Annotated in this window: 51 protein-coding genes (1 of these 51 cut by a window edge); 11 read left to right on the forward strand and 40 right to left on the reverse strand. The window is 70.9% G+C overall.

Features of this window, described 5'->3' with window-relative positions:
• Positions 1–50: 50 nt before the first annotated feature.
• From IEZ17_RS04580 to IEZ17_RS04600, 5 genes are all read right to left on the reverse strand, one after another.
• Entirely contained in the window at positions 51–974 is a 924-nt protein-coding gene (locus IEZ17_RS04580; protein WP_189296620.1) for an LLM class F420-dependent oxidoreductase, read from the reverse strand.
• Positions 975–1,550: 576 nt separating this feature from the next.
• Positions 1,551–2,006 carry a DUF6099 family protein gene (locus IEZ17_RS04585; RefSeq protein ID WP_189296996.1) on the reverse strand — a complete coding sequence of 152 codons (456 nt, stop codon included), beginning with the start codon at positions 2,004–2,006 and terminating at the stop codon, positions 1,551–1,553.
• A gap of 528 nt (positions 2,007–2,534) precedes the next feature.
• Positions 2,535–2,891, reverse strand: a complete 357-nt coding sequence (locus IEZ17_RS04590; protein WP_189296622.1) for a nucleotide pyrophosphohydrolase — start codon at positions 2,889–2,891, stop codon at positions 2,535–2,537.
• A complete protein-coding gene (locus tag IEZ17_RS04595; protein ID WP_189296624.1) occupies positions 2,888–4,303 on the reverse strand; it encodes an AAA family ATPase in 1,416 nt (471 codons plus the stop codon). Before IEZ17_RS04595 ends, IEZ17_RS04590 begins: the two co-directional genes overlap by 4 nt.
• Positions 4,304–4,358: 55 nt before the next feature.
• A complete protein-coding gene (locus tag IEZ17_RS04600) occupies positions 4,359–4,748 on the reverse strand; it encodes a cell division protein SepF (RefSeq protein WP_189296626.1) in 390 nt (129 codons plus the stop codon).
• 370 nt (positions 4,749–5,118) lie between these two features.
• On the opposite strand from IEZ17_RS04600, the gene IEZ17_RS04605 reads away from it, so the two are divergent.
• A complete protein-coding gene (locus tag IEZ17_RS04605; protein WP_373299722.1) occupies positions 5,119–5,457 on the forward strand; it encodes a CorA family divalent cation transporter in 339 nt (112 codons plus the stop codon).
• A gap of 344 nt (positions 5,458–5,801) precedes the next feature.
• On the opposite strand, the gene IEZ17_RS04610 is transcribed toward IEZ17_RS04605, so the two are convergent.
• The 3 genes from IEZ17_RS04610 to IEZ17_RS04620 all read right to left on the reverse strand — a co-directional run bounded on the left by IEZ17_RS04610 (position 5,802) and on the right by IEZ17_RS04620 (position 8,201).
• Positions 5,802–6,665, reverse strand: a complete 864-nt coding sequence (locus IEZ17_RS04610; RefSeq protein WP_189296628.1) for an ABC transporter permease — start codon at positions 6,663–6,665, stop codon at positions 5,802–5,804.
• Entirely contained in the window at positions 6,625–7,593 is a 969-nt protein-coding gene (locus IEZ17_RS04615; protein WP_373299734.1) for an ATP-binding cassette domain-containing protein, read from the reverse strand. The genes IEZ17_RS04610 and IEZ17_RS04615 overlap by 41 nt, the downstream gene beginning before the upstream one ends.
• A 152-nt stretch (positions 7,594–7,745) precedes the next feature.
• Positions 7,746–8,201, reverse strand: a complete 456-nt coding sequence (locus tag IEZ17_RS04620) for a MarR family winged helix-turn-helix transcriptional regulator (RefSeq protein WP_189296632.1) — start codon at positions 8,199–8,201, stop codon at positions 7,746–7,748.
• Positions 8,202–8,537: 336 nt separating this feature from the next.
• Between IEZ17_RS04620 and IEZ17_RS04625 the strand changes: the two genes are divergently transcribed.
• Complete coding sequence (locus IEZ17_RS04625; RefSeq protein ID WP_189296634.1) at positions 8,538–9,071, forward strand: hypothetical protein; 534 nt, start codon at positions 8,538–8,540, stop codon at positions 9,069–9,071.
• Positions 9,072–9,366: 295 nt separating this feature from the next.
• Here the strand turns inward: IEZ17_RS04625 and IEZ17_RS04630 are convergent, their stop codons facing one another.
• Positions 9,367–9,966: a CGNR zinc finger domain-containing protein gene (locus IEZ17_RS04630; protein WP_189296636.1), complete on the reverse strand. Its 600-nt coding sequence runs from the start codon at positions 9,964–9,966 to the stop codon at positions 9,367–9,369.
• A gap of 83 nt (positions 9,967–10,049) precedes the next feature.
• Positions 10,050–10,295, reverse strand: a complete 246-nt coding sequence (locus IEZ17_RS44125; RefSeq protein WP_308427587.1) for a hypothetical protein — start codon at positions 10,293–10,295, stop codon at positions 10,050–10,052.
• 1,119 nt (positions 10,296–11,414) lie between these two features.
• On the opposite strand from IEZ17_RS44125, the gene IEZ17_RS04640 reads away from it, so the two are divergent.
• Together IEZ17_RS04640 and IEZ17_RS04645 are read left to right on the forward strand one after the other, a co-directional pair.
• On the forward strand, positions 11,415–12,626 hold the full coding sequence (locus IEZ17_RS04640; RefSeq protein WP_189296640.1) for a cytochrome P450: 1,212 nt from the start codon (positions 11,415–11,417) through the stop codon (positions 12,624–12,626).
• 298 nt (positions 12,627–12,924) lie between these two features.
• The gene (locus IEZ17_RS04645) at positions 12,925–13,977 is read left to right on the forward strand and encodes a type III polyketide synthase (protein WP_189296642.1); all 1,053 of its coding nucleotides are present in this window, start codon (positions 12,925–12,927) and stop codon (positions 13,975–13,977) included.
• A 258-nt stretch (positions 13,978–14,235) separates the two neighbouring features.
• On the opposite strand, the gene IEZ17_RS04650 is transcribed toward IEZ17_RS04645, so the two are convergent.
• Positions 14,236–14,559 carry a winged helix-turn-helix transcriptional regulator gene (locus IEZ17_RS04650; RefSeq protein ID WP_189296644.1) on the reverse strand — a complete coding sequence of 108 codons (324 nt, stop codon included), beginning with the start codon at positions 14,557–14,559 and terminating at the stop codon, positions 14,236–14,238.
• 110 nt (positions 14,560–14,669) lie between these two features.
• Entirely contained in the window at positions 14,670–15,575 is a 906-nt protein-coding gene (locus tag IEZ17_RS04655) for an NADP-dependent oxidoreductase (RefSeq protein WP_189296646.1), read from the reverse strand.
• A 155-nt stretch (positions 15,576–15,730) separates the two neighbouring features.
• Here IEZ17_RS04655 and IEZ17_RS04660 point away from each other — a divergent pair, with 155 nt between their 5' ends.
• The gene (locus IEZ17_RS04660) at positions 15,731–16,321 is read left to right on the forward strand and encodes a TetR/AcrR family transcriptional regulator (protein WP_189296649.1); all 591 of its coding nucleotides are present in this window, start codon (positions 15,731–15,733) and stop codon (positions 16,319–16,321) included.
• Between the two features lie 173 nt (positions 16,322–16,494).
• On the opposite strand, the gene IEZ17_RS04665 is transcribed toward IEZ17_RS04660, so the two are convergent.
• Positions 16,495–17,562 carry an alkene reductase gene (locus IEZ17_RS04665; protein WP_189296651.1) on the reverse strand — a complete coding sequence of 356 codons (1,068 nt, stop codon included), beginning with the start codon at positions 17,560–17,562 and terminating at the stop codon, positions 16,495–16,497.
• 255 nt (positions 17,563–17,817) lie between these two features.
• On the opposite strand from IEZ17_RS04665, the gene IEZ17_RS04670 reads away from it, so the two are divergent.
• Together IEZ17_RS04670 and IEZ17_RS04675 are read left to right on the forward strand one after the other, a co-directional pair.
• Positions 17,818–18,351, forward strand: coding sequence for a MarR family winged helix-turn-helix transcriptional regulator (locus IEZ17_RS04670; RefSeq protein WP_189296652.1), 534 nt, complete (start codon positions 17,818–17,820; stop codon positions 18,349–18,351).
• Positions 18,352–18,636: 285 nt separating this feature from the next.
• On the forward strand, positions 18,637–19,446 hold the full coding sequence (locus IEZ17_RS04675; protein WP_189296653.1) for a hypothetical protein: 810 nt from the start codon (positions 18,637–18,639) through the stop codon (positions 19,444–19,446).
• A 512-nt stretch (positions 19,447–19,958) separates the two neighbouring features.
• Here IEZ17_RS04675 and IEZ17_RS04680 read toward each other — a convergent pair.
• The 12 genes from IEZ17_RS04680 to IEZ17_RS44355 form a co-directional block, all read right to left on the reverse strand.
• Entirely contained in the window at positions 19,959–20,483 is a 525-nt protein-coding gene (locus IEZ17_RS04680; protein ID WP_189296654.1) for a flavin reductase family protein, read from the reverse strand.
• A complete protein-coding gene (locus IEZ17_RS04685; protein WP_189296655.1) occupies positions 20,480–21,763 on the reverse strand; it encodes an ATP-grasp domain-containing protein in 1,284 nt (427 codons plus the stop codon). The genes IEZ17_RS04680 and IEZ17_RS04685 overlap by 4 nt, the downstream gene beginning before the upstream one ends.
• Positions 21,760–22,632, reverse strand: coding sequence for an NAD(P)-dependent oxidoreductase (locus IEZ17_RS04690; RefSeq protein WP_189296656.1), 873 nt, complete (start codon positions 22,630–22,632; stop codon positions 21,760–21,762). Before IEZ17_RS04690 ends, IEZ17_RS04685 begins: the two co-directional genes overlap by 4 nt.
• Positions 22,633–22,725: 93 nt before the next feature.
• The gene (locus IEZ17_RS04695) at positions 22,726–23,466 is read right to left on the reverse strand and encodes a TSUP family transporter (protein WP_189296657.1); all 741 of its coding nucleotides are present in this window, start codon (positions 23,464–23,466) and stop codon (positions 22,726–22,728) included.
• On the reverse strand, positions 23,459–24,688 hold the full coding sequence (locus tag IEZ17_RS04700; RefSeq protein WP_189296658.1) for an MFS transporter: 1,230 nt from the start codon (positions 24,686–24,688) through the stop codon (positions 23,459–23,461). Before IEZ17_RS04700 ends, IEZ17_RS04695 begins: the two co-directional genes overlap by 8 nt.
• A 1-nt stretch (position 24,689) precedes the next feature.
• Positions 24,690–25,682 (reverse strand): diiron oxygenase, encoded by a 993-nt coding sequence (locus IEZ17_RS04705; RefSeq protein ID WP_229851855.1) that lies wholly within the window; start codon positions 25,680–25,682, stop codon positions 24,690–24,692.
• Positions 25,679–27,022 (reverse strand): diaminobutyrate--2-oxoglutarate transaminase, encoded by a 1,344-nt coding sequence (gene ectB / locus IEZ17_RS04710; protein ID WP_189296660.1) that lies wholly within the window; start codon positions 27,020–27,022, stop codon positions 25,679–25,681. The genes IEZ17_RS04705 and ectB overlap by 4 nt, the downstream gene beginning before the upstream one ends.
• Positions 27,019–27,993, reverse strand: a complete 975-nt coding sequence (locus IEZ17_RS04715) for a 3-methyl-2-oxobutanoate hydroxymethyltransferase (protein ID WP_189296662.1) — start codon at positions 27,991–27,993, stop codon at positions 27,019–27,021. Before IEZ17_RS04715 ends, ectB begins: the two co-directional genes overlap by 4 nt.
• The gene (locus tag IEZ17_RS04720) at positions 27,983–29,152 is read right to left on the reverse strand and encodes a pyridoxal phosphate-dependent aminotransferase (protein ID WP_189296664.1); all 1,170 of its coding nucleotides are present in this window, start codon (positions 29,150–29,152) and stop codon (positions 27,983–27,985) included. Before IEZ17_RS04720 ends, IEZ17_RS04715 begins: the two co-directional genes overlap by 11 nt.
• A gap of 8 nt (positions 29,153–29,160) precedes the next feature.
• Positions 29,161–30,540 (reverse strand): LLM class flavin-dependent oxidoreductase, encoded by a 1,380-nt coding sequence (locus IEZ17_RS04725; protein WP_189296666.1) that lies wholly within the window; start codon positions 30,538–30,540, stop codon positions 29,161–29,163.
• Between the two features lie 237 nt (positions 30,541–30,777).
• On the reverse strand, positions 30,778–31,476 hold the full coding sequence (locus IEZ17_RS04730) for a response regulator (protein ID WP_189296668.1): 699 nt from the start codon (positions 31,474–31,476) through the stop codon (positions 30,778–30,780).
• On the reverse strand, positions 31,473–31,805 hold the full coding sequence (locus IEZ17_RS44355) for a sensor histidine kinase (RefSeq protein WP_189296670.1): 333 nt from the start codon (positions 31,803–31,805) through the stop codon (positions 31,473–31,475). Before IEZ17_RS44355 ends, IEZ17_RS04730 begins: the two co-directional genes overlap by 4 nt.
• Before the next feature lie 567 nt (positions 31,806–32,372).
• Between IEZ17_RS44355 and IEZ17_RS04740 the strand changes: the two genes are divergently transcribed.
• Positions 32,373–33,590: an ATP-grasp domain-containing protein gene (locus IEZ17_RS04740; RefSeq protein ID WP_229851858.1), complete on the forward strand. Its 1,218-nt coding sequence runs from the start codon at positions 32,373–32,375 to the stop codon at positions 33,588–33,590.
• A 93-nt stretch (positions 33,591–33,683) separates the two neighbouring features.
• Here the strand turns inward: IEZ17_RS04740 and IEZ17_RS04745 are convergent, their stop codons facing one another.
• From IEZ17_RS04745 to IEZ17_RS04760, 4 genes are all read right to left on the reverse strand, one after another.
• On the reverse strand, positions 33,684–34,040 hold the full coding sequence (locus tag IEZ17_RS04745; protein ID WP_189296674.1) for a hypothetical protein: 357 nt from the start codon (positions 34,038–34,040) through the stop codon (positions 33,684–33,686).
• Between the two features lie 243 nt (positions 34,041–34,283).
• Positions 34,284–35,612 carry a class I SAM-dependent RNA methyltransferase gene (locus IEZ17_RS04750; protein WP_189296676.1) on the reverse strand — a complete coding sequence of 443 codons (1,329 nt, stop codon included), beginning with the start codon at positions 35,610–35,612 and terminating at the stop codon, positions 34,284–34,286.
• Between the two features lie 154 nt (positions 35,613–35,766).
• A complete protein-coding gene (locus IEZ17_RS04755; RefSeq protein WP_189296678.1) occupies positions 35,767–37,854 on the reverse strand; it encodes an APC family permease in 2,088 nt (695 codons plus the stop codon).
• 231 nt (positions 37,855–38,085) lie between these two features.
• Positions 38,086–40,056 carry an NAD(P)-binding protein gene (locus IEZ17_RS04760; protein ID WP_189297000.1) on the reverse strand — a complete coding sequence of 657 codons (1,971 nt, stop codon included), beginning with the start codon at positions 40,054–40,056 and terminating at the stop codon, positions 38,086–38,088.
• A gap of 331 nt (positions 40,057–40,387) precedes the next feature.
• On the opposite strand from IEZ17_RS04760, the gene IEZ17_RS04765 reads away from it, so the two are divergent.
• Positions 40,388–41,056, forward strand: coding sequence for a potassium channel family protein (locus tag IEZ17_RS04765; protein WP_189296680.1), 669 nt, complete (start codon positions 40,388–40,390; stop codon positions 41,054–41,056).
• Positions 41,053–41,724: a potassium channel family protein gene (locus tag IEZ17_RS04770; protein WP_189296681.1), complete on the forward strand. Its 672-nt coding sequence runs from the start codon at positions 41,053–41,055 to the stop codon at positions 41,722–41,724. The genes IEZ17_RS04765 and IEZ17_RS04770 overlap by 4 nt, the downstream gene beginning before the upstream one ends.
• Positions 41,725–41,811: 87 nt before the next feature.
• Here IEZ17_RS04770 and IEZ17_RS04775 read toward each other — a convergent pair whose 3' ends face one another.
• The 4 genes from IEZ17_RS04775 to IEZ17_RS04790 all read right to left on the reverse strand — a co-directional run bounded on the left by IEZ17_RS04775 (position 41,812) and on the right by IEZ17_RS04790 (position 46,643).
• Positions 41,812–42,660: a DUF3159 domain-containing protein gene (locus IEZ17_RS04775; protein WP_189296683.1), complete on the reverse strand. Its 849-nt coding sequence runs from the start codon at positions 42,658–42,660 to the stop codon at positions 41,812–41,814.
• 3 nt (positions 42,661–42,663) lie between these two features.
• On the reverse strand, positions 42,664–43,062 hold the full coding sequence (locus tag IEZ17_RS04780) for an OB-fold nucleic acid binding domain-containing protein (RefSeq protein ID WP_189296685.1): 399 nt from the start codon (positions 43,060–43,062) through the stop codon (positions 42,664–42,666).
• Between the two features lie 145 nt (positions 43,063–43,207).
• Positions 43,208–43,891, reverse strand: coding sequence for a response regulator (locus IEZ17_RS04785; RefSeq protein WP_189296687.1), 684 nt, complete (start codon positions 43,889–43,891; stop codon positions 43,208–43,210).
• A gap of 196 nt (positions 43,892–44,087) precedes the next feature.
• A complete protein-coding gene (locus IEZ17_RS04790; RefSeq protein WP_189296689.1) occupies positions 44,088–46,643 on the reverse strand; it encodes a DUF4118 domain-containing protein in 2,556 nt (851 codons plus the stop codon).
• A 1,020-nt stretch (positions 46,644–47,663) separates the two neighbouring features.
• Between IEZ17_RS04790 and IEZ17_RS04795 the strand changes: the two genes are divergently transcribed.
• Positions 47,664–48,230: a GNAT family N-acetyltransferase gene (locus IEZ17_RS04795; RefSeq protein ID WP_189296691.1), complete on the forward strand. Its 567-nt coding sequence runs from the start codon at positions 47,664–47,666 to the stop codon at positions 48,228–48,230.
• Here the strand turns inward: IEZ17_RS04795 and IEZ17_RS44360 are convergent.
• The 7 genes from IEZ17_RS44360 to IEZ17_RS04825 form a co-directional block, all read right to left on the reverse strand.
• Positions 48,152–48,727 carry a DUF6193 family natural product biosynthesis protein gene (locus tag IEZ17_RS44360; protein WP_373299723.1) on the reverse strand — a complete coding sequence of 192 codons (576 nt, stop codon included), beginning with the start codon at positions 48,725–48,727 and terminating at the stop codon, positions 48,152–48,154. The genes IEZ17_RS04795 and IEZ17_RS44360 overlap by 79 nt on opposite strands.
• Positions 48,728–48,767: 40 nt before the next feature.
• Complete coding sequence (locus tag IEZ17_RS04800; protein ID WP_189296694.1) at positions 48,768–49,946, reverse strand: alginate lyase family protein; 1,179 nt, start codon at positions 49,944–49,946, stop codon at positions 48,768–48,770.
• Positions 49,947–50,613: 667 nt separating this feature from the next.
• Positions 50,614–51,282, reverse strand: coding sequence for a potassium-transporting ATPase subunit KdpC (kdpC, locus tag IEZ17_RS04805; RefSeq protein WP_189296696.1), 669 nt, complete (start codon positions 51,280–51,282; stop codon positions 50,614–50,616).
• A gap of 5 nt (positions 51,283–51,287) precedes the next feature.
• The gene (gene kdpB, locus IEZ17_RS04810) at positions 51,288–53,387 is read right to left on the reverse strand and encodes a potassium-transporting ATPase subunit KdpB (RefSeq protein WP_189296698.1); all 2,100 of its coding nucleotides are present in this window, start codon (positions 53,385–53,387) and stop codon (positions 51,288–51,290) included.
• A gap of 32 nt (positions 53,388–53,419) precedes the next feature.
• The gene (gene kdpA / locus IEZ17_RS04815; RefSeq protein WP_189296700.1) at positions 53,420–55,096 is read right to left on the reverse strand and encodes a potassium-transporting ATPase subunit KdpA; all 1,677 of its coding nucleotides are present in this window, start codon (positions 55,094–55,096) and stop codon (positions 53,420–53,422) included.
• 31 nt (positions 55,097–55,127) lie between these two features.
• Positions 55,128–55,217, reverse strand: coding sequence for a K(+)-transporting ATPase subunit F (gene kdpF, locus IEZ17_RS04820; protein WP_016575741.1), 90 nt, complete (start codon positions 55,215–55,217; stop codon positions 55,128–55,130).
• A gap of 326 nt (positions 55,218–55,543) precedes the next feature.
• Positions 55,544–56,115 carry the 3' portion of a DUF3710 domain-containing protein gene (locus IEZ17_RS04825; RefSeq protein ID WP_229851860.1) on the reverse strand. Its footprint extends 196 nt past the window's final position, so 572 of the gene's 768 nt are visible here — the last part of the coding sequence; its start codon lies beyond the right edge, outside the window; the stop codon is at positions 55,544–55,546.

A 56,115-nucleotide genomic window follows, 5' to 3' on the forward strand; every position in this document is an offset into this window, starting at 1 on the left:
CGCCCGTATCCGGCCCCGGGCGGGGCCAGCTCGGCTCGTGTCAGCTCAGCTCAGCTCAGCTGGGACTGCACCTGTGCGGAGATCAGTTCCAGGTGGTCCAGGTCGTCGAGGTCCAGCATTTGCAGGTAGACGCGGGACGAGCCGATGGCGGTGTAATGGCCGATCTTGTCGACGACCTCGGCGGGCGTGCCCGCGAGGCCGTTGGCCTTCAGTTCGTCCACGTCCCGGCCGATGGCCGCGGCCCGCCGTGCCACCTCGGCGTCGTTCTTGCCGACACAGGCCACGAGGGCGGTGGAGTACACCAGGTCGTCTCCCCTGCGCCCGGCGGCTTCGGCAGCCGCCCGCACCCGTCCGAACTGGCGCTCACTGTCTTCGAGCGAGGCGAAGGGAATGTTGAACTCATCGGCGTACTGCGCCGCGAGCCGCGGGGTACGCGTCGCACCGTGTCCGCCGACCAGTACCGGTACCTTGTGCTGGGCGGGCTTGGGCAGTGCGGGCGACTTCTCCAACTGGTAGTACCTGCCGTCGTAAGAGAACTCCTGTCCTGTTTCGGTGGCCCACAGGCCGGTGACAATCGCCAGTTGTTCTTCCAGCCGAGCGAACTTCGCCTTGGGGAACGGGATGCCGTACGCCCGGTGCTCCTCCTCGAACCACCCAGCGCCGAGGCCGAGTTCAACCCGTCCGCCGGACATCTGGTCGACCTGGGCCACCTGGATGGCCAGCACGCCCGGCAGCCGGAAGGTGCCGGCGGTCATGAGCGTGCCGAGGCGGATGCGCTTGGTCTCACGGGCCAGGCCGGCCAGGGTGATCCAGGCATCCGTCGGGCCGGGCAGTCCGTCGGCGTTCCCCATCCGCAGGTAGTGGTCGGAGCGGAAGAACGCGTCGAACCCGAGGTCCTCGGTGGCCTTGGCGACAGTGAGAAGGGTGTCGTAGGAAGCGCCTTGCTGGGGTTCGGTGAAGATTCGTAGGTCCATACCTCCATCCTGCACGCTGAGCGGCGGGCCAACCGCCGGGGCGTGTCAAAGCACCAGGTCGGGTCATGCGGGTGTGTGTAGTGCGTTCATCGGTGTGAGTCGTGAGTGCCAGTCACGTGTGCCGTTCGGCGGGTGGCTTGCGCGACGGGGCGGGAGCCCGTCTGCCGCGGCGCGATCGCTGAATCCGCGTGATGCGGGACGCCGGGGGACGGCCCCAGCTCGTGGTCCGGCGGTGGGCGCGAAGGCGACGGCGGTGGGAGTGGGAGTGGCACTGTTGGGTGCCGGCACCGGGGCCGGCGGATGAAGTGGCGCCCGCGAGGCCGGCAGTTGAGGTGGTGGATCGACACCGTCGAGACCGTGAGGACGGTGGAGATCATGAGGACGGTAGAGGCCATGGGGATGGCCGGGGATTCGGGAGAAAGTGCGGGCGCGGATCTGGGCGTGGCCGGACCGGGTCACGGATGGGCGTGCCGCTGCCCGGGGCGTGCCGTGTTGACGTGGTCGGCCCGCGTGGTCGGGCCAGGATGAGCCTACGTCTGCCGGGGGCGGCCGGCCGGTGAATGATTCTCCCCTCCGTCAGGCAAGGTTACGGTCGCGCACCTCCAGCTTCTCGAGTATTCCGGCGACGTGGTCCCTGGATTCGTCGGCGGTGTCCATGGCTTCCACGCAGGTCCAGTACATGCCCTCCTCGTCTGCCGAGATCACTACTGCCACCAGCGCTTCGCATACCTCTCGTAGCAGTTGGCACAGGCCGGTTAAAGCCGCCTTGACGTCACGTATTTCGGTCAGTTGAGCTGCCCTGAGCCCGCCGGTGGTCGCTGTCGAGCACAGCAGTCCCCCGCTGAACCGCCCGCCCGCATCGCCCAGCCCTCGGGCTCTCGACCGCACTTCGTACGGCCCGAATATCGCGAGATGGCTGCCTATCGCTTCCGCCAAGGCTTGCGCCTGCCACGCCTCGACGATCACGTCATGGACCGAGTTCGCCTGCGCCAGGTCGCGGCGGCTGGCCGCGATGATCCGCACCGCGTCCATCTGCCCCCTCCTTCCTTCTTCCTTCGCTTGCACCCCGCACTCCTTCCACTACCCAGAGTGAGGGCTAACAGGCAAAAAAGCCAGGGGAATTCGCAAATCTGTGGACAACCAAGGCGATGTGGAAAGATCGATAACTCCGTAGAGTGACGACAGGCGGTTTGAGTGCGGTCATGACGCGGCCTTGGCTCCACTTCGTCCGCTTCGCTCCCCCGCGCGTCACTCAACGCCCGTTCCCCTCACGGCTCGAAGCGCGCCACGTGTGACTCACAGGACGCTCCTGCCGCGCCGGTCACCATGATCCCGTCGGCTGCCTTCCGGCACGCGGCAGCTCGCTGTGCGGGCAACGAATCAAGCCGTGCGGATCATGGTGAACCGTGCGGATCAGGGTCGGGCAATCCCGCCCCGTAGCGTCGTCCGGCAGCGGCGGACACCGCACGGCGCGGTGCCGGGAGCGGGGCGACGGTGCACAAACCAGAGGGGCGGAGCCGCTGCCCCGCCCCGGCCGGCGGCCCACCCGCCCGCGTCCTGCTACTCGGCATCCCGCGGCCGGTCCGGCGGGGCCTGGCGGACCGCCGGGAAACGCGTCTCGTTGCGCTCGATCTTCGCGGCCAGCGCGGTCAGCGCGTCGATGCCGAGCGCCTGGCAGAACTGGAGCAGATAGGCCAGGACATCCGCGACCTCGTCCTCGACCCGGGCCGCCGCCTTCGGGTCGGACATCACCTTCGCCGATTCCTCCGGCGTCAACCACTGGAAGATCTCGACCAGTTCCGCGGCCTCGACACTGAGCGCCGCGGCCAGGTTCTTGGGCGTGTGGTACTGCTGCCAGTCACGGGCCGCCGCGAATTCGGCCAGGCGCCGTTGCAGGGCATGAAGATCCTCGCTCATACCCCTAGGTGTAGCACCTGTACACCGGGCAGCCCTTCGGCGACCGTCGGATCCCGTACCGTCCCCAGGAGCCGGACGTGGCCGCGGTCGGCCATCCGTACGGCCAGCGACACCAGCTCGCGGGCCTGTCTGCGGTCCATGCAGCGGTCCATTCCGTCCGCCATCACCGTCATCTGCTGCTGCGCCGACGGGATCTCCCCCACCGGATCCATGGCGAGCACCCCGGGGCCGGTGAGGAGGACCAGCGCCAGCGCGAGAAAGCGCAGTTCGCCGTCGCCCAGTTGCTCGACGGGCATCTCGCCGAGGGCGCCGCGGTCGAGGACGGCCTGTAGGGCGTGCGGCCCCTGCGGCGGCTGCCCGGTCGGGGTGTCCGCTGCCGCGCCGTTTCCGGCGACTGCCTGCGCTGCGGTGGTGTCGGCCGGTGCGGGGCCGGGCTGACGGGGTACCGCGCGCAGTCCGTCGACGGGTCCGGAGCAGGCTTCCCGTACGGCCGCGACCAGGACGGCATGCCGGCGGGCGCATTCGCGGCTCGTACGGTCGAGGACCGTGGAGAGGTTGTCGCAGGACGACCGCAACCTTCCTTCGTCGCGCTCCGCGTCGGCGTCGCGGCTCCAGCCGCTGGCGTCGCGACCACTGCGGACGGCTTTGCGTCCGCGCGTGCTCGTCGGCCCGCCGGAACCTGCCGGCCCGCCGGATTTCCTCGACCGGGCCGAGGTACCCGCGCGTGATCCGCCACCGCGTCCGGCGCCACCCCCACCTGACGGGCCGTCCGCACCCACCGCCGGCCCCCGCATGGCCTCCGGTCGCGGATCGCACACAAAGGCTGAACGCAGCGCGACCACGACTTGTTCCGCCGCTGCCAGGACCAGTCGCTGGCCGGCCGTTTTACCCGCGACGCGCAGCGGGAGCAGTGAGGTGCCGAGCCGGTCGTCGGGGAGTGGGGCGCGGGTCACGGGGGTGGCGCCGGCGGTGTGCCAGGCGGCCTGGACGGCGGGGCGGGTGGGGTCGGCGAGGGCGGTGGTGAGGAGCGTCTCACCGCCGCCGATCAACCGCTCGCCCACGATGCGGAGTTCGGGTTCGGCCTGTACGGCGAGGTCGAGCTGGACGAGGCCGACCGGGCCGTCGACGGTGCAGCCGATGCGGAATCCGCGCCGCCCTTGCTCGTCGGGGCGTGCGCCCGCCGGGACGCATGCGGTCGCTCCGCCCGCCACCACCCCGACGGCTCGTGCCAGCGGTTCGCCGCTGCCGAGCCGGGCGAGGATCTCGTACGCCTGAAGCGCACTGGACTTGCCGCTTCCGCTTTCGCCGCTGAGCAGCGTCAGCGGACCGAGCGGCAGGTTGACGCCGCGATGGGCCTTGAAGGCGGACAGCCGTAATTCGGTGACCGCCGGTCGTGCACTGTCAGTGTCCATACATGGACGCTATGCAGTCACCCGACCGGAGAACCGTTACACCCAACTGCTCTTCCTACGAACGGGGGAAGGCGCCCGTTGCCGGTTCCGCGACCTCGGTGCCGACGGGCGCCAGCAGGAACACATTGGTGTCGACGCGGTGCATGCCGCTGCCCAGCCCGAAGACGACTCCACTGGAGAAGTCCAGGATGCGTTTGGCGACGTCGGCGTCGGCGCTGCTGAGGTCGAGGAGCACCGGGAGTTGCGCCATCAGGTATTCGGCGACCTCGCGGGCATCCGCGAAGGTCTGGACGCGGATGACGATGAACCGCCGCGCCTCTTCTGCCGGTTCGTCTTCCGGGAGGGCGCGGTGGTCGGGCCAGGAAGGCCACTCGCTGCTGCTGCGAAGCGGTACGACCTCGGCGAGCCCTTCCCACTGCTCGTCGGTGGCATCGGGGCCGTTCACCGAATCACCTCATCCAGAGGGGCGCTGGCTATCTGCGGTGTCTGCATCGCACAATTCTAGAGATAAACCTACAAATCTTGGCGGATGCGACACACGTGGCGCCGCAACCCCTCCCATCCTGCACCATGGCCCCTGACCAGTGCAGACACCCTGGGAAGATATCCTGCGTCGAGTTTCTGTGTGCCTGTTCATCCTCTCTTGTGACGGAGGCGGTTCCACCACAAGCCCCGAACCTCCCGGCCGTCGGCTGCGTGGCCTTCGTGGTCTGCGCAAACCCTCCAGGAACCGGCCCGCGGCACCCTCGCCACCGGGGCCGCTGCCGTACCCGATGCCCCGGAGCCGTCCGCCGAGGCCCCCAACAGCGTCATCAGTGCGGCCCCGTACCGGAACGGACGGCCTGTACCGGAACGGACGGCATGTCAGCAGTCATGGCACGCTCACCGACACCGTCCGGCAGTTGCGTGCCACCCCGGACTCACCGGCGTGGATCGACCGGCACCGCCCCACCCCCGCCGAACTGGGCACCCTTTCCTCGGAGTTCGACCTCCATTCGCTAGCGCTGGAGTACGCGCTGGAGGCCCATCAGCGGCCCGAACTGGAGCGTTACGGCGGCTCCCTCTTCGTCGTGCGGCGCGCGGCACGCTGTCTGGACGACGCAGAAGAGGTGGACTTCGGCGAGCCGCATGCTTCATGGGCCGCGACTTCGTGATCACCGTGCGGCACGGCGGCGCGCCCGACCTCTCCGTCGTCCGGCGCCGCACGGAGGACAGTCCGGAACCGCTCGAGCGCGGCCCCGCGGCGGTGCACTACGCGATTCTCGACGCGGTGGTCGACGGGTATGCAGCGTTCGGACCGCACGTGCCATTCAGTCCGCCCGGCAGGACGTTTCCGCAGGGCAGCGGCATTGTCAGTGGTGCGCCGTACCGTAGTTCCATGACTACTGATCGTGACGACACCGCGGGGCGTTCCCGGAGCAGGCGGGTGCGGGCGGGGCCCGGCCCGCCGTGCGGAGCCCTCCCGTCGACCCGCCGGGCGCTGACGGGCGAGAGCGCCTCAGCGTGCCAGACGACCGAGGAGAGAGGAGGCTGCGGCGATGCCGAGGACCGCGGCGCCGGTGAGAACGGCGAAGTCCAGGCCCAGATGCGAGGGGGTGCCCAGGAGAAGTCCGCGGAGCGCGTCGACCTGATAGCTGAGGGGGTTGCCCTTGCTCACCGCCTGGAGCCAGCCCGGCATGACTGCCACCGGATAGAGGGCGTTGGAGGCGAAGAAGAGCGGCATGGTGATGGCTTGGCCTATACCCATCAGGCGGTCGCGGGTCAGCACGATTCCGGCGATCGTCATCGACAGACAGGAGAAGAACGCCGAGCCGAGGATCACGGCGACGACCACGCCCAGCAGGCGCAACGGGTTCCACGTCATGGCCACACCGAGCAGTGCGGCGATGACGATCACCACGACGGCCTGGAGCAGCGCTTTCACCCCGGCGGCGAACGCCTTGCCCGCAATCAGGGCGGACCGCGGAGTCGGTGTGACCAGCAGCTTGGTGAGGATGCCGGCGTCCCGCTCCCAGATGATCATGATGCCGTAGAAGATCGCGATGAACATGGCCGACTGGGCGATGATCCCGGGCGCCAGATAGTCGATGTAGGGGGTGCCGCCGGTGGGGATGGCCTTGATACGGGTGAAGGTCTCGCCGAAGATCAGGAGCCAGAGGGCGGGCTGGACGGCCCGGGTGTACAGCTCTGTCCGGTCGTGACGCAGCTTCTGAAGCTCGACCATGCACATCGCGACGACCCTGGCGGGCAGTACCCGCCAGCCTGTACGGGCGCGTGGTGGAAGCAGCAACAGGTCCAAGTGGCCTGCGGCAGCGGTGGGTTCAGCCGACACGGGATGCGGTGCGGCGGGTGCTTCGGACATCGCGGAAGTCTCCTGACTGCTCGTCGAGGCCGCTGCCGGCGACGTCCCGGAAGACGTCCTCCAGCGTCGGCTCCGCGTCGGAGGAGGGAGGCGAGGAAAGAGTCGTGGAAGGAGGGGTGGAAGGAGGGGTGGAAGGAGAAGGGGCAGATGAAGAGAAGGGGGGCGTAGGAGCGGGTGCTGCGGGCGAGGGGCGAGGTGTTGAGGGGAAGGGCGGGGATGCGGGTGAGGTGTGGGGCGCGGTCGGGGCGAGGGCGGCGCGGGCCCGGCGGGCCCGTAGCGCGGAGCGGAGTTCGTTGGGCGTGCCGAGAGCGCGGATACGGCCTCGGTGCATCAGGGCGACCCGGTCGCAGTACTGCTCGGCCTCGTCCATGTAGTGCGTGGTCACCAGTACGGTCATTCCGGTGGCGGCGCGGACCGCGTTGATGTGCTCCCAGACCGTGGTCCGGGCGATCGGGTCGAGGCCGATGGTCGGTTCGTCGAGCATCAGCAGACGGGGCGCGCTGACCAGTGCCTGGGCGAGTTCGAGACGGCGGATCATGCCGCCGGAGTACGTCTTGGCGAGCCTGTTGGCGGCCTCGGTGAGGTTCACGGCTTCCAGCGCCTGGGCGACGCGGGCTGCGCGTTCACGGCGGGAGACGTCGAAGACGCGGGCGAACAGCTCGACGTTCTCCCGGCCGGTCAGCCCGGCGTCGGCGGAGAGCTGCTGCGGTACGTAGCCCAGGAGGCGCCGGACCGCCATGCGCTCCCTCGCCGCGTCGTGCCCGAACACCCGGACCATGCCTGCGGGAACGGGAAGGAGGGTGGTGATGCAGCGGATGGCGGTGGTCTTGCCGGCGCCGTTGGGGCCGAGCAGCCCGAAGACCTCGCCGGGCCGGACGGAGAGGTCCACGCCATCGACGGCCTTGGTCTCGCCGAAGGCGTAGTGCAGGGCGCGGCAGGTGACGGCGTCGGGGGGTGCGGCCGGGCTCTGGGCAGAAGCGTCAGCGGACCGGTCGGCCGGCTCGGCCGGCGGCTCGTAGGCCGTGGTGGGGGCCTGTACGGGGGCGGTCCGCGGGGCCGGCCGGCCGGGGTCATCGGTGGTCATGGTCCCTCCGTCTCCTCGTGCAGGTTGTCGGCGAGCCGGCGCAGGGCCGGAAGGGCGGCGGCCAGTGCCGCCTGGTCGGCCTCGGCTAGCCGGGCGACCTGTTCGCGTACGAGGGCGCTGCGGCGGGTCTCCCAGTCGTGCAGCCGCGCCCGGGCTTCCGGGGTCGGGAACAGCAGGGCCGATCGCCGGTCGCCGGGGTCGGTCTCCCGGCGGAGGTAGCCGGTTCGGCTGAGCTGGTTGACCAGGGTGGAGACCGAGTTGCCCGCGAGATAGAGCTCCTTCGCGGCGGCGGAGACCCGGATACCGGGCTGGGAGGCGACGAGCCGCAGAAGTTCGACCTGCGCGCCGCGCAGTCTGGGGGCGGTCAGGCCGTGGCGTAGCCGCCGGCGGATCAGCCGCTGGATTCCGGCCAGTACGTCGGCCAGCGAATCGGGGAAGTCCCCTGTGGCCACGCCGTAATTTTAGCTCTGAGTGAGAGATAGGGACCAGGTGAGGAGCAGGACCGGACGAGGAGCGGGGCGGGGCGCGATCCGGGGCGGGGCGGGATGTGCGGCGGGGCGGGATGCTCGGCAGGCGGCCGGTCGGCGCCCAGGCTCGATGTGCGCGGGACGCGACCACGAGTGAGGTGCCGCCGGGGCAGTTCCCGCCGGGGCAGTTCCCGGCAGGGCAGTGCCCGGCGGGGCGGTTCCGGCCCGTCGGAAGGCTGGGCGTGGTGATGTTGGGCGTAGCGGCACTGATGCCGGACGGCCGGTAGGACGGCTGACGGGTAGTCGGTAGTGTGACGCCACGTGGGTGACAGCACGGTATGGACTCTGGCGATCGCGGCGGTGACCGGCGGTACTGCGGTACTGGCCAGTTGGGTGACGAGCCGGGGGAGCGCGCGGGCCGCCCGGATCCAGGCGGAGACCGCCGCGCGATCGCAGCGGGCGGAGCGGCTGCGCGAGAGCCGACGCACCGCGTATCTGGACCTGATCGAACAGGCCCATCGGATGGGCGAGTTGTACTGGGACATCTCCGCGAAGCTTCGGCTTCCCGCCTCGGACGAACGTTCTCGTGGGCTCGATGAGCTGCACGACTTGGAGGTCGCCGAGTACGCGAAGATCCGGCGCTGCGCGCGGGTGGTGGAACTGGAGGGTCCGCCCTCGGCCGCGGCTGCGGCGCTCGCTCTACAGAAGGCGACCGGGCCCTTCTACGAGGCGCTCAAGTGCGGCATGACCGACGGCGCCGACTGCCGCGAGGAGTTCGATGCCGCCTACACCCCGTTCTGGGCGGCTCTGGAGCGTTTCGTGCACGCCGCGCGGGGCGCACACCAGACGGGCTGAGGGCCACCGCAGCGGCCGGCCGCGGCTGAGCCGGGGCCGGGCGGGGCGGGGCGACGGGCGCTACCCGGATCCGAAGCCGAGTAGCCGAGCCGTGTGCCGCGGAAACCCGCGCCCGGTCGGCCGTTTCCTGAGTGCTTGCGGCAGGTCGTTCTCCGCACCGTCCGACTGTCCGGCCGTCTCTCCGGCCGTCTCTCCGGCCGTTCCGCTCCTCGGTGCCCCGCCGGGAGGGGCCGTCGGACCTGTCAGAAGCGTAGGACCTGTCAGACGCGTGGCTGACGTGCCGGCCAGGTCGGCCTCAGCCGTTCTGTGCGCGCCGGCGCGCACGGTAGGCGCGGAGGTTGGCCGCGTTACCGCAGCTCTTCACGTCGTGCCACACGCCGCTGTTGTTCCGTGAGCGGTCGTAGAACGCCACCCGGCAACGGAGGTTGCGGCAGGTCTTGAGGCGGCGCCGGGTGTCGGCCTGCTGCCCCTCGAAGGCGGCGGCGAGCGCCAGCGAGGCCAGCCGACGCCACCCGGTCCCGCGCGGCTCCAGCCGCACCCTGCCGTCCTCCACCAGTTGCAGCGCGGCGGTCACGGAGTGCAGTACGGGCGCGAGCACCCCCGGCCCGGACACCGCGTCCTGCGCTTTGGCCGTGGCTTCCTGGAGGTCGTGGCGGAAGGCTCGCAGTTCCTCCAGCCCGTCGGCGTCCAGCACTACCTGGGGCGCCCGCTGCCCGGTGACCGCCGCCCACTGCGCCGTTGCCTCATCGGCCCACGCCTGAGCCTCAACGACGCCGGCGAGCAGATCGGGAAACCGCGAGGCGCCCGCGGCAACGGTGTTGAGCAGATCCTGTACGAGACCGAGGCCGCCAGGAGCGGGGTCCAGGCCGTACCGGACGGTCGCTGACCAGGCCATCGTGGATCACGCCTCCTGTGGGAGCCGGCGTACGACTGGGGTACACCCCTCGGGGGCGGCTCATCTTCGCACAGCCGCCGTTGTCAAGGGCCAGGGCGGCGGCCGGGCTCGATCGCGGACCGCGGCCACGCTCTCGGCGGCGAAGCGGGCACGCGAGGGGTGGTCGCCGCCGTAGCGGTCGGTGCACCGGTTGGTGCCGCCCACAGGAAGTTGTCGATCAAGTAACCGTGCGGGCCGTGCAGTTCGATGCCGTCGCAGCCGATCCGCTGGATGTTCGCCGCCGCCACGATGGATGCCTGGACCACGGCGTCGCTGTCCCGCGGGGTCATTGCGACGCCGTGCGGGCTGCCGTCGAGTGCGACAGTGGACCGGCTCTCGGCCGGAACACCGGCCGGCAGGCTGCCGGGCGCACGCGCAGCGCCCGTGTACCGCAGCCGGGGCATGATGCGCCCGCCTGCACGGTGGACGTCGTCCACCGCCCCGGCCGGGCAGCCGGCGCCCGCTCGCCGTGAAAGTACGGCACGTCGTGAGGAGCGACCGCCGCATCCCGTGCGATGGAGGTGCCCTCGGTGACGATCGGGCCGGCCCCGCCCGCGGCCCGCCGCGCGGAGTACGTGGCGACATCGGCGCCGGGCACCCCGGCCCGGCGGGAGGCGCCGCGTCACCGGCGCCATGGCGGTCCGGTGCTTCAAGGTCAGGTCGCCGATGGTGTACGGCCGTCCCGGAAGCTGTCCGGCCCGCGGGGCCTCGGTCGCTGTCGCCGTCGCGCGCTCAACCACTCCACCGGAACCGGCGGACCAACGTTCGAACGGGAGACGTAAGCATAATGGTTTTGCTTCTGTCTCTGTGGCGGAACCTTCCATGGCTACGGCCGCGCGGTCCTTCGGGGGCGGGGGGCAGGAGTCCGCTGCGACGGCGCCTTCGGCCCGCTCCCGCCCGCCCGGCCGGCAGGCGCGCCGACGCCGCAGCCGGGCACGAACGGGGTCACCGGACCCGAGCCATCCGGGCACGAACGGCGACCGCGCCGGCGGCGACCGCAGGTGCGGCATCCGCGCGGACCGCGCCGCACCGCTACGCGCGGCGAGCCGGTCCGCGCACTCCCCCACCCCGTCTCAGCCCCGTCCCCCACCCCGTCTCAGCCCCGTCCCCCGCCTCCCTCCTCAATCACCCAATCAGCCCAATAAATCGGCCGGCCGCCCCATCCCGTAATACACAGGAGAATTGTGGGCGCGGAACACGGATGCCGTACCCGCGAATTCGGCAGCGAAGGCGGCTCCTCATCTCCGCGGCTACGCTGTCCGGGACGAAATAGCACCCTGTGGCCGGGAAAGGCGCACATGCGGCGCATGGAGAGTCATGTGGCGATTGTCGAGGGCAGGTACGTCCTCAACGGTGCACCCACCGCACCGAGAAAACCCAACCCGCACATCTCACTTCGGGAGCTCAGAATGGCATCAGAATCCGGCTCAACCGTCTGGGACTGCCCATTCGACTACGCCAAGGCCCTTGAGTTCGATCCGACGCTCAAGCGCCTGCTGAACGAGGAACCGGTCGCCCGTATTCGGCTGCCGTACGGCGAGGGCGAAGCATGGCTCGTCACGCGGTACGAGGACGTGCGCACGGTGACGACGGACCGGCGGTTCAGCCGGCACGCCGTCGTCGGCCGGGACTTCCCGCGTATGACGCCGGAACCGATCGTCCAGGCCGAGGCGATCAATGTGATGGACCCGCCGGACAGCAGCCGGTTGCGGAGTCTGGTCGCCAAGGCGTTCGCCCCGCGTCAGGTGGAGCGCATGCGGGAGGGGACGCAGCGCGTCGTGGACGAATTGCTGGACCGGATGGCCGACAAGGGTTCTCCGGGTGACCTGATGGAGGATCTGGCGTCGCCGCTGCCGCTGACGACGATCTGCGAGGTGCTCGACATCCCCGAGAGCGACCGCGCGCAACTGCGTGCGCACGCCCGGACGATGATGGACGTCAGCCTCGACAACAAGGACAACGCCATCCGCGCCAAGGCCGAGATGCGCCAGTATTTCGAGGAGCTGACGGCACGGCGGCGCCGGGAGCCGGGGGACGACCTGATCAGCGCGCTGGCTACGGCTCGTCACGACGGTGAGGTCCTCGACGAGAAGGAGCTGACCGTGATGGCCATGGTGCTGCTCATCACCGGTCAGGACACCACCACGTACGAGATCGGCAACCTTTCGTACACGCTGCTCACGCGCCCCCGGGAGCTCGCCATGGTGCGCGAGCGGCCGGAGAAGCTTCCGCAGGCGATCGAGGAGATGCTGCGGTTCATCCCGTTCCGCAAGGGAGTCGGCATTCCTCGCGTCGCCCTGGAGGACGTGGAACTGAGCGGGGTGACGATCCGGGCCGGGGACATCGTGCACGTTTCGTATCTGACGGCGAACCGGGACAGTCGTAAATTCGACCGCCCCGACGAGCTGGATATGGAACGGGAAAGCACGTCCCATATGACGTTCGGCTGGGGTGCGCATCACTGCCTGGGCGCCCCGCTCGCGCTCACGGAGCTCCAAGTCGCGCTCGGCACCCTCCTGAAGCGTTTTCCGGAGCTGAGGCTGGCGAAGCCGGCCGAGGAAGTGCGCTGGAACAAGACATCGATCTGGCGCTATCCGCTGGCATTGCCGGTCATGTGGTAAAGGAGGTGGCCACGGTGACCGGCGTCCGCAGCGGAATGCGGAACTCACGCCCCTGGCGTACGGTTACCCGTAAAGAAGTCCCAGCTGTTCGGGGAGAGTTCATTCGTCGACGGATGGCCCGCTCGCGTCCCTTCCAAGGACTTTGACGTCAGGCCGCCGGAACGGCCCGTGGTGAAGTGTCCCGCGAAATGCGTGCACATCACCGGTGTCCGTTCCGTCGGCCGGCGGCCGGAAACGGTGACGCGAATTCAGAGCAGGAATTGCACTGGCGGACCACAGCCTGCAAGGAGTGCATCCCATGGCGGTTCTGTGCAAACCGGCGATCGCGGTCCCTGAATACATCATCACCAGGGAAGACACCCTCGAACTGGCACGACAGCTGCACAGCGATCATTCGCAGCTCAATCTGGTGCTCCGACTGATCGAGCATACTGGCGTGGTCAGACGGCACTTGATCCAGCCCATCGACAAAGTGCTGGAGCATCCGGGCTTCGACGCCCGAAGTGCCATCTACGAGGAGGAGTCCAAGGCCCGTGTCCCCGATGTGGCGCGGCGCGCGCTCGAACACGCGGAGCTGGAACCGCAGGACATCGACCTCATCATCTATGTGTCGTGCACCGGGTTCATGATGCCGGCACTGACGGCCTGGCTCATCAACACGATGGGTTTCCGGTCGGACACCCGGCAGATCCCGATCGCCCAACTCGGCTGTGCCGCAGGGGGTGCCGCGATCAACCGGGCGCACGACTTCTGCCGGGCGTATCCGGACGCCAACGTGCTGATCATCGCCTGTGAGTTCTGCTCACTGTGCTACCAGCCCACGGACGTGGGTGTCGGATCGCTGCTGTCCAACGGCCTGTTCGGCGACGCGGTCGCGGCGGCCGTGATGCGGGGCAGCGGCGGCACCGGGGTCCGTCTGGAACGCAACAGCTCGTACCTCATTCCGGACACCGCGGACTGGATTTCCTACGCGGTGCGCTCCACGGGATTCCATTTCCGGCTGGACAAGAGGGTCCCGGGAACGATGGAACCGCTCGCGCCCGCCCTTCGCGAGCTCGCCGAACAGCACCAATGGGACGCGGGCAACCTGGACTTCTACATCGTCCACGCCGGCGGCCCGCGCATCCTCGACGACCTGAGCCACTTCCTCGAAGTGCCTCCCGAGGCATTCCGTTTCAGCCGGGCGACGCTGACCGAGTACGGCAACATCGCCAGCGCGGTGGTACTCGACGCCCTTGCGCGGATGTTCGACGAGGCGTCGGCCGTCGACGGCCAGCGCGGCCTGATGGCGGGCTTCGGTCCCGGCATCACCGCCGAAATGTCCCTGGGCACCTGGACATCGGCGGAGTGACCGGCCGGGGCGCAACCGCGGCCCGGGCCACCACCCCGGCGCCCCGCCGGCCCGATGGCGCAGTATCCGGTCCCGCCCTTGGGCGGGGCCGGAACGGGCCGGACTCACGGTTCGGGCCGTAGGTGCCGGCCGTGCTGCTGCCGGCGCCGTGGGCGAGGGCGAGGCCGGGGCCGGAGCCCAGGACGGTGCGGGCGAAGGTCGCTTCGGGAAGGGTGCGTGCGGACACGGGGATTTCCTTTTCGCTGACGAGTGACGGGATCAGGTGGTCCGGTGCTGCGACCAGGAGCGGATCTGCTCCAGGGCGGGCAGCAGGGCCCGCCCGTCGGCGGTGAGCGTGGAGGCGGCGGGTCCGGGCGGGAGCTGGTCGTGGGTGACGAGCCCGGCCTGGACGAGTTCACGCAGCCGGTCGGCGAGCATCTTGGTGCTGATGGAGCCGATGGCGGCGTGCAGTTCGCCGTACCGGGCCGGGCGGGCGGCCAGGGTGTGCAGGATGATCCCGTTCCACTTCTGGCCGAGGACCTCGAACGCGGCGGTGAGGTGCGGGTCGGCCGTCAGCGGCGCGGGGGCGGGGCGGGCTGGCATCGGTGGTGCGGTCCTGCGTTCTCGGTGGTGCGGTGTCCGGTGGGGGTGCCGGCTGCGCCCCCGGGGCCGCCTCGTCCGTCCCGACGAGGCGAGGCGGCGGTACAAGGGGGTCAGGGCAGCAGGACGACCTTGCCCCGGTTGCGGTGGGCTTCCAGGTCGGTGTGCGCCTGTGCCGCTTCGGCCAGGGGGTAGGTGCGCCAGATCGGCAGGGTGAGCTCGCCGGCGGCGGCCCGCTGCACCAGCTCCGGCAGGGAGTCTCCGCCCTGGCCGGTGCCACCCGCGCTGAAGCGGACGCCGTGCTGCGCGGCGGACATGTCGGCGATGGTGATGACGTGCGCGCTGTCCCCGGTCAGGGCGACGGAGTCGGCGAGCACACCGGCACCGGAGGCGTCGAAGACGACGTCGACTCCCTGGGGCGCCGCGGCCTTCACCCGCTCCCTCCAGCCGTCGCCGTAGCGGACGGCGGTGGCTCCGAGGGCGGTGACACGCTCGATGTCGTGCTCGCCGACCGTTCCGATGACGGTGACGCCGCGGGCGGCGGCCAGCTGCACCGCGATGACGCCCACGCTGCCGGCGGCGCCGTGGACGAGCAGGGTCCGGCCCGCCTGCACGCCCAGCTGCCCGAGAACGCGGAACGCGGTCTCACCGACCGTGACAAGCGAGGCGGCGACCTCCCACGACAGGGCTTCGGGCTTGGCCACCGGCCGGTCGAGCAGGGCGTAGGCGCCGTAGCTGCCGCCGACCGCAGCACCGAGGACCTCGTCCCCCACGGCCGCATCGGCTCCCTCGCCGACCGCGTCGACGACTCCGGCCGCATCCAGGCCGGGGATCACGGGAAAGCGCGCCGGGACCATGTCGGCCATCAGACCGGATCGGATCTTCAGGTCGAGCGGGTTCACCGAGGCGGCCCGCACCCGGATCCGGACCTGGCCCGGACCCGGCTCGGGGGTGTCGACCTCGGTCAGGGTGAGCGCGTCCGGGCCGCCGTAGCGGGAGTAGGTGATCGCGGTGGACATCGAGAACTCCATGAAAGGAAGACGGGACACAGACTGAATCACTCAGTTTGTGTGATTGCTTTTCCGGTGTATCACACAGCCCGTGTGAAATGCGAAGCCGGTGCGGGGTAACGCGCGTCACACGTGGTGTGTGATTTCTGGATAGGATGGGCTCCATGTCCATGCCGCCGGTCCACCGCCGTCAGCCGAATCCGAGCAACCCCCGCGTCCAGCGCACCCGCGCCCGCATCCTGGCGGTCGCCCGCGAGCTGCTGCCCGAGGTCGGGTTGACCGGGTTGACCACCGCACTGCTCGCCGAACGGGCCGGCGTCACCCGCCAGACCCTGTACCGGCACTGGCCCCACCGCGCGGCGCTGCTCTCCGACGTCACCCTGCAAGGCCCCGACGTCGGCTACCCCGAACCCGGCACCGACGTACGCGCCGTCGCCACCGGCTGGCTGCTCAGCCTGCGCGCCGGCATCACCGTCCCCGCCACCCGCACCGCCGCGCTGGCCATCGCCGCCGAAGCGGACCATGACGCCGACAGCGCCCAGGCCATGGCCCGGATCATGGAGGACCGCCTCGCCGCACTGAACAGGCTCCTGGAGCCGTCGGGCCTTCAGATCACCGGCGAGCAGTACGCCCTGCTCTACGGCCCTCTCCTCGCTCGTCTCTTCTTCGACCGGGCCGAAGCCACCGACGAGTTCATCGACACCCTCGTCACCCAGTGGCTCACCACCGTGGGCCGCGCGCCCGCGCGGTCGTGAGGCGCGGCCCGGCCGCCGATGGAGCGTCAACAGCTGTGCACAAGCCGGCTTCCGCTCCGCCTTCGGCCGATCCGGGGCGCTGAACACCGACACGAGTACCGGCGCGAGCGCGCGTCGCGCGATCACGCCGGTAGCACGCGGAATCCAGGCGGGCCGCGGCGCGGCAACGGCCGTCAGTCCAAGGTCGGGTAGTCGGTGTAGCCGCGGTGGTCGCCGCCGTAGAAGGTGGCCGGGTCCGGGGTGTTGAACGGACCTCCGACGGCGAGGCGGCGCGGCAGGTCGGGGTTGGCCAGGAACAGCGCGCCGAAGGCGACCAGGTCCGCGAGTCCCTCGTCGACGAGCGCGACGGCGTCCGGCGCGGTGTACTGCGGGTGGCTGAACGGGTTCAGGACGAACGCCGCCGGCCACGCCTTGCGCAGTTGCCGCGTCAGCTGCCGGTCCGGACCTTCCAGCAGGTGCAGGTAGGCCAGGCCCATCGGTGCCAGCCGCTCCAGCAGGGCGGGGTAGACCTCGCCCACGTTGTCCTCGGCGATGTCGTTGTACGGGTTTCCGGGCGAGATCCGCAGACCGACCCGGTGGCTGCCGATCGCCTCGGCCACGGCCGTGACGACCTCGACGGCGAAGCGGATTCGGCCCTCGGTGTCGCCGCCCCAGGAGTCGGTGCGCCGGTTGGCGTTGGGCGCGAGGAACTGGTGCACCAGGTAGCCGTTGGCGCCGTGGATCTCCACGCCGTCGAACCCGGCCTCGACCGCGTTGCGCGCCGCGGTGGCGAAGTCGGCGATCGCCTGTCGGATCTCCGCCTCGCTCAGCTCCCTGGGCGTCACGAAGTCCTTCGGGCCCTCGTGGGTGTAGACCTGGCCCTTGGCTGCCACCGCCGACGGCCCCACCGGCACCAGGCCGTCGGGCAGCAGGCTGGGGTGGCCGATCCGGCCGGTGTGCATCAGCTGGGCGAAGATCACGCCGCCCTCGCGGTGCACGGCGTCGGTCACCGTCCGCCATGCCTGCACCTGCCCGGCCGTGTGCAGGCCGGGGGTGTCGGGGTAGCCCTGGCCGGCCGGTGCGGGCTGGATGCCCTCCGTGACGATCAGCCCGGCGCCGGCGCGCTGCGCGTAGTACGCCGCCATCAGCTCCGTCGGCTCGGCGCCGGGCCCGAAGGCGCGGCTGCGGGTCATCGGCGCCATCACGACGCGGTTCGCCAGCGGCTTGCCGCCCAGGACGATCGGATCGAAAGCAGTGGTCATGGCCTCTTCCTCGGGGCGAGTGGTGCTCTGCGGGCCGGGCGCTCCGTTGCCCGCATCGGCGAATGCCTGTCTGGACAAGTAAATCATCTGTCCGAACAAGTAAATCCCGCGCATCTCTTCCCGGAGTCGAATGTGAAGCACGTCACGTGCCTCTACCTGGCCATGTTCCCGTAGGCGGCGGCACGCCTCTTGGAGTCGCCGAAGAGGAGGTAGGATTAATTTGTTCGAGCAAGAATGCGAGGAAGAGAGGAAGAGATGGCGCAATCCACACCGGAAGCCGGAAAAGGTCCCGCGGTGACGGGGCAGGAGGCCACCGTCCCGGTGCCGGCCGCGGCCGGCGGCGGGCCGGTCAGCCATGCGATCTTCCGCCTGGCCCGCCTGCACCGGATGTTCGCGGGACAACTGCTGCGCCGCATCGGCCTGCATCCGGGCCAGGAGCTGGTCATGATGCACCTCTGGGAACTCGGCCCCCAGCGGCAGACCGACCTGGTGCGCCTGATGGACTCCGACGCCGCCACCATGACCCGCACCGTCCAGCGCCTGGAGCAGGCCGGCTTCGTCCGCCGCCGCCCCTCCCCCACCGACAAGCGCGCGTCACTCATCGAACCCACGGTGGCCAGCCATGCCCTGCGCCATGAGGTCGAGCGGATCTGGAGCCAGCTGGAGGACCTCTCGACCGCGGGCATGTCCGCCGACGAGCAGACCACGGCCCTGCTCACCCTGGAACGCCTGGAGCACAACCTCGTGCAGGCCGCCGCCGACACCGCGGGCGCAGACGCGGAGCGTTAGCGCCCCGACGGCGGCAAAAGGGCTGTCCGCGGCCGGCGTCGACGATCGCCGGCGACGAGCCGCAGGACCGTCGGCCTCCGGAATCCGGTCACCCGCGAGCGGAGCCCACAGCACTCGGGCGCGCCGCCCGACCGGTGGACGACACCCCGACCATGCCCTTCACCGTTTCCACGAACGGCAGTGGGCGGTGATCCGCTCGGACGGGCGCCCGGCTCCCCGTTTCCTGTGAAGGCTCACAAACTCGATGGGTAACTTCGCACCGTGCGACGTCTTCCTACACTTGTCATGGGCATGCTACTGCTGCTGACCGCCTGCCAGCACGGAGCATCAGCCGCTCCTTCGCCGGCATCCCCGCCTCCCACGCAGGCCGTTGCTCCGCGTCGATTCACCGTCTACGACACGACGTTCTACGCCCACCTCGATCTGACCCGGTACGGCGCGGCCAAGGCCGACATCATCTACGAGGGCCGGGTGGCGGCCCTCTCGGGGCAGCCCGTACGCAGCCCCGACGGCCGTCCCACCACCGAACTCCGCCTGCCGCCGAAGGCCGCCTACCAGAACCTGGTGCGGCAGCACATGGCAAACCCCGGGCCACTCGTCCTCGACTACGAGACCCTCTACCTCACGGGCACACCGGAGGTGGCCGAGCGCCACTACCGGAAACTGTCGACCCTGCTGACGTGGACGCGTGAAGTCGCCCCGCACAAGCGCATCGGCTTCTGGGATCTGCTCGGCAACACCAGCCGCCGCTACTACCCATGGGGCCGCGCCCTCGCGGCGCACGAGGATGTCTTCCTCCCCAGTCTGTACACGGACTCGAAGGACAGCGAGGCCAGATGGCAGCACCGGCTCGATCAGGCACGCGCCGAGGCGAAGCAACTCGCCCCCGGCAAACCCGTGTACCCGTTCCTGTGGCCCCAGTTCCGAGACCGAGCGGGATCCGGACGGTACGTGTCCCCCGCGCTGTGGTCCTACGAGCTTCAAGCCTGCGGCAAGGCCGACAGGGCCGCCGTCGTGTGGGGAGGCGGCCCGCACGGCAACAGCGACACCGCTTGGCTCGACATACTCAAGCGCTTCCTGGGCCACGGCTCGTGACCACACCCGGCCCGCCGGCCTGGCCTCGATCCACGACGCGCCCAGGCAGGTGAGCAGCACCACCACCGCGGCCAGCCGCCTCGTCCCCCGCCCGCCATAGCCGCCGCCCCCGCTCGTCGGGCCCCGCGAAGGGACCGCGGGCCGGGCGGTGCCCCACAGCTGGTGGTGCGCTCGACGTCATGGCGCCGATTGTCGGCGGCTGCGTACGGCGATCCCCTGCGCCTTGCGGACGGCCCCGCCTCCATCGACAGGCAGAGCCTCTGCCCCAGGGCAGCGGGACAGACAGGTGTCCTCCTCCGCTCCAGGGCGCCTGGCGGTCCCCGGCCGCCGGCCTCGACCGACCTCGTCCGGGACGAAGAGGTCGTGGGTTCACCTCCCGCCACCCCGACGGGGAAGGAACCCGATGCGTCGGAGCGGGTCACCGCCCGGCTCGTTCCCCGGTGATTGCAGGCGCCGGACGGTGACGTCACGCAGTGAAGGGGGCAGCCCCTGGTCGAGCTTGCCCGTGGGGGTCACCTCTCCGGACTCTCCGGGGCAGGGGGCACACCCGGGGCGGCGTGCAGGGCCCCGTGCAGATGAACCAGGCTGTCACCGGGAGAGCCGATCCGTACGTACTCCACGACACAGACGATCAACTCGTGGTCACCCAGCCTGAGTTGGCGGTGTCGCGTGCCGACCAGCCACGCGGCACAGTCGTCGAGCAGCGGCACCCCGTGCGGGCCGGTGTGCCAGCGGGTGGGCGGCGCGAACCGGTCGACGCCGACGGCCGCGAACCGCTCGGCCACGTCGCGCTGGGCGGCGCCGAGCAGCTGGATCCCGAACCTCCGGCAGTCCTTGATCCTCGCCCGGGTCGAGGACGTCTCGGCGAGCGCGAAGGAGACCAGCGCCGGTTCGGCGCTCACCGAGGTGAACGAGGTGATCGTCACCCCGGCGGGGCCGGAGGGCGTGGCCGCGGTGAGCACCGCGACGCCGGAGGCGTGCCCCCGCAGTGCGGTGCGCAGCTGACCGGCGCCGACCGTGGGCGCCGCGGTGGTCACGAGCCCGTCCCCGAGGGCGTGGTGCCGATCAGCCGTTCGGGGCGGGGGGCCACGGCCGCGATGGAGCGCGGTGTGCCCGACGCCGTGTCGGGTCGGGTCTTGATGGTGATCCGGGCGGCCAGTTCGTGGGCCAGGGCACGCGCTTCGTCGGCCGACTCGCCACGGACGATGAGCAGCCCGGACCGGTCGTACGACCAGGCGATGGGGGCCACCGTGTCACCGGGCGCGACGGAGATCTGGAGGGCCACCACCCGCGGATCGGCGCGCACCTCGTCGGCTCCGGTGACGGACTCGACGATGCCCGGCTCGGCGGTCAGGAAACGGATGGCGCCGCCGCCCCTGGCCGGGCCCGGTGCGATGGGCGCGGTACGGTCCGCGTACCAGAGGAAGCCCAGCGCGTCGATGTCGGTCCCGTACACCTCGTGGGCCAGGTCGGTGATCCGGTCGCCGCCACGCCGGTTGTGGGACTCCACCAGGCGGGGGCCGTCGGAGGTGAGGATCACCTCGGTGTGCGAGGGGCCGTCCTTGACTCCGACGGCGTCCAGCATCCTGGTGACCAGCGAATCGATCCGGGCCGTGGCGTCCGCGTCGAGGCCCGCCGGCTGTACGTGCCCGACCTCGACGAACGAGTCCAGCTTCTCCTTGGCCGTGTACGCGACGACCACGTGCTCGCCGGCGAAGCTGAACGCCTCCACGCTGAACTCGGGGCCCTGGAGATACTGCTCCATCACGAACGTGTGCAGCCCGAACTCCGCTGCCCAGGCCGCCACTTCCGGGACCGCGTCGGGGCCCTGCACCAGCCGCACGCCAAGGCTGCCGGATCCGTACCTGGGCTTGATCACCGCGGGCCCGAACTCGGCGACGAAGGCGCGGATGTCGGCCTCGTCGTGCCCCAGGCGGGAGGCGACCCCTTCGATGCCCCGCTCGGCGAGCAGCTCCCGGAAGGCCAGCTTGTCCTGGAGCACGCGGACGGTGTCGAGGCCGGTGCCCGGCAGGCCGAGCGCCGTCGTCGCAGCCGCCGCCGACTCCAGTCCGTCTTCGATGATCGAGACGACCCGGGTCAGCGGCCGGTGCCGGTGCACGGCGGCGAGGAGATCGGCGACGGCCTGCGGGTCGCGGTAGTCCGTGAGGTGCGCCTCGGCCACCAACTCCAGCCCCGACGGGTCGAGTTCGTGCGGGCCGTGCACCCAGACGATGTCGAATCCGGCCTTCCGGGCCTTCTGCAGGGCGGCGACCTGGCCGCCGATGACCGCGATCCGCGGTGCGTTCTCGTACGTCATGCGCGCAGCTCCCGTCCCGATGCGTTCTCCAGCCAGCGCACGACCTCGACGTTGTCGGCGCCCGCCGGCAGTTCCTCGTGCGCCTTCTCCCACAGCTCCTGGCAGGCATGGCCGAAGGCGGCGGGGCCGCCCGCGGAGTCGAGCAGCGACGTGCCGATGCGGATGTCCTTGAGCATCAGGCGCAGCGCGAAGCCCGAGTCGAAGGTACCGGGCAGCACATGGTCGGGGAGCTTGGTCTGCGAGGCGTGGTTGCGGCCGGTGGACGCGTTGATCACCTCCAGCATCGCCGCGGGTTCGAGGCCGAACGCCCGCCCGGCGAGCATGACTTCGGCGACCGCGGCGAGATTGACCGCGGAGAGCAGGTTGTTGAGCGCCTTCAGCGCGTGGCCCGCGCCCGCGGGACCCACCCGGTACACCTTGCCGAGCGCGCCGAGTACGTGCTCCGCCCGTGCCACGTGCTCGGGTTCGCCCGCGGCCATCAGCGTCAGCTCACCCGCGCGCGCGGCGGCCGGGGAGCCGGAGACAGGCGCGTCCACCACGGACACCTCGTGCGCGCCGGCCACGCGGCCGAGGGCCAGCGTGTCCTCGGGTGCCGAGGAGCCCGTGTCGACGATCAGGGAGCCCGCGGCAAGGTGCGGGAGCAGCTCCTCGGCCACCTGCCGAACGGCCGCTCCGTCCGGGAGCATGGTGACCACCACCGGCGCGGCCAGGTCCGCGACGCCCTCCGCCGTGCGCACGCCCGGATGCTCACCGGCCGCCGCGGCGACGCTCGGATCGGCGTCGTACGCGACCACGTCGAACCCGCGCTCCGCGAGGCGACGGCACATCCCTCCGCCCATGGACCCCAGTCCCGCAAACCCCACCCGCATGATTCGATCCGTTCCTTTCTCGGTACGTGTTGCTCGCGCGTCCGAGCGGACGCGTTCATTCCGTTCCGGCGCGCTCGTGGCGTGGCGCCGCTCTCATCCCGTGACGATGGCGGCCAGCCCCCGGACGAGGAGGACGAGCGCCGCGACGACCGCGAGGACAAGCACCGCGCCGCGCAACCGGCCGCCGCCGTCCACCCGCCGCCGGACCGGCCCCGACAGTGCGAATCCGGCCACCACCGCGGGCAACAGCATGGCCCCGAAGGCCAGTTGCTCGCCCGGCAGACGGCCCACGACGGTGAGGGAGCCGAGCGAGAGCAGCGTCCCTGCCGTGTAGAAGACGCTGAGGGTGCCGCGGACCGTGGGCCCGGGCTCCCGGTGGTAGACGAGCGCGATGAACGGCCCGCCGATGGACGACGTCGTCCCGGTGAGGCCCGCCACGGCGCCGGAGGCGAGCAGCGTGCCCCGGTTCCTGGGCAGCCTGGCCGGGTCGAAGGCGAGCAGCGAGACGACGCCCAGGGTGATGCCCGCCGAGAGCAGGTCGAGCGTCGACACCGAGACCACGAGGATCACGTACGAGGCCGCCACCGTGCCCACGACCCGACCGGCCATCGCCCAGGAGACGCCGTACCAGTCGGTGTGGGAGATCTCCCGGACCGCCCCGAGCGCGGCCAGGACGGCGGCGACCAGGAGCAGTGACCCCGGCATGAGGCTCGGCGCGGCGATCTGCACCACCGGCGCCGACACCAGGGCGAGCCCCACTCCCAGGCTGCCCTGGACCAGCGCGCCGAGGAACACCGCGACGGACGCGAAGACCAGGACGGACAGTTCAGGCATCGACGGGCACCCCCACGCGCATCCGCTCCCCGGCCGCGCGGGCGACCCGCTCGGCCGCGACGCCCGCCACCACGAGCACCGCAGCGGCCACCAACCAGCCGAGCGAACCCGAGCCGAGCAGCAGCCCGGTGACCATCACGGGGCCGAGGACCCGCTGTCCGGCCACGCTCAGATTGAAGACGGACAGATAGCGTCCGCGCTGCTCCTCGGGGGCCAGGGCGATGGACAGGTCCCACACCGCGGAGTTGGCGATCACCTCGGCCAGGGACAGCGTCACCACGGCGCCGGCCAGCCACGCCACCGCCGGCCCGCCCGCGACGGAGCCGGACGCGGCGAAGCAGAGACTGCTCACCGCGAGCACGGCGCCCGTCCACGTCAGCATCCGGGTGGTGCGCCGCTGGCCGGTCGCCAGCTTGCTGACCGGGATCTGGAGCACCACGACGAGCAGGGTGTTCAGCGCGAACAGCACGGACACGGTGGCCCGCGGGGCATCCGTGTGCTCCAGGATCCACACCGGCATCGCGACCAGCAGCATCGTGTCGAAGAAGAACAGCAGGAAGTTGAGCCCGGTCAGCGTCAGATAGCGCGCGTCGGGCAACACCCGGCCCTTGACCGGACGTTCCGCTGTGCCCTCCGGGGCGGCCTCGGCCGTCGGCGCGGCCAGCTCGGTCACCCGCAGCACGAGCACCGCACCGCCGAGGAAGGCGAGCCCGATGGCGACCAGCGTGACCCGGTAGGCGGCCTGGGTGTCGCTGGCGAGCGCCACGCCGGCCGCCATCGCGCCGACCCCGAGTCCGCAGTTGCGTACGACGTTGACCACCGCGAGCAGCCGGGTGCGCTCCGCACGCTCCGGCACGGCCACGGCGACCAGTGCCTGGAGCACCGGAGGCCCCGCCCGGTCGCACGCCACCGCGCACAGCGTCACCGCCATGAACTGCCAGAAGTCCGTGACGAAGACGTACGCCGCACAGCACACCCCCCGCCCCAGATACACCGCGGCGAGCACCCGCCGTGCCCCGTACCGGTCGGCGAGGACGCCGCCGAGCAGCGAGATCCCCAGGGCCACGACACCGGCGAGGGAGAGCCCGGAGGCCACCTGGTTCGCCGAGAGGTCCACTTGCCGGGTGAAGTACGCCATGGAGCTCGCCATGAACAGGCCGATGCCGAGCGACTGGACGAGGGCTGCGGCGGCGAGTCCGCGCCCGCCCGCGGTGAGCTTCACGTCACTCGGCCCCGAAGTCGAAGTCGACCTGGTCCTCTAGCTCCATCTCGCGCACGATGCGCCGTACCCCGGAGAAGTCGCGCACCAACAGGTCGGTACCGGCCCGGCGGCGGCAGTCCTCGACGATCTCGTCGGCATTCTCGAACCCGGCCGCCCGCAGGATGCCGGGCCACACCGCGAAGTCCTGCTCCACGAAGGCGTGCAGCGCCTTGGGCAGCGAGTCGACGAAGGTGCGGCGCTGTTCGGCGTTCATGTGCACATACAGCGCCTTGGCGACCTCGACCATGACGGAGGAGTGCGCGGACTCGTCACGGGCGTGCAGCCGGGGAACCAGGGCGTGCAGCGGCTGAACGGTCGTGTCGCGGGAGAGCAGTTCCAGGTAGGCGTTGACGCTGATCTCCGAGACGGTCGTCCACACCAGCTTCAGCAGGTCGCGCTCCCAGCGCTCCGACGCCTTCGCGTCGGCCTCGAGGAGCCGGCGGTAGGTGACCGTGTGCGGGTAGGCGGGCTCGCCGGTGATCTGCCGGACCTCGCGGGTGCGCTGCATCGCGATCATGTGCATGTACGTGTGCCAGACCTCGTCCACGTGCGTCTGCTGGACGGCGCGCTTGAGCTGGACGCCGTCGGCACCGGGGAAGGCGCCGTGCATGATCATGGCGAAGGTCGGGTTGGCGACGTACTCCTCGGCCGCGATGACCCGCTCGTTGTAGACCAGCCAGGCCATGGTGAGGACCTTCTGGCGCTGCTCGGGCGTGGCCGCGAGGTACAGGGGGTGCTCGGCGAACGGCAGCAGGTGCTCCGGGTAGTCCGGCAGCCGCTCGTCGTACTCCTCCGGCTCCGATATCTGGTCCAGATCGGTGCGGATCGTGGCGCGCCGCGGCCAGGAGTCGGCGATCCGGCGCAGCACGCTCTCGTCGATGCCGTGCGCGTGGCCGTGCCCGTGACCTTCTTCGCGGTCGCCCTCGACGGTCTGCTCGTGCTCGGCGATGCTCAACTCAAGTCCCCTTCGGATACGCGGTCTTGTGCGTCTTGTGCGTCTTGCGCGGCCGACGCGATGGAGTCGGCGAGGAGGGCGAGACCGGGCGCCAGCGCTTCGGCGTCCGCCACGATCGGTGGCATGACCTTGAGGACCTGGCCGCGGGCGCCGGACGTCTCCACCAGGAGCCCGCGCGTGAAGGCGGCCCGTGACACCCGGTCCGCGAGCGTCGGGTCGGTGAAGCCGAGCCCGCGGATCAGGCCGCGGCCCAGCACGGTGCAGCCGAGGTCCGCGAACCGGGCGGCCAGTTCGGTGAGTCGGTCCTCCAGGGCGGCGGCGTTGCGCCGTACCTGCGGGGCGAACTCCGGATCCGCCCATCGGTCCAGGCAGGCCGTGGCGGTGACGAAGGCCAGGTTGTTGCCGCGGAAGGTGCCGCTGTGCTCGCCGGGGCCCAGCTGGTCGAGCTCGGGGCGGACCAGGACGAGGGCCATCGGCAGGCCGAAGCCGCTGATGGACTTGGACAGGCAGATCAGGTCGGGGACGATGCCCGCCTCTTCGAAGCTGAAGAAGGTGCCGGTGCGCCCGCATCCGGCCTGGATGTCGTCGACGATCAGCAGGATGCCCCGCTCGCCCGCCACTTCGGCGAGCCTGCGCAGCCACGGCGCGCTTGCCGCCGCGAGGCCGCCCTCACCCTGCACGGTCTCCACCACGAAGGCCGCGGGCAGGTCGATGCCGCTGCCCGGGTCGTCGAGCAGGCGGGTGAGGTAGTCGATGGTGTCGACGCCTTCGCCCGCGTACCCCTCGTACGGCATCCGCGTGACGTGGCCGAGCGGCACCCCGGCCGCCCCGCGCTTGAACGAGGTGGCGGACGCGGCGAGCGCGCCGAGCGAGAGGCCGTGGAAGCCGCCGGTGAAGGCGATGATGTCGGTGCGTCCGGTGACCCGGCGGGCCGTCTTGAACGCCGCCTCGACGGCGTTGGTGCCGGTCGGCCCGGTGAACTGCACCCGGTGGTCGAGCCCGCGCGGCGCGAGCACCACCTCGCGGAAGCGGTGCAGGAACGCGGCCTTGGCGCCGGTGTGCAGGTCGAGGCCGTGGACCGGCCCGTCGGCCTGGAGGTACTCGATGAGGGCGGCGCGCACCTCGGGCGGGTTGTGGCCGTAGTTCAGCGCACCGGCGCCCGACAGGAAGTCGATGTACTCGCGGCCTTCCGCGTCCCACATGCGGTGTCCCGCCGCCCGCGTGAAGACGGCGGGAAAGCGCCGGCAGTAGGTGCGTACGGCCGATTCGAGCTCGTCGAAGACGGCCGTGTCCGATCCGGGGGTCGCCGGCCCTGCGGTGACCGGTTCGGCGGTGGTCATGAGGCACTCCAGGGGTCGATGTCGGTGATCTCGGCCGTCTCACGAGGGGTCAGGGCGGTGCGCGGGGAGAGCGGGAACCAGCCGGCGACGCTGAGCCGCAGCAGTTGGCGCATGCGGTCGGCGATCAGCTCCGGGGTGTACCGGTCGGGCACCTCGGCCGCGTCGATCACCGGGGTCGGCGGGAAGTAGCGACCGCCCGGGACGGGGCGTACGACGGCGTCCCACAGGTTGAGGCTCTGGCCGCCCCAGCGGGCCCGGCCGCTGAACACCGAGTACAGCGGAAGGCCTTCGGGGTGCGGCCGGCTCAACGCCTGGTTCACGGCCTCGCTGACCATCTCGACGATCAGCCCGCAGCCGCCCGCGGCCCGGGCCCTGCGGGCCTGCGCGAAGAGCGCCAGCGCGCCGTCCAGGGCGTCGCCGTGCCGGGCCAGGGCACCGCTCTGTGGGGTGTAGCCGAGGTGCGCCAGGGTGGGCGTGCCGGTCGCGGCCACCGCCTCGATGCAGTCGAACTCGCCCTCGCCCGCCACCTCGATCTTGACGGCGTCCGCGCCGGCCGCGACGAACCGGTCGGCGGCGGCCCGGGCCGTGGCAGGGCCTCGGGTCGCCCCGTCCGGCAGGTCGGCGAGCAGGAACGGCCGCCTGGCGGCCGGGAATTCGGCGTCCAGCGCCTTGCGCACCTCGGCCACCAGGCCGGTGAGGGTGTCGAGGCCCCACTCCTGCTCGGCATCGCCGGTCAGCGTGGTGCTGCTGCGGCCCAGGTGTGTCATGAAGTACGAGTCGCCGACCATCACGCACTCGACGGGGGCGTCGTGCAGGTCCGGCACGCGCAGCGCCTCGGCGAGGCCCTCCACCTCGAAACCCCGATAGGCGTTGATCTTGAGTCCGAGTTGTGCCGGGCTGTCGTACCGGTGCAGATACGGAGCCAGCGCGGCAGCCGCCGCCGGCCTGGCCACGGTGGTGTCAGCGGTCACGGCCGCCCTCCCAGTAGATCTTGTTGATACGGCCGATGGCGTCCGTGACGACCTCTTCGGGTGCTGCGGTGAAGCAGAGCCGGGCCCAGCCGTCGCAGTGGGCGCCGAACACCCGGCCCGGTGCGAGTCCCACGCCCGCCTCGGCGCAGCGACGCACGAACTCCGCGCCGTCGCCGTACCGGCTCAGGTCGAGGAAGGTGTAGAGCCCGCCCTCGATGCGGGTGTGCGGGATCTCCAGGGCGGCGTCGGCGAGTCGCCATGCGCGCTCGGCCGCCGCCCGGCGCCGCGCGAGTTCGTCGGCGGGCGTGGCGAGCGCCCGGAACGCGGTGTACTGCGCGGCCGTGGAGACGGAGTACAGCGTGTGCAGCGACCACTTGGTGAGGATCTCCTCCGCGCCGGGCGGCGAGATCAGGTGGCCCACGCGGGCGCCGGGCATCGCGTACGTCTTGCTACAGCTGTGCACCGAGAAGGTGCGCTCCGCCGCGCCGGGGACGGTCGCCATGTCGAGGAAGCCGCCGTCGCCGAAGTCGTAGTTCTCGTACGCGTTGTCGGCGATCAGCCACAGGTCGTGCCGCGCGGCCAGCGCGGCGAGCGCGCCCAGGGCGCGCTCGTCCAGGCGGAAGCCCGTCGGATTGTTGGGGTTGTTGAAGTAGATCGCCCGGGTGCGCGGCCCCACGGCCCGCTCGATCGCGGCGATGAAGTCGAAGTCGGGGTCCTCGCCGAGCTCCAGGAAGACCGGCACCTCGCGCGGCGTCCCGCCGGCCGCCCGCACCAGGCCGGTCGCGAACAGCCACTGCGGGGACAGGATGAGGACCTCGTCGCCCGCACCCAGGATGGCGTGCAGGGTCACCGCGATGGCGTGCGTGGCGCCGCTCGTCACCAGGACCTGCCCGGGGTCGACGGGGGCGCCCCGGCGCCGGCTCGCCGCTACGGCGAACGCCGAGCGCAGCGCGGGGACTCCGGCGGGCGGCGCGTGCTCGTGGGCCGCGATCCCGAACTCCGCACGCTCCCAGGCGCCCGGCCGCGCGCAGGGCTCGAAGACGGTCTTGCCCTGCTGCAACGGCACCGGTTCGGTGTGCGCGCCGGAGCGCAGCAGCCGGTCGACGGCCACCAGCGGGGAGGGCGGTATCTCGCTGAGGGTTCTAGCAAACGACGGCATGGGGGTGCTCACTCCTGGACTGGTAACGGGCCCGTGCTGAGCGGGAGTTCGGCTGCGGCGCCCCGGGCGGGCCGGTCGATGCCGAGGTTCCCGCGCAGGGTGGTGCTCTCGTACTCGGTGCGGAACAGGCCCCGGCGCTGTAGCTCGGGCACGACGAGGTCGACGAAGTCGTCCAGGCCCTCGGGGAGCACGGGCGGCATGACGTTGAAACCGTCGGCGGCCTCTCCGGTGAACCACTCCTCCATGAGGTCGGCGACGTCCTGGGGGGTGCCGATGACGATGCGGTGCCCGCGGCCCCCGGTCAGGGACTGGTACAGCTCCCTGATCGTGAGACCCTCGCGGCGCGCCTTGTCGTAGACGAGCTGCTGGCGGCTGGTGCTGCCCTGGGTGGGCGGCAGTTCGGGCAGCGGCTCGTCCAGCGGGAAGCCCGAGATGTCGACGTCGCCGAGGAGCTGGGTGAGCAACCCCAACCCGACCACCGGGTCGACCAGTTCCTGAAGTACCGCGTACTTGTCCTCGGCCTCGGCGCGGGTGCGGCCGATCACCGGGAAGAGACCGGGCATCACCTTCATCTGATCGGCGTCGCGCCCGTAGGCGGCGGCCTGCTGCTTGATGCCGCGGTAGAACGTCCTGCCCTCGTCCAGGGTCTGGGCGGCGGTGAACACCACCTCGGCCCAGCGGGCGGCGAAGTCCTGGCCGTCCGCGGAGGCGCCCGCCTGGATGAGCACGGGGTAACCCTGCGGCGAGCGGGCCACGTTGAGCGGGCCGCGCACCGAGAAGTGCTCGCCCTTGTGGTCGAGGACGTGCAGTCCGTCGGGATCGAAGTAGCGCCCGGACTCCTTGTCGTACCCGAACGCGTCGTCGTCCCAGCTGTCCCACAGGCCGGTGACGACCTCCATGAACTCCCTGGCCCGGTGGTAGCGCGACGCGTGGTCGGGCTGGGAGTCGCGGTTGAAGTTCTTCGCCTCGGCGTCCGTCACCGAGGTGACGATGTTCCAGGCGGCCCGGCCGGCGCTGAGGTGGTCGATCGAGGCGAACTTCCGGGCGATGTGGAACGGTTCGTTGTACGTCGTCGACGCGGTCGCCGCGAGACCGATGTGCGTGGTGTGCACGGCGAGGGCGGACAGCAGCGTCAGCGGGTCGAACTGGAGGAAGCGGCCCCATCGGCTCAGCTCGTCGGCGTTGCGGTACGGGGTGCGGATGCCCACCCCGTCGGCGACGAAGAACATGTCGAACTTGCCGCGCTCGGCGGTGTGCAGGAGCGTGCGGTAGTGAGCGAAGTCCAGGCCGCCGTCCGCGCGGGCCGTGGGGTGCCGCCAGGAGGCGACGTGGTAGCCGGGGGCCAGGAGAAAGGCTCCAAGACGGAGCTTACGGCGTGTCACGCCCATAGCAGGTCTCCGGTGTCCTTGCAGGTGAGGAGCTCTGGATCGAGACGGAGACTAGATCAGGAGTCGAGGTGGGTACACGGTTCTGCGTGCACTGTGGCTTTACCGCGAAAAGCTCCTTCTGCTTCTTTTGATCACCGCGCGGTAACGTCCCGAGGACGCCGGTGGAACGGCACAGGCCCCGCACCCTTCGGGGTGTGGGGCCTGGTGACGCCGGGGGGACACCCTCGTGGTGTGCGCTCAGCGGGGGCGCGTGCGGGAGGCACCGTGCGCGGACTCGTAGTGGTGCTCGGGGCGGCCGGCACCTCCGTATTTCAGGGCGAGTTGGACGCTGCCGCGCTCCTGAAGGTGCTTGAGGTAACGCTGCGCGGTGGAGCGGCTCACTCCGGTCAGGTCGGCCACCTCCTGCGCGGACAGCGCCTTGCCGGCCCGGAGCAGCACGTCGCGGATGTGCTCGGTGGTCGCCGCCGAGTACCCCTTGGGCGGGACTTCCACCTGGACCGGCGCGTGGAGCGTGCCGAAGATCTCGTCCACCTCGCCCTGGCCCAGGGAGTCCGAGCGGTCGAGGCGCTCACGCATCTGCGCGTAGGACGTCAACTTGGCCCGCAGCGCCGCGAAACTGAACGGTTTGACCAGGTACTGAAGGACGCCGTTGCGCAGCGCCGAGCTCACCTGCTCCGCCCCGTGGGCCGCCGAGACCATGATGATGTCGGTCTCGTGGCCGAGCCGGCGGAGCCTGCGCACCAGCTGTAGCCCGTCCTCGCCGGGAAGGTAGTGGTCGAGCAGCATCAGATCGACACTGCCGCGCTCGACGGCCATCAGCGCCTCGGCGGCCGTGTGGGCCCGGCCCATGACACGGAATCCCGGAACACGGGACACATAGCGGGAGTTGACCTCGGCGACGTAGAAGTCGTCGTCCACGACCAGGACGTCGATCACGATGCCGCTCCCGACGCCACGGGCGGATTCCGGGGCGGTCGGATCGTGAACACGGCACCACCGCCCGGCCGTTCGGTCAGCCGGACCGAGCCGCCGCGGCGTCGCGCGACGCCGTGGACGCGCGTGAGACCGACCCCCCGGCCGTGATGCGGCGGCGGCTTCTTCGTCGGCCCGCCCTCGCGAAACACCGCCGCTCGCAGGGCGGTTGGCACACCCGGCCCGCGGTCGGCGACGCTCAGCACCATGGCGCCGGGCTCCGCCCGCATGCCGACCTCGGCGAAGGGCCTCGCCGGCGGGTGCGAGGCTGCCGCGTCGACAGCGTTGTCCATGAGATTGCCGGGCACCGTCACCAGGTCGCGCGAAGCGACGGCAGGGCAGGACGGTGGCGGCCTGTCGGCGAGCCGGAGAGTAGCGCCCCGCTCGGCTGCGGCTGCCCGCTTGCCGGCGAGAAGCGCATGGAGGAGCGGCTCTTGCCACCGCTCCTGCGGTAAGTGAGGCTCCGGCGCGGGGTCTCGCTCCGGCGCGGGGCCGCCGGGGAGCTCCGCGACGAACTGCCGGGCCGCTGCGTACATTTCCCGATCGAGCAGGCCCGCGAGGGTGTGCAGGTGATTCGCCGGTTCGCGGTCACGAGCCGATAACGCTGCGGCGAGAATTCGTTGACTTTTCAACTTCCCCCCAGTGTGTGCGCAAGAGCGAAATCGTCAATTCCCTGTACTTCCTGCGCGGTCAGAATGAGCAGAATAATCTTTCCGAGGTAAAGCCCAGGTATGTGGCAGGACGGCCCTGACCTGGGCTCACGCCCCTAGCCTTGATGCCGCACGCGCCCGGTGCGTGCTTTTCAGGAGTCCTGGGAGGTGCTGGTGAGGTCTGGAGCAGAGCGCGGTGTTCTGGCTTTTGTGAACAGCGACTATGCGGACACTCCGTACGACAAGTGGGCGGCCGACGCGGGCGTACGGCCGCACCTCCTGGTCTCCGAGGACAAATTCCCGCAGTACCGGCACGTCCCGGGCGCTGTCTCCGTCCCCGGCTACCTCCAGGGCGGCGACGCGGAACGCGCGGCCCTCGACCTGGCCGAGCGCACGCCGCCCAGCGCGGTGATCGCCCGCATGGAGAGCGACTTGCTGCGCGCCGCGCGGCTGCGGGAACTGCTCGGCGTGCCGGGGCAGGACTTCGCCAGCACCCTGGCGTTCCGCGACAAGGTCCACATGAAGACCCTGGTGCGCCGAAGCGGCCTCGTCGAGGTACCGGAGTTCGCCCCGGTACGCGTGGCCTTCGATCTCTTCGGGTTCGTCCGCGAGCACGGCTACCCGGTGGTGGTGAAACCGGCCTTCGGTTCCGGTTCCACCGGGACCCAGGTGCTGCGCGGCCCCGCAGACCTGGCCCGACTCCTCGCCGAAGGCCTGCCCGAACACGCCGAGGTGGAGCGGTTCGTAGAGGGCCAGATGTACGTGGTGGACGGGCTGGTGGTGGCGGGGGAACCGGTGGCCACGTTCGTCTCGCGCTACCTCAACGACTGCCTGTCCTTCCGCGACGGGATATACCTGGGATCGGCACAACTCACCCGCGACCACCCGTTGACGGACCGGCTCATCGGCCATGCGCGAAAGGTCCTCGACGCACTGCCCACCCCCGAGTGCACCACCTTCCACCTGGAGGTCTTCCACACGCCGGACGACCGCCTCGTGCTGTGCGAGATCGGCAGCAGGACCGGCGGCGCGCTGACCGCCCCCGCCATCCGCGCCGCCACCGGCTTCAACCTCGACGAGCAGTGGTTCCGGGCCCAGGTCGCCCCACAGACCCTGACCGATGCCAGGATTCACGGCGTCGCGCCCGGACAGAGCGCGGGCTGGGTCGTCTTCTATCCCGAACGGGGCACCCTCGCGGCCCTGCCCGAGGCCCCACCGCCCTTCGTGGTGGAGGAACGCCTGCGGGGCACGGTGGGCACGGCATACCAGGGGGGCGTGAAGTCCGCCCACTACCTGGCGGCTTACGTCCTGACCGGTGCCGACGACCAGGAGGTCGAGCGGCGCGCCCAGGAACTCGCCCAGTGGTACGCCGCGGGGGTGCGGTGGACCGGCCGCCACGACGAGGACGGCCCCGCGTCCCTCAACTGACAGCAGATCGCACCCGCTTCGGGCCGTACGACACCTGGTGCTTCGGGGCGCTGCGCGACAACGGGCTGCGGCGCACGGTCCCCACCGGCACGCTCACCTTCCATGCGCCCGTCGCGGCACGGCCCGAGGACGTCGAACTGCGAGCCAACTGTCGTTGGCGGCCGACCTCTTCGTCGCCTTGGTGAAGGCGGCTCCGGCCTTGCTGCTGCACGCCATCGCCGCCGAGTGGCTGAACACGGCACCGCCGTCGGCTCCGGAGAGGTAACTCGGCTTGCCCCAGCGCGGCGTGAGGAAGTGCAGCCTGCCGTGCAGCACCCCGGACATCCTCCAGCCGCCGGTCGCCTTCTGGGAAAGCTCCGGCCAGCAGACCGCGAAGACCGCTTCGTCGGGGCCGGTGCCCTGCCCGGAGGCGACCGTCACGTTGCGGGAGAAGCCGGGGTCGGTCCTCACTCCATCCGTCTCGGCACAATCCGCGACCGCTTCCCTGGGTCGCGCCGAGGCTCTCGCCGATCGCACGAAGGCCGCCCCTGCTACCGGAGCAATCCGGTGCAGGGGCGGCTCTGCCGTGCCTGCCGACGCACCAGAAGACACGTCAGGCGTGCGTCATCCGTGCGTCACGCGCGTCGCTCATGCGTCAAGACGCCGCCCGTCATGCGCACCACGCCCATCCTGCGCAAGGGGAGAACCTTCAGGTCAGCGACCCTTCTTGGCAGGCTCAAGAATCGCCACGCACTCCACGTGGTGGGTCATCGGAAAGAGATCGAAGGCCCGCATCCGCCGCGGTGCATAGCCCACCTCGCGGAAGTAGTCGAGGTCGCGGGCGAGGGCGGCCGGGTCGCAGGCGACGTAGGCGATCCGGCGGGGGGTGAGGGAGGCGAGGTGGTGGACGGTTTTCTTGCCGGCGCCGGCGCGGGGCGGGTCGAGGACGACGAGGTCGACGTCGGTGATGCCGGTGCGGGGGAGGATCTGGTCGACCTTGCCGTGTTCGATGCGTACCCGGTCGAGGTCCTCCAGGTTGTGGCGGGCGTCCTCGACGGCGCGCTTGCCGGATTCGATGCCGAGGACGGCGCCCTTGTCGCCGACGCGTTCGGCGAGGGCGCCGGCGAAGAGGCCGACGCCGCAGTAGAGGTCGAGGGCCATGTCGCCCTTCTTGGGCATCAGGCCCTGCATGACGGCCTCGACGAGGAGGTCGGCGGCCTTCGGGTGGACCTGCCAGAAGCCGCCGTTGCCGACGCGCCAGGTGCGGCCGGCGGCGCGTTCGCGGACGAACGGGCGGCCGTGGACGCGGTGGACGCCGCCGTCCTTCTCGTTGATCCGGAGGACGGAGACCGGCTTGTCGAGCTCCACGATGGGGAGGCGTCCGCCGGGGCGGGGGGTGAGGATGACCTGGCGGTCGTGGGAGCCGGTGGCGGCGATGGCCTCGACGGTGGCGATCTGCGGCCAGGTGCGCTGCTCGATGCCGAGTTCGGAGACGCCGGGGGCGGCGATCATGCAGTGGGTGACCGGCTCGATGTCGTGCGAGCGGTGCTTGCGGAGCCCGGGGCGGCCTTCGGCGTCGACGGCGTACTGGACGCGGGTGCGCCAGGCCGGGACCTCGCCCTTGGCGACCTTGTCCCCGGGGGCGGGCTCGACGGTGCCGTCCCAGCCGCTCTCCTCGGGTGTGAGTCCGGCGAGCCGTGCCAGCTGTTCGGCGATGACCGAGGCCTTCAGGCGGCGCTGGGCGCCGGGCGCGGCGTGCTGCCAGTCGCAGCCGCCGCACCTGCCGGGGCCGGAGAACGGGCAGGGCGCCGCGACGCGGTCCTTGGAGGGGGTCAGGATCTCGACGGCGTCGGTGCGCAGGAAGCGGGCGCCCTCCTCGCCGTCGGTGACGCGGGCGATGACGCGCTCACCGGGCAGTGCGTGCCGTACGAAGAGGACCTGGCCGGCTTCGGTGCGGGCGATGCAGTGGCCGCCGTGGGCGACCGGGCCGACCTCGACCTCGTACTCCTCGCCGACCAGCGACTTCTTGGGTTCCGGCTGCATGGCGGACGAGCTCCTGGGGTGGGTGCGAGAAGGCGGTACGGCCGGCCTCCGGGCGGAGGCCAGCCGTCAATTCTACGTCCCCTCGCGGGGTGCCCGGCTCCGTTGAAGGAGGCCGGGGGCCGCGGCACCGTCCGCCGGTGCCGCGGCCCGGGGGCTACTTCCGGACGGCGGCCCGTTCCTGCTGCTCGTTCTTCTCCTTCTTCTCCTTCTTCTCCTTCTTCGGCTGGGCGACCGGGCCGCGGCGCACCGCACCCGGGGCGTTCCATTCCGCGCGCTTGCGGGCGCGCTTCTTGGCGGCCTCGGAGGAGTCCAGCTGCCAGGGCACGGAGGTGACCATGACGCCGGGGGTGAAGAGGAGGCGTCCCTTGAGGCGCAGCGCCGACTGGTTGTGGAGCAGGTGCTCGTACCAGTGGCCGACGACGTACTCGGGGATGTAGACGGAGACGGCGTCGCGCGGGCTCTCGCGGCGCAGCGACTTGACGTAGTCGGTGATCGGCCGGGTGATCTCGCGGTACGGGGAGGCGAGGACCTTGAGGGGGACCTCTATGCCACGCCGCTCCCACTCGTCCCGCAGTGCCCGGGTATCTGCCTGGTCGACGTCGACGCTGACCGCTTCGAGGGTGTCGGAGCGCATCAGCTTGGCGTAGTTCAGGGCGCGCAGGGTGGGCTTGTGCACCCTGGAGACGAGGACGAGGGAGTGCACCCGGGAGGGGCGTACGGCGTCGTCGTCCGGGGTGTCCTCGGCGGCGATCTCGTCGGCGACCCGGTCGTAGTGGCGGCGGATCGCGGTCATGGTGACGAAGAAGACGACCATGCCGAGGAGGGCCACCCAGGCGCCGTGGGTGAACTTGGTGAGCAGGACGACGGCCAGGACCAGGCCGGTGAAGAAGGCACCGAAGGCGTTGATGGCGCGGGAGCGGTGCATGCGGCGGCGCTCGGCCGGGTCCTTCTCGGTCAGCAGGTGGCGGTTCCAGTGGCGGACCATGCCGGTCTGGCTGAGCGTGAAGGAGACGAAGACGCCGACGATGTAGAGCTGGATGAGGCGGGTGGAGTCCGCGCCGTAGAGGTAGACGAGGACGGTGGCGGCGCCGGCGAGCAGGACGATGCCGTTGGAGAAGGCGAGCCGGTCGCCGCGGGTGTGCAGCTGGCGGGGCAGGTAGCGGTCCTGGGCGAGGATCGAGCCGAGCAGCGGGAAGCCGTTGTAGGCGGTGTTGGCGGCCAGGAAGAGGACCAGTGCGGTGGCCGCGGCGAGGACGACGAACAGGAAGCTGCCCTTGCCGAAGACCGCCTCGGCGACCTGTGAGATGACCGGGTTCTGGGTGTAGCCGGAGCCGATCGGCCTGCCGTTGCTGAGCAGGTCGGTGGCGGGGTTCTCGGCCATCTTGACGTGGGTGGTCATGGCCAGCGTGATGATGCCGCAGAACATGGTGACGGCCAGCCCGCCCATGAGGGCGAGGGTGGTCGCGGCGTTCTTGGACTTGGGCTTGCGGAAGGCGGGCACGCCGTTGGAGATCGCCTCGACGCCGGTGAGCGCCGCGCAGCCGGAGGAGAAGGCGCGCAGCAGCAGGAAGATCAGCGCGAAGCCGGCCAGGCCGCCCTGTTCGGGGTGGATGGTGTAGCCGGCGGTGGGGGCGCGCATGGTGTCGCCCAGGACCAGGCCGCGGACCGCGCCCCAGGCGATCATGATGAAGACGCCGGCGACGAAGACGTAGGTGGGGATGGCGAAGAGCTTGCCGGATTCCCTGACGCCGCGGAGGTTCATCAGCGTCAGCAGCACGATGATCACGATCGCGCTGAGGGTCTTGTGCTCGACGACGAAGGGGACGGCGGAGCCGAGGTTCTCCACGCCGGAGGCGATGGAGACCGCGACGGTCAGGACGTAGTCGACCAGGAGCGCGCTGGCGACGGTCAGGCCGGCCTTGGGGCCGAGGTTGGTGGTGGCGACCTCGTAGTCGCCGCCGCCGCTCGGGTAGGCGTGCACGTTCTGCCGGTACGACGCGACGACGGTGAACATCAGCACCACGACCGCGACGGCGATCCAGGGGCTGAAGCTGTACGCGGACACTCCGGCGACGGACAGGACGAGCAGCACCTCGCCCGGCGCGTAGGCGACGGAGGAGAGCGGGTCGGAGGCGAAGATGGGGAGTGCGATGCGCTTGGGGAGAAGGGTCTCCGCCAGCCTGTCGCTGCGCAGTGCGCGCCCGATCAAGATCCGTTTGGGCACGTCGGTCAGTTTGGACACCCGGGCATGTTAAGGGTTCGTCAAGGTTCTCGCCCACCCCTCACCGGATCGGGTAATGGGGCATGGGTGGGTTCCACTGCACAGCCTTGCCGAGCTGCGCAACGAATACGCAGAATCCACACATGATCCACGCATTGCGTGCGTGGGGCCGCCGTCGTTGCGGGGAAACCGCAGCGACGGCGGCCCCATGGCACAGGGCGCGGGGCGCGGGGCGCGGGGCGCGGGCCTGCCCTACTCCCCCGCGGCGCCCGCCGGCCGCGGGTGCCGGGACAGCAGATCGCCCAGCCCCTGCCGGGTCGCGGCCAGCAGCACCCGGTCCTGCGGGCGCAGCACATAGCCGTCGCCCAGTTCGTGCGCCAGGAGCGCCGGCGCACGCTCCGCGCCCGGCCGGGGCGCGCCCGCCGCGGCGTCCGCCTCCGCGTCGTCGGGCGCGGAGGTGTCGACGGCCAGCACCCGCAGCCGTCCCGGCCGCAGCACCTCGCCGACCGTGCGGCCCTCCAGGGCGGCATGGCCGCGCACCCCGACCCGGGCGACCAGCAGCACCCGCCGCTCCACGGGAACGGCGCCCAGGATCTGCCGCCCCATCATCGCCCCGGCGAAGGCGGGCGCCGCCAGGAACGAGACGCTGCGGCTGCGGGTCCGCGCCCCGGGGTGGGCGGCGCGCAGGGTGCGGTAGACGGCGTACGCGAACCCGTCGTCGAAGAGGCGCAGCGTCACCCGCAGCCGGGGGTTGACCGAGCGGGCGTAGAGGGCGGCCTCCAGATTGGTGGTGTCCTCGCTCGTCAGCGCCAGCAGCGTGCGGGCCCGGTCGGCCAATGCGGCTTCCAGGACGCCTTCCTGTGTGACGTCACCCAATACGGTGGGTACCCGCAGCCGGCGAGCCAGGGCGATACCGCGCGCCTCCGGGTCGGCCTCGATGCACACCACAGGGATGCCCATCTCATGCAGCCGGGCCAGCACCCGGGTGCCGATCTTGCCGAGACCCAGCAGCACCACGTGCCCGGACAGCCCGCGCGGTGGGCGGCGCAGCGCGGACGCGCTGCGGAAGGTGCCCAGCCCCTCGAACGCCGCCGCCACCAGCACCGGGAGCAGCAGCAGGCCGACCAGCCCGGACAGCAGCTGGAGGATCTTGCGCGGCAGCGGCTGGTCGATCGCCGGGTCGTTGATGGCGAAGAGGTCCAGCAGTGTCAGGTAGGCGGCGTGCAGCGGCGGTACGTGGGACGTCAGGGACGCGGCGACGGCCAGCGCCAGCACCGCGCCGACGATGCCGGCCAGCGACCAGCGCAGCCGCCGGGAGAACAGCGAGGCGAGCGGCGCGCCCCGGCCGCGCAGCCCGCGCGGGCGCAGCGTCCGGCCCCGGTAGGCGACGGTCTCCAGGACCACGGTGCCGCGGTCCCCGGCCGCCGCGGCGGTGGCGTCGTCCGGCAGCAGGTCGGCCCCTTCGTCCTGGTCCGCCGCCCCTTCTCCCGGGTCGCCGGCGGACGGGGACAGGATGGCAAGGGTGCACAGGCCCGGCGCGGCGGCCCGGCCGGGCGGCGCCGGCGCACGCTCCACGGCGCGCAGCATCAGCCCGTCCGCCTCGATGACCTTGCTGGTGCCGGCGACCGCGGTGGCCACCAGTGCGGGGGCGACGGTGTCCGCGTCGGACAGCACGGTCGTGGAGGCGTCGGCCCTGGGGAGTTCAGCGCCGTCCGCGCCGCGGCCGGCGGCGACCGCCGCCGCCTGGTCGAGCAACTCCTCCAGATGCTGGCCGAGTTTGCGGTTGTAGAGCCGGATGACCAGCCGCAGCCGGGGGTTGAGTCGGCGGGCGCGCAGGGCGGCGTGGATGTTGAGCTCGTCGTCGTCATGGACCAGCGCCAGCGCGCCCGCCTCGGCGATGCCCGCCTCGGCGAGGACCGCGTCGTCGGCCTGGGCCGCCTCCAGGATCCGTATCGGCTCGGGCGGCGGCTCGGCGTCGGTGCGGGGCGCCGCGGGCGGGGGTACGGGTGCCGCGGCCGGGGTGCCCGGTCCGGTGCGGGCCACCGCCGCCGACACCCGGCCCAGCAGTGCGGTGGCCCGGCCGAGGCCGCGGGCCGGCGGCGGAATACGGGGGCGGTGCGGCTCCCGGGCGGACGGGACGACGAGCGTCACCCGTTCGCGGTAGACGTCCCGGAGCTCGGCGGCGAGCCGGTGCGCGAGCGCGTCATCGCCGCAGACCACCATGTGCGGTGTGGGAGAGCCCAGTTGGGGCTGCTGTGGCAGGTGGGGCACACCTCGTAGCGTGCCCTACGGGCGCGGCGGCGCGCAGCCGGGCGCGCGATCCGGCGGCTGCGCGCGGCGTGCCCGCATCAAAACCGGTGGCCACCGCGCCCCCTACAGGGCGCGGCATTGCAGCTACGGTTGTACCGGGCCACGGTGCCGCCGGCGCTGCCGTGCGACGCACCGGGCCGCTGTGGCGAGCAGTGGCTTCGTGTCGCCGGTACTCGGAGAAGAAAGTAGTGAGCAGGGTGTTTGTGCAGGTCAGCGCGCTAGTCCAGGGCACGGGGTAATCAGCATGCACATCGTCATCATGGGGTGCGGGCGGGTCGGCTCCGCGCTCGCGCAGACCCTGGAGAGCCAGGGACACACCATCGCGGTGATCGACCAGGACCCGACCGCGTTCCGTCGCCTCGGCTCCGCCTTCGGCGGTCGCCGGGTGACCGGTGTCGGCTTCGACCAGGACACCCTGAGGGAGGCCGGCATCGAGGAGGCGGGTGCCTTCGCGGCCGTCTCCAGCGGTGACAACTCCAACATCATCGCCGCCCGGGTGGCCCGCGAGATGTTCGGCGTCGAGAACGTCGCGGCCCGGATCTACGACCCGCGTCGCGCCGAGGTCTACCAGCGCCTCGGCATCCCCACCGTCGCCACCGTCCGCTGGACCGCGGACCAGATGCTGCGCCGGCTGCTCCCCTCGGGCGCCGAGCCGCTGTGGCGCGACCCCAGCGGCGGCGTCCAGCTGGCCGAGGTGCACACCGCCTCCTCCTGGGTCGGCCACAAGATCAGCAAGCTCCAGGACGAGACCGGTGTCCGCGTCGCCTTCCTCACCCGGCTGGGCGAAGCGATGCTGCCGACCTCGCAGACGGTGTTGCAGGAAGGCGACCTGGTGCACGTGATGATGCGCACCGACGAGGTCGAGAAGGTCGAGGCGGCATTCGCCCAGGGTCCTGAGGAGGCGCACGCATGAGGGTCGCCATTGCGGGTGCCGGCGCGGTGGGCCGCTCCATCGCCGGCGAACTGCTGGAGAACGGGCATGAGATCCTGCTCATCGACAAGGCGCCGACCGCGATCTCCGTCGAGCGGGTGCCGCTGGCGGAATGGCTGCTGGCCGACGCCTGCGAGATCACCTCGCTCGACGAGGCGGCGCTGCAACGCTGCAACGTCGTCATCGCGGCGACCGGCGACGACAAGGTCAACCTCGTCGTCTCGCTGCTCGCCAAGACCGAGTACGGCGTGCCCCGGGTGGTCGCCCGGGTCAACAACCCGAAGAACGAGTGGCTGTTCAACGAATCCTGGGGCGTCGACGTCGCGGTCTCCACCCCGCGGCTGATGTCGGCCCTGGTCGAGGAGGCGGTCAGCGTCGGCGATCTCGTACGGCTGCTGCGCTTCAGCCACGGCGACGCCAACCTCGTCGAGCTGACGCTGCCCCCGGAGGCGGCGCTGGCCGGCACCCGGGTCGGCGATGTGGCCTGGCCCGAGGACACCTCCCTGGTGACGATCATCCGCGGTACGCGGGTGCTCACGCCCAACAAGGAGGACGCGCTGGAGGCGGGCGACGAGCTGCTGTTCGTGGCGGCCCAGTCGCGCGAGGAGCAGCTGGAGGACCTGCTGTCGGTGCGGCGCGACGACAGCTGACCGACAGGCGAACGCCGGGGCCCGGGAACCACATTCGTTCCCGGGCCCCGGCGTTGTGCGCGCTGTGCGGTGCGGGCGGCGGACCCGTCAGCGGCGGTGGCGCGGCCCGCTGCCCGGCCGGTCGGCGCCAGCCGCGTCGGGAGCCGCGGACAGCAGCCCCCGCTGCCGCTCGCGTTCGGCCTCCTCCGCCTTCTCCTGCGCCTCCATCTCGGCGAAGACATCGATCGGCGCCGGCGCCTTCACCAGGAACACCCAGGTCAGATACAGCGCGAGCAGGAACGGCGGGATCTTCAGGGCGACCAGCACCCAGCCGAGCTGCGTGGTGTCGGCCCACCAGTACAGCGGGAAGAGGATCAGGCACTTGGCGAGCAGGATCAGCCCCCACGCCCAACTGGCCTTCGCATACGCCGTCTTCCGGCCCGGGTTGCGGGTGCGCCAGGAGAGGTTCTCCTTGAACACCGGGCCCAGGATGAGACCGATCAGCGGGACGCCCGCGAGGGTGGTGATGATGTAGGCGAGGGCCAGGCCGAGGGTGTAGAGCATGCCCGGCAGGTAGAAGTCCTTGGCGTTGCCGGTCATCATCGCGAAGACCACGCCGAAGGCCACCCCGAAGACACCGCTGAAGGCGTGCTTGACGGTGTCCCTGCGGATCAGGCGGACCACGCACAGCACCAGCGACACGGCCAGCGCGGCGATCGCCGAGATGTGCAGATCCTTGTTGACCGTGAAGATCGCGACGAACAGCAGGCCGGGGAGAACGGTCTCCACCATGCCGCGCACGCCGCCGAACGCCTCGAACAGCGCCGCCTCCGTCACCTCCCGGCCGGCGTCCGGGCCCGCGCCGGCCTCCGGCGGGGCCAAGGGCCCGGCCGGGGCGGTCACGTGGTGGCCGGAGGATGCGTCAGGGTCAGTGGTCGGTCGGTCGTACGACGTCACCGGCTACTCCTGTCCGAGCGGTCGCAGTTCGTACTTGGGATTGAAGAGCACCCGGCGTCCGTGGCTCAGGGAGACGCGGCCCGAGGCGATGAGCTTACGGCCCGGCTCTATCCCGACGATGGAACGGCGGCCGAGCCACACCACGTCGAGGGCGGCGGAGCCGTCGAACAGCTCCGCCTCCAGCGCGGGCACACCGGCACGGGGCCGCAGCGTCACATGCCGCAGGGTGCCGGTGACCTTCACTATCTGTCGGTCGTCGCAGTCGCATATACGGGTACACCCCGTCGCCTGCGTGTCCTCCTGCAACTCGGCGGACTGGAGCTCCTCCTCGGAGGACGACAGCCTGTCGAGCATCCGGCGGAAGCGGCCGGCCGGCTTCTCGGGTCGGATCCCAGCACTCATAACCCCAGCGTACCGGGGGCCGCCCGGCCCGCCCGCACCGCTCGAACCGGCGCCTTCGGCCTCCCCGCCCCCGGACCGGCACCGCCCCCGGTTCCGCGCTGCGCACCCCCCGGGCGGCGCCCCGGCCCGCGGGCCGCCCCGCCCCTCACTGCTCGAAGCGATACCCCATCCCCGGCTCCGTGATGAAGTGCCGGGGGTGCGACGGGTCGATCTCCAGCTTGCGGCGGAGCTGGGCCATGTAGACCCGCAGATAGTTGGTCTCGGTGCCGTACGACGGCCCCCACACCTCCTGGAGCAGCTGCTTCTGGCTGACCAGGCGGCCCTGGTTGCGGACCAGGACCTCCAGCAGATGCCACTCGGTGGGGGTCAGCCGGATGTCCCGGCCGCCGCGGTTGACCTTCTTGGCCGCGAGATCGACGGTGAAGCCCTCGGTCTCCACGATCACCTCGTCCTCGGCCGGACCGGTCGGCTCGGCCCGGCGCACCGCCGCCCGCAGCCGCGCCAGCAGCTCGTCCATCCCGAACGGCTTGGTCACGTAGTCGTCCGCGCCCGCGTCCAGCGCCTCGACCTTCTCGTCGGACGTCTGCCGGGCGGAGAGCACCAGGATCGGCACCCGCGTCCAGCCCCGCAGCCCCTTGATGACCTCGACGCCGTCCATATCGGGCAGACCGAGATCGAGGACGATGACATCGGGGTGTCGGGCGGCGGCGAGTTTGAGGGCGGTGGCCCCGTCGGGGGCGGCGTCGACCTCGTACTTGCGCGCCTTCAGGTTGATCACGAGGGCGCGGACGATCTGCGGCTCGTCATCGACCACAAGCACCCGGTTCACTGGCGTTCTCCTCGTGGTGTCGGTCGCCGGCGGGCGAGGCCCGCCGGGCATGTGGTGAGTGTGGCCGGTACGGTCCGGCCGGTGGTGAGGCCCGGACGCGTGTCGCGGAGCCGAAGCGTGTCGCGCAGCGGATGCACACCGTCGTGCGGACGCGACGCTATGCCGCCCCCGGGGCTTCCGCCATGGCCCGCTGGGCTCATGTCGTCGCCTGCGCCGGGAGATCGGGCTGAACCGGCGGGCCGCCCGGAGCGGCCCGCAGGGTGAGGACCATGGTCATCCCGCCCCCCGGAGTGTCCTCCGCGGCGAGCGTGCCGCCGATCGCCTCCGCGAAACCGCGCGCCACGGCCAGGCCGAGGCCCACTCCGGCGCCGCGCGGAGCGTCGCCGTACCGCTGGAACGGCTCGAAGATCCGGTCCTTGGCACTGTCCGGCACACCCGGCCCCCGGTCCGCGATCCGCAGCTCCACCCGGTCGCCGAGCGCACTGGCCGCGACCAGCACCGCCTCGCCGTCCGGGCTGTACTTGACGGCGTTTTCGACGAGATTGGCGACCGAGCGCTCCAGCAGGCCCGGGTCGACCGCGACCATCGGCAGCTCCTCGGGGATGTCGAGGCTGACGCTCCCCTCCGGTACACCGCCGAGCGCCATCGGGACCACCTCGTCGAGGTCGATCTCGCGGATCAGCGGGGTGACGGTGCCGGTCTGGAGGCGGGACATGTCCAGGAGATTGCCCACCAGGTGGTCCAGCCGGTCGGCGCCCGCCTCGATTCCGGCCAGGAGCTCCGCCTCGTCCTCCTCGGACCAGGCGACGTCATCGGAGCGCAGCGAGGTGACCGACGCCTTGATGCCGGCCAGCGGCGTGCGCAGATCGTGGCTGACCGCGGCCAGCAGCGCCGTGCGGATCCGGTTGCCCTCGGCGAGCTCCCGGGCCCGCTCCGCCTCGCCGACCAGCCGCTGCCGGTCCAGTACGACGGCGGCCTGCGCGGCGAACGCGGCCAGCACCCGGCGGTCCTCGGCGGGCAGCACCCGGCCGGTCAGCGCCATCGCCATATGGTCGCCCACCGGCATGTCGACATCCGCGTCCTCGGGCCGCAGCAGCGGCGGCGTGCTGTCGCTGCCGCCCGCGCGGCCCGCACACGTCCACGGATCGACGTCGCTGCTGCGCTCCAGCAGCGAAACCGTGTCCATCCCGAACGTCTCCCGGACACGCTCCAGCAGGGCGTTCAGCGTGGTCTCACCGCGCAGCACACTGCCCGCCAGGAACGACAGGATCTCCGACTCGGCACGCAACCGCGCGGCCTGATGGGTGCGCCGGGCGGCGAGATCGACCACCGACGCGACGGACACCGCTACGGCGAAGAAGATCGCGATGGCGACCATGTTCTTCGGGTCGTTGATCGTCAGGGTGTGGACGGGCGGGGTGAAGTAGAAGTTCAGCAGCAGCGAGCCCACGGCCGCCGACGCCAGCGCCGGCAGCTGTCCGCCCAGCAGCGCCGCGACGACGGTCAGGAACAGGAACAACAGGACGTCGTTGGCCAGGCCCGGACCGTTGGAGATCTTGGTGAGCAGCAGCGACAGCAGCGCCGGGCCGCCCACGCCGACCAGCCACCCGGCGATGATCCGCGCCCGCCCCAGCCGGGCACCGCGCGGCACGGGCAGCCCGCGGCCCTTGGCGACCTCATCGTGGGTGACGATGTGCACGTCGAGATCGGGCCCGGAATCACGGGCGACGGTCGCGCCGACACCCGGTCCGAAGATGTACTGCCACGCCTTGCGGCGGCTCGACCCCAGCACGATCTGGGTGGCGTTCACCCCGCGCGCGAACTCCAGCAGCGCGCTCGGTATGTCATCGCCGATGACATGGTGAAACGTCCCGCCAAGATCCTCCACCAGCTTGCGCTGGACGGCGAGCTCCTTGGGCGACGCCGACGTCAGCCCGTCACTGCGGGCGATATAGACGGCGAGCACCTCGCTGCCCGATCCCTTGGCGGCCATCCGCGCGGCGCGGCGGATGAGCGTACGACCCTCCGGACCGCCCGTCAGCCCCACCACGATCCGCTCACGCGCCTGCCAGGTGGAGCGGATCGAGTGCTCCGCCCGATATTCCTGAAGGTATTCGTCGACCCGGTCGGCGACCCACAGCAGCGCCAGCTCGCGCAGCGCCGTGAGGTTGCCCGGCCGGAAGTAGTTGGACAGCGCGGCGTCGACCTTGTCCGACTTGTATATGTTGCCGTGCGCCATCCGCCGCCGGATGGCCTGGGGCGACATGTCGACCAGCTCGATCTGGTCGGCCCGCCGGACGATCTCGTCCGGCACCGTCTCCCGCTGGCGCACGCCCGTTATCGACTCGACGACATCCCCGAGCGACTCCAGATGCTGGATGTTCACCGTCGAGATCACCGTGATCCCGGCTTCCAGCAGCTCCTCGACGTCCTGCCAGCGCTTGCTGTTGCGCGACCCGGGGACGTTGGTGTGCGCCAGCTCGTCGACCAGCGCCACGGCGGGCTTGCGTTCCAGGACCGCGTCCACGTCCATTTCGGTGAACGCCGTGCCGCGGTACTCCAGCTCCCGGCGCTGTATCTGCTCCAGCCCGTGCAGCATGACCTCGGTGCGGGGCCTGCCGTGGTGCTCGACGAACGCCACGACGACGTCCGTACCGCGCTCCATGCGCCGGTGCGCCTCGGACAGCATCGAGTACGTCTTGCCGACGCCCGGTGCCGCGCCGAGATATATCCGTAGCTTGCCGCGTGCCATGGCCCCATTGTCTTACGTGCGGCCCGCCCCCACCGGGCTGGGCCTGATGCGACCCTACCTACCGAACAACGGTACAAACACGCAGGTAGCGGCTTCATGCCCGGTCTTGACGCGACTCTGATACGGGGTGGGGGGGTGGCGGGCGGGGTGCGGCACGGGTTCCGCGGGCGCGGGGGCGGCGAGGCCATGGGGGTGACGGGGCCACGGGGCGGAAGAAGGGGTGGGAGAAGGGGGCGAGCGCCGTGGGGCCGGAGGATGACGGTCGGCGCCCTTCGCGTCGGTACCTTCGGCCTCCGTGGCTTCGGTCTCGGCACATCCCGCCTCCGCACCGCCCGTGCCATGCGGGGGTCTTTGGTCCGGGCCCGGTCGGGTCGTCCACTGCGGCTCGTATCGGGCCGGCTGCACGCCTTACGGCGCGTTCCCGCCACGGGCGGTGCCGGCTTTCCGGCCACAGCTGGTGTCGGTGCTCCGTCGCGGTCCGCGCCGGGTCCCATGGAGCGGTCCGCGCCGGGTCCCGCGCAGCGGCCCCGGCAGGTCAGCCGCCATCCCGCCCTCGCCGTCGTCGCACCTGCCCGCCCGGCACCCGGCCGGCCCTTCCTCCCTCGCCACTGTGCCGAGCGGGCCGGCGTGCCCGGCACACCCCAGAGCGAACAGCCGCGAAGTGGCTCTCGTAACAGGCGAAAGAGGGGTGGCCCGTATGCACGTCACCGCGTCGCGGAGAGGCCGGGGAAAGCAGCGACAACGAGGAGGGCGGCAACAGCAACAAGGGGCGGGCGCCGCGCGAAGAGGGACGCGGCGCCCGCGGCGGCACCCGGTGGGGCGACCGGACCGGGCAGCGCACACCACGCACCGCCGTGAGGCGGCCGGCCCCGGTGGCGCAGAACGCCCGGTCGTTCCCCATCACATCCCCGACGCCGCCCGACCACCAGTTCAACTCGGCTTCTCTGACGCATTGCTGACAGCAGAACAGCTCCCTTAAAGCCATCGCCCCGCCAACCGGCCGACTGCGACGATGCCGTCATGACGCCCACGACCTTCACGACGTCCCGGTCCCGCACGGCTGACGTACGCGTCACCCACACCTCAGGCATGGACGCCGCCACCCTCAAGGCGGCCCGCGCCCTCCTCTTCGACGTGTTCGACGACATGACGTCCGAAGACTGGGAGCACGCACTCGGCGGACTGCACGCCCTGGTCCACGAGGGCGGCGAACTGATCGGCCATGCCTCCGTCGTCCAGCGCCGACTGCTGCACAACGGACGCGCCCTCCGCTGCGGCTACGTAGAGGGGGTGGGCGTTCGCGCGGACCGGCGCGGCCGGGGCCATGGCGCGGCCATGATGGACGCCCTGGAGCGAGTGATCCGCAACGCCTACGGCCTCGGCGCCCTCAGCGCTTCCGACGAGGCGACCACCTTCTACGCCGCACGCGGCTGGCAGCTGTGGCGGGGCCCCTCCTGGGCCTTGAGCCCGCACGGCATCCAACGCACGCCGGACGAGGACGGCTGCCTCTACGTCCTGCCGACGTCGGCCCCTCTCGACCTCGACGCCGACCTCACCTGTGACTGGCGCGAGGGCGACGTCTGGTGACTGGCAGACGTCTTCAAGGAGCTTGTCGACCAGGAGGACATCCGGCATTCCCGCACCGCGGCAACTTCTCCCGTACCGACGGTCATGCCCTGCCGACTGGTCTGCGCCCTCTCGTGAGCGGCCCATTCCTCCGCATTGCCGACGAAGGCCAGGCCGCAGCCTGGTGGCAGTCGCGCGATGACCTCGTCTACAGCGGCCTGCGTGCTGCCGGTCGCGGCGATCCGCGGACTGCTGCCGCTCGGCCCCTCGACGTAGTACCGACCACCTCCCAGAGTGCCGAAGCGGGGAGTGTCCCAGGTGGGGCGAGACTCCGTGCATCTGCTGAGGTGCAGCTCCCTCATGCCCGTCCACGGGTAGAGCTGACGCAACCGCGGCTCGGCATACGCCACCCGCACCATCTCGGAGAACGATTCCAGGAGCGGCGTGCCCACCGGCGGGGCGGGCTCGCCGGCAGTAGTAAGGATCTTGTTCCAGGCCCGGGCCGCCGACCCGGACACCCTGCCCCGACCTCAGACGCGAATGGCCGCCCGGTCCACCTCAGTTGGGGTTGTCCGCGTGTGTCAGTGTCTCCCAAGCGACAAAGAGATTGTCGGAGCCGGCCGGCCGCTGCTGCTCCGTCAGTTTCTGCGTGCCGGGCATCGCGTAACCCATCCGGTTGTGCAGTGCGTTGTATCCGACTTCGGTGACGGGGCCCAGACCGCGTGTGACGCTGCCGCCGCACAGCCACGACGGCGGAACGGCGCCGAGCTCGTATGTGGCCTGGAAGTCGAGGGCTTGGCGCAGCCGGTCGCCGACCTCCGGGTAGAGGTCCTGGCCCTGGAGGCGGCTGGTCTCGGCGATGTGCGAGATGGCCGACAGGCCGTATCCGGTGTGGGTGAAGTCGCGGCAGGTCTCCTGGGTGAGGCCGTTGACGAAGGTGGACTGGCCCTGCCAGTACTTGATGACCTTGTCGCGGGTGTTGAGGCCGCTGCCCGGGGTCGTCCTGGGCAGAGCGCCGTCGGACTTCAGGTAGATGTACGCGGGGACCCGGGCGCGGTAGGTGCCGATGGCCTTGTCGTAGGAGCTCTTGTCCTCGGTGAAGACGGAGATGCCGACGGCCGCCTCCATCATGGTCAGTTCCCAGTTGCCGTTGTTGTGGGAGCCGTTGATGACCTTGGGCAGGTACACGGTGCGCAGCATGGTGGCGAAACGGTCGACGCGGTCCTTGGGCCAGCCCTTGTAGGTGTAGCGGATGATTTCGGCGGCGCGCGGCCAGGTGGAGGCGGCCCAGCCGGATTGCAGTGGTGCGTTGCTGTCGGTGTGGTCCTTGATGGTGCCGGACCAGGCGTCCATGATCTGGATCGCCTTGTCGGCGTACTTGCTGTCGCGGGTGACGTACCAGGCCAGGGAGAGGGTGTAGGCGGCGAGGGCGTCCTCGCGTTCGTCGGTGCAGCCGTGGTTGGGGTGGGAGTACGGGCCGCATTCGACGGTGGCACGGGGTTTGGGTGTACGGGAGAGCGAGGCGTAGGAGCTCGCCATCATGGCGTCGTAGGCGCCCTTCCAGGGCGCGGCGCCTGAGTCGACCTTGCTGCGGATGAAGTCGAGCTGGCGGGTGCCCAGGAGGACACCGGGGTGCGTGAAGGCGGCCGGCGCCGCGGACGTCGGGGCGCCCAGGAGCAGGCCCGCCGTCAGGGTGCCGAGGAGCGCTCCGACGGCGAGGGTGAGCTTTCCGCGCATGGGGGGTGTGCCTTCCGGTCGAGAGGCTCAGTGGTCGGGAGCGGACAGGAGCGGACGGGAGATGTTCTCGTACGTGAACGGCGAGCGTTGACATGAACACCTGCGATGGCTGGCGAACGTAAGGGCAAGCCCACATGCCGTCAAGACCTGGCGTCAGAAGGGGACGTGAAAATGGGGAGGGGCAACGGCGCTGTCCGGAGGGCTGGTTCACCGATCCGTACGTGAAGCAAGGCGGGTACGGGATCGATTCGCCGCGCGCGGCAACACCGCGCAACGCCCCCAGTCGACGCGCCGCGCAGCCGTGCACGGCGCAACTCCCCCCGGCCGACACGCCGTCCACCACCCCGGCGCCACTCCCGGCTCGCAGGACACAGCCCCCTGCGGCGCCTGCGCGCCTCACCCCGACTCCCCCACCACCCCGCCTCCCCCACCGCCTCCCCACCGCACAACAGCGGGTGGCCCCGAGGATCACCGTCCTCGGGGCCACCCGCCATCCGGTCCGCAGACCGGCCGATCCGTTTCCCGCATGTCCACGGATCAGCCGGCCCGCAGCCCCTCAGGACCGCGCACCCGCATCCCCCGCCGGAGCCGCGGCCCTGTCCGGCCGATCGCCGCGGTCGGCTGCTCGGCGCACCCGACCGCGGCGATCACCTCATGGAGGCGCCGCTCAGCCCTGCTTCTGCACCAGGTCGCGCAGTGCCACGTTCAGCTCCAGCACGTTCACCCGGGGATCGCCCATGAATCCCAGCTGGCGGCCCTGGGTGTGGTCCTTGACCAGCTGCTCCACCTTGTCCGCGGGGAGGTTGTTCTCCTTGGCGACGCGGTTGACCTGGATCTGTGCGTACTCCGGCGAGATGTCCGGGTCCAGGCCGGAGCCGGAGGACGTCACCGCATCGGCCGGAACCTGCGACTCCGGTACGCCGTACGTCGTGGCGACCCACTGCTTGGCGTCCTTCACCGACTTGAGCAGGTCGGTGTTGCCGGCCCCCAGGTTGGAGGCGCCGGAGACCTGGAGGTCGTACTGGGGGTTGACCGGGGGCTTCGCCGTCCGGTTGCTGCCCAGTCCGGCCGACGGGCGGGGCTGGAACCAGTGCAGGTCCGGGATCGGGTTGCCCTGCTTGTCCTTGCCCTTGTCGTAGCGCTGGCCGAGCAGGGAGGAGCCGACGACCTTGCCGTGCGAGGTCAGTTCGGATCCGTTGGCCGTGCCGGGGAAGGCCGCCTGCGCCACTCCGGTGACCACCAGGGGGTAGATCACCCCGCAGACCACGGTCAGCACGAGCAGGGCGCGCAGCCCCGCCGTCAGCAACCGGGCGGTGTTGCGTACGGAGTTGTTCATGGCGGTCACCCGATTCCGGGGATGAGAGTGATGAGCATGTCGATGAGCTTGATGCCGATGAACGGCGCGATGAGGCCGCCGAGTCCGTAGACCGCGAGGTTCCGCCGGAGCATCTTGTCGGCGCTGACCGGCCGGTACTGCACGCCCTTGAGGGCCAGCGGCACCAGCGCGATGATGATCAGCGCGTTGAAGATGATCGCGGACAGGATCGCGGACTGGGAGCTGTGCAGCCGCATGATGTTGAGGGTGTCCAGGCCCGGGTAGGCAACCGCGAACATCGCCGGGATGATCGCGAAGTACTTCGCGACGTCGTTGGCGATCGAGAAGGTCGTCAGCGCACCCCGGGTGATGAGGAGCTGCTTGCCGATCTCGACGATCTCGATGAGCTTCGTCGGGTTGGAGTCCAGGTCCACCATGTTCCCGGCCTCCTTGGCGGCCGAGGTTCCGGTGTTCATGGCGACGCCGACGTCCGCCTGGGCCAGCGCGGGCGCGTCGTTCGTGCCGTCACCGGTCATGGCGACGAGCTTGCCGCCGGCCTGTTCGCGCTTGATGAGCGCCATCTTGTCCTCGGGCGTGGCCTCGGCGAGGAAGTCGTCGACGCCGGCCTCTTCGGCGATGGCCTTGGCCGTCAGCGGGTTGTCACCCGTGATCATGACGGTCTTGATGCCCATCTTGCGCAGTTCGTCGAAGCGTTCGCGCATGCCCTCCTTGACGACGTCCTTGAGGTGGATGACGCCGAGGACGCGGGGGCCGCGCTCGTCCTCCAGGGCGACCAGCAGCGGGGTGCCGCCGGCCTGGGAGATCTCCTCGGTCAGCCGCTGGGCGTCCTCGGCGACGTCGCCGCCGCGATCCAGGACCCAGGCGATGACCGAACCGGTGGCGCCCTTGCGGACCTTCCTGCCGTCGACGTCCACACCCGACATACGGGTCTGGGCGGTGAACGGCACCCATTCGGCGCCGGTCAGGTCTTCCTGGTGGCGTTCGGGCAGCTCGTACTTGTCCTTGGCGAGGACGACGATGGAACGGCCCTCGGGGGTCTCGTCGGCCAGGGAGGACAGCTGGGCGGCCTCGGCGACCTCGGCTTCGGTGACGCCCTGTACGGCGACGAACTCGGAGGCCTGGCGGTTGCCGTAGGTGATGGTGCCGGTCTTGTCGAGCAGCAATGTCGATACGTCGCCCGCTGCTTCGACGGCGCGACCTGACATGGCCAGCACGTTGCGCTGGACGAGGCGGTCCATACCGGCGATGCCGATGGCCGACAGCAGCGCGCCGATGGTCGTCGGGATCAGGCAGACCAGCAGGGCGAGCAGCACGATCATGGACTGCTCGGCGCCGGCGTAGATGGCGAACGGCTGGAGGGTGACGACCGCCAGCAGGAAGACGATGGTGAGCGACGCGAGAAGGATGTTCAGCGCGATCTCGTTGGGCGTCTTCTGCCGTGCGGCACCCTCGACGAGGTTGATCATCCGGTCGATGAAGGTCTCACCGGGCTTCGTCGTGATCTTGATGACGATGCGGTCGGAGAGCACCTTCGTGCCGCCGGTGACCGCACAGCGGTCACCGCCCGACTCGCGGATGACCGGGGCGGATTCGCCGGTGATGGCGGACTCGTCGACGGAGGCGACGCCTTCGACGACATCGCCGTCACCGGGGATGATGTCGCCGGCCTCGCAGACGACCAGGTCGCCGATGCGCAGTTCCGTGCCGGGGACCTGTTCCTCGTCCGTGCCGTTGAGCCGGCGCGCCACGGTGTCCGTCTTGGCCTTGCGCAGGGTGTCGGCCTGCGCCTTGCCGCGGCCCTCGGCGACCGCTTCGGCGAGGTTGGCGAAGACGACGGTCAGCCACAGCCAGGCGGCGATCGCCCAACCGAACCATTCCGAGGGGGTCTTGAAGGCGAAGATCGTGGTGAGGACGGACCCGACCTCGACCACGAACATCACGGGGGACTTGATCATCACCCGCGGGTCGAGCTTGCGTATAGCGTCGGGCAGGGACTTGACGAGTTGCTTGGGGTCGAAGAGACCGCCGCCCACGCGGCCGTCGCCGGGCTGCTGCCCGCTGGGGACGTCCTGTTGCGGGGCGCGAGTCGGAGTGGCGGTGGACATGGGGCCGGACTCCTCCGGTTTCACGGGGGCGGTCATGACAGGCCCTCCGCCAGCGGCCCGAGGGCCAGCGCCGGGAAGTAGGTCAGACCGGTGATGATCAGGATCGTGCCGACGAGCAGCCCGGCGAAGAGCGGCTTCTCGGTACGGAGGGTGCCCGCGGTCTCCGGAATCGGCTTCTGCTCGGCGAGCGAGCCGGCGAGTGCGAGCACGAACACCATGGGCAGGAACCGGCCGAGCAGCGTCGCCAGGCCGATCGTGATGTTGTACCAGGGGGTGTTGGCGTTGAGTCCGGCGAACGCGGAGCCGTTGTTGTTGGCACCGGAGGTGTACGCGTAGAGGATTTCGGAGAAGCCGTGCGGCGCGGCGCCCTGCGCCTTGGTGTTGAGCATCGACCCGAGCGCGTCCGGCAGCACCATCGAGACGGCGGTGAAGAGGAGCACCAGGGCCGGCGTGATGAGGATGTAGCAGGCGGCGAGCTTGATCTCTCGGGTGCTGATCTTCTTGCCCAGGTATTCCGGCGTGCGGCCCACCATCAGGCCGGCGATGAACACCGCGATGACCGCCATGACCAGCATGCCGTAGATGCCGGAGCCCACACCACCGGGTGCGATCTCACCGAGCATCATGCTGAGCAGCTGGATCCCGCCACCGAATGCGGTGAAGGAGGAGTGGAAGGAGTCGACGGCTCCGGTTGACGTGAGCGTGGTGGCCACGGAGAAGATCGCGGAGCTGCCGATGCCGAAGCGGGTCTCCTTGCCTTCCATGGCGGCGCCCGCGGCCTGAAGGGCCGAGCCGCCGTGGGCGAACTCGCTCCACATCATCAGCACGGTGAAGCCGAGCCAGATGGTGACCATCGCGGCGAGGATCGCGTACCCCTGCTTCACGTTCCCGACGAGCTTGCCGAAGGTGCGGGTCAGCGCGAACGGGATGACGAGGATCAGGAAGATCTCGAAGAGGTTGGTGAAGGCGTTGGGGTTCTCGAAGGGGTGGGCGGAGTTGGCGTTGAAGTAGCCGCCTCCGTTGGTGCCCAGTTCCTTGATGGCTTCTTGGGAAGCCACCGCGCCGCCGTTGGTCTGCTGGGAGCCGCCGAAGAACTGGCCGACACCGTGGATGCCGGAGAAGTTCTGGATGGCGCCGCAGGCGACCAGGACGATGGCGGCGAGCACCGCGAGCGGGACGAGGATGCGGATGGTGCTGCGCACCAGGTCCGCCCAGAAGTTGCCGAGTTCGCCGGTGCGGGAGCGGGCGAAGCCGCGGACCAGGGCGACGGCGACGGCCATGCCGGTGGCGGCGGAGACGAAGTTCTGCACCGCGAGGCCGCCGGTCTGGACGACGTGGCCCATGGCCTGCTCGCCGCTGTAGGACTGCCAGTTCGTGTTGGTGACGAACGACGCGGCGGTGTTGAACGCCTGGTCCGGGCTGATCGAGGCGAAGCCCAGCGAGAGCGGCAGGTGCCCCTGGAGTCGCTGGATCACGTAGAGGAAGAGGACTCCGGCCAGCGAAAACGCCAGGATGCCGCGCAGGTAGGCGGGCCAGCGCATCTCGGTGTCGGCGTTGGCACCGATGCAGCGGTAGATGAACTTCTCTATCCGCAGGTGCTTGGGGGAGGAGTACACGGCGGCCATGTAGTCGCCGAGGGGGCGGTACGCCAGGGCGAGCGCCGCGATGAGCGCTATGAGCTGGAGCACGCCTGCGAGAACGGGACTCATGGAGGCCGTTGCGGTGGCAGCAGTCGACACCTCAGAACCTCTCCGGGAAGACGAGGGCGAGGACGAGGTAACCGAGGAGGGCGACGGCAACGATCAGGCCGACGATGTTCTCGATGGTCACAGCTTCGTCACCCCCTTGGCGACGAGGGCCACTACCGCGAAGACCGCGATGGTGACGATGACGAAGGCCACGTCGGCCATCGTGTGCTCCTAGAGGGATGCGGCGGATAGGACCCCCAAAGCAAAGCGGTATCCGGCCACCGCGTGAACGTTGTTGACGCCTCCCTTACGGCCATTAGCGCCCCGTTGACGGACTTCTTACGCATCTCGCTCTGACCTGCGAAAACAGCGAGGGCCCGTACCCCCTCAATGGGGATACGGGCCCTCGCTACCGTCCGGATCCGGCCGCCCTGGGCGCCTCTTCGCTCCAGGGGGCTGGACAGATCGTCAGCGGATCTCGGTGATCTCCGGTCCGCGCTCCAGGCGCTCCACGCCACCGCCGAAGCGCGACCCCTCGGCCGCGTCCTGCTGCACGCCGTCCGGCACCATCTGGGCGTCGTCGGGCAGCTTGAGGACGATCGGGTCGCGGGGCGCCATCGGGGCGTCGCCGCGGATGATGACGGTGTCCCGGAAGATGTGCTCCAGTACGCCCGCCGCCTGCGGCTGCACCGCGCCCTGGCCGGAGATCACTCCGCGCAGGAACCAGCGGGGGCCGTCGATGCCGACGAAGCGCACGACCTGCACCCCGTTCGTCCCGTCCGGCAGCTGCACCGGAACCTGCGCGCGCAGTTCCCAGCCCAGCGGGCCCTCGACCTCGTCGATGACGCCGCCCTGCTGGGTGATACCGGCGGCGATCTCCTCGCGCACCTCGCCCCAGATGCCCTCGTTCCTGGGGGCGGCGAACGCCTGGAGCTGCACGGCGCTGTCCTGGAGGACGACCGTCGCGGCGACGATCGCGTCACCGGCGACCTCGACCCGCAGCTCCATGCCCTCGACGCCCGGCACGAACAGCCCGCCGA

Origin of the sequence: Streptomyces albospinus (genome assembly GCF_014648695.1) — a bacterium.
GTDB classification, from domain to species: domain Bacteria; phylum Actinomycetota; class Actinomycetes; order Streptomycetales; family Streptomycetaceae; genus Streptomyces; species Streptomyces albospinus.

What these genes read in the sequence shown, in the direction of transcription:
- IEZ17_RS04580 (WP_189296620.1), bottom strand. Translation starts at nt 974, where the DNA reads ATGGACCTACGAATCTTCACCGAACCCCAGCAAGGCGCTTCCTACGAC.
- IEZ17_RS04585 (WP_189296996.1), bottom strand. Translation starts at nt 2,006, where the DNA reads ATGGACGCGGTGCGGATCATCGCGGCCAGCCGCCGCGACCTGGCGCAG.
- IEZ17_RS04590 (WP_189296622.1), bottom strand. Translation starts at nt 2,891, where the DNA reads ATGAGCGAGGATCTTCATGCCCTGCAACGGCGCCTGGCCGAATTCGCG.
- IEZ17_RS04595 (WP_189296624.1), bottom strand. Translation starts at nt 4,303, where the DNA reads ATGGACACTGACAGTGCACGACCGGCGGTCACCGAATTACGGCTGTCC.
- IEZ17_RS04610 (WP_189296628.1), bottom strand. Translation starts at nt 6,665, where the DNA reads ATGTCCGAAGCACCCGCCGCACCGCATCCCGTGTCGGCTGAACCCACC.
- IEZ17_RS04630 (WP_189296636.1), bottom strand. Translation starts at nt 9,966, where the DNA reads ATGGCCTGGTCAGCGACCGTCCGGTACGGCCTGGACCCCGCTCCTGGC.
- IEZ17_RS44125 (WP_308427587.1), bottom strand. Translation starts at nt 10,295, where the DNA reads ATGACCCCGCGGGACAGCGACGCCGTGGTCCAGGCATCCATCGTGGCG.
- IEZ17_RS04640 (WP_189296640.1), top strand. Translation starts at nt 11,415, where the DNA reads ATGGCATCAGAATCCGGCTCAACCGTCTGGGACTGCCCATTCGACTAC.
- IEZ17_RS04645 (WP_189296642.1), top strand. Translation starts at nt 12,925, where the DNA reads ATGGCGGTTCTGTGCAAACCGGCGATCGCGGTCCCTGAATACATCATC.
- IEZ17_RS04650 (WP_189296644.1), bottom strand. Translation starts at nt 14,559, where the DNA reads ATGCCAGCCCGCCCCGCCCCCGCGCCGCTGACGGCCGACCCGCACCTC.
- IEZ17_RS04655 (WP_189296646.1), bottom strand. Translation starts at nt 15,575, where the DNA reads ATGTCCACCGCGATCACCTACTCCCGCTACGGCGGCCCGGACGCGCTC.
- IEZ17_RS04660 (WP_189296649.1), top strand. Translation starts at nt 15,731, where the DNA reads ATGTCCATGCCGCCGGTCCACCGCCGTCAGCCGAATCCGAGCAACCCC.
- IEZ17_RS04665 (WP_189296651.1), bottom strand. Translation starts at nt 17,562, where the DNA reads ATGACCACTGCTTTCGATCCGATCGTCCTGGGCGGCAAGCCGCTGGCG.
- IEZ17_RS04670 (WP_189296652.1), top strand. Translation starts at nt 17,818, where the DNA reads ATGGCGCAATCCACACCGGAAGCCGGAAAAGGTCCCGCGGTGACGGGG.
- IEZ17_RS04675 (WP_189296653.1), top strand. Translation starts at nt 18,637, where the DNA reads ATGGGCATGCTACTGCTGCTGACCGCCTGCCAGCACGGAGCATCAGCC.
- IEZ17_RS04685 (WP_189296655.1), bottom strand. Translation starts at nt 21,763, where the DNA reads ATGACGTACGAGAACGCACCGCGGATCGCGGTCATCGGCGGCCAGGTC.
- IEZ17_RS04690 (WP_189296656.1), bottom strand. Translation starts at nt 22,632, where the DNA reads ATGCGGGTGGGGTTTGCGGGACTGGGGTCCATGGGCGGAGGGATGTGC.
- IEZ17_RS04695 (WP_189296657.1), bottom strand. Translation starts at nt 23,466, where the DNA reads ATGCCTGAACTGTCCGTCCTGGTCTTCGCGTCCGTCGCGGTGTTCCTC.
- ectB (WP_189296660.1), bottom strand. Translation starts at nt 27,022, where the DNA reads ATGACCACCGCCGAACCGGTCACCGCAGGGCCGGCGACCCCCGGATCG.
- IEZ17_RS04720 (WP_189296664.1), bottom strand. Translation starts at nt 29,152, where the DNA reads ATGCCGTCGTTTGCTAGAACCCTCAGCGAGATACCGCCCTCCCCGCTG.
- IEZ17_RS04725 (WP_189296666.1), bottom strand. Translation starts at nt 30,540, where the DNA reads ATGGGCGTGACACGCCGTAAGCTCCGTCTTGGAGCCTTTCTCCTGGCC.
- IEZ17_RS44355 (WP_189296670.1), bottom strand. Translation starts at nt 31,805, where the DNA reads ATGGACAACGCTGTCGACGCGGCAGCCTCGCACCCGCCGGCGAGGCCC.
- IEZ17_RS04750 (WP_189296676.1), bottom strand. Translation starts at nt 35,612, where the DNA reads ATGCAGCCGGAACCCAAGAAGTCGCTGGTCGGCGAGGAGTACGAGGTC.
- IEZ17_RS04760 (WP_189297000.1), bottom strand. Translation starts at nt 40,056, where the DNA reads ATGGTGGTCTGCGGCGATGACGCGCTCGCGCACCGGCTCGCCGCCGAG.
- IEZ17_RS04765 (WP_189296680.1), top strand. Translation starts at nt 40,388, where the DNA reads ATGCACATCGTCATCATGGGGTGCGGGCGGGTCGGCTCCGCGCTCGCG.
- IEZ17_RS04770 (WP_189296681.1), top strand. Translation starts at nt 41,053, where the DNA reads ATGAGGGTCGCCATTGCGGGTGCCGGCGCGGTGGGCCGCTCCATCGCC.
- IEZ17_RS04780 (WP_189296685.1), bottom strand. Translation starts at nt 43,062, where the DNA reads ATGAGTGCTGGGATCCGACCCGAGAAGCCGGCCGGCCGCTTCCGCCGG.
- IEZ17_RS04790 (WP_189296689.1), bottom strand. Translation starts at nt 46,643, where the DNA reads ATGGCACGCGGCAAGCTACGGATATATCTCGGCGCGGCACCGGGCGTC.
- IEZ17_RS04795 (WP_189296691.1), top strand. Translation starts at nt 47,664, where the DNA reads ATGACGCCCACGACCTTCACGACGTCCCGGTCCCGCACGGCTGACGTA.
- IEZ17_RS04800 (WP_189296694.1), bottom strand. Translation starts at nt 49,946, where the DNA reads ATGCGCGGAAAGCTCACCCTCGCCGTCGGAGCGCTCCTCGGCACCCTG.
- kdpC (WP_189296696.1), bottom strand. Translation starts at nt 51,282, where the DNA reads ATGAACAACTCCGTACGCAACACCGCCCGGTTGCTGACGGCGGGGCTG.
- kdpB (WP_189296698.1), bottom strand. Translation starts at nt 53,387, where the DNA reads ATGTCCACCGCCACTCCGACTCGCGCCCCGCAACAGGACGTCCCCAGC.
- kdpA (WP_189296700.1), bottom strand. Translation starts at nt 55,096, where the DNA reads ATGAGTCCCGTTCTCGCAGGCGTGCTCCAGCTCATAGCGCTCATCGCG.